General features: G+C 48.3%; 62 protein-coding genes, 1 tRNA gene and 1 pseudogene (1 of these 64 running past the window's edge). 18 read left to right on the top strand and 46 right to left on the bottom strand.

Translation table 11 applies throughout. The features are described from left to right. Together ACKQAD_RS13440 and ansP are read left to right on the top strand one after the other, a co-directional pair. Positions 1 to 690, top strand: partial view of an SDR family oxidoreductase gene (locus ACKQAD_RS13440; RefSeq protein ID WP_409160664.1) — the 3' portion only. It extends 51 nt beyond the left edge of the window; only the last 690 of its 741 coding nucleotides appear in the window; its start codon lies off the left edge, out of view; the stop codon is at positions 688 to 690. Between the two features lie 379 nt (positions 691 to 1,069). Next, the gene (ansP, locus tag ACKQAD_RS13435) at positions 1,070 to 2,521 is read left to right on the top strand and encodes an L-asparagine permease (protein ID WP_409160629.1); all 1,452 of its coding nucleotides are present in this window, start codon (positions 1,070 to 1,072) and stop codon (positions 2,519 to 2,521) included. 54 nt (positions 2,522 to 2,575) lie between these two features. Here the strand turns inward: ansP and ACKQAD_RS13430 are convergent, their stop codons facing one another. Further along, entirely contained in the window at positions 2,576 to 4,729 is a 2,154-nt protein-coding gene (locus tag ACKQAD_RS13430; RefSeq protein WP_409160628.1) for an ornithine decarboxylase, read from the bottom strand. A gap of 672 nt (positions 4,730 to 5,401) precedes the next feature. Between ACKQAD_RS13430 and ACKQAD_RS13425 the strand changes: the two genes are divergently transcribed. After that, a tRNA-Phe gene (locus ACKQAD_RS13425) sits at positions 5,402 to 5,477 on the top strand. Between the two features lie 233 nt (positions 5,478 to 5,710). Here the strand turns inward: ACKQAD_RS13425 and ACKQAD_RS13420 are convergent. Next, the gene (locus tag ACKQAD_RS13420; RefSeq protein ID WP_409160627.1) at positions 5,711 to 6,685 is read right to left on the bottom strand and encodes a tyrosine-type recombinase/integrase; all 975 of its coding nucleotides are present in this window, start codon (positions 6,683 to 6,685) and stop codon (positions 5,711 to 5,713) included. A 41-nt stretch (positions 6,686 to 6,726) separates the two neighbouring features. After that, on the bottom strand, positions 6,727 to 8,175 hold the full coding sequence (locus ACKQAD_RS13415) for a TraI domain-containing protein (RefSeq protein ID WP_409160626.1): 1,449 nt from the start codon (positions 8,173 to 8,175) through the stop codon (positions 6,727 to 6,729). Between the two features lie 199 nt (positions 8,176 to 8,374). Between ACKQAD_RS13415 and ACKQAD_RS13410 the strand changes: the two genes are divergently transcribed. The 11 genes from ACKQAD_RS13410 (at position 8,375) to ACKQAD_RS13360 (ending at position 16,109) form a co-directional block, all read left to right on the top strand. Continuing rightward, positions 8,375 to 8,950 (top strand): hypothetical protein, encoded by a 576-nt coding sequence (locus ACKQAD_RS13410; RefSeq protein ID WP_409160625.1) that lies wholly within the window; start codon positions 8,375 to 8,377, stop codon positions 8,948 to 8,950. A gap of 149 nt (positions 8,951 to 9,099) precedes the next feature. Then, positions 9,100 to 10,095, top strand: a complete 996-nt coding sequence (locus ACKQAD_RS13405; protein ID WP_409160624.1) for a hypothetical protein — start codon at positions 9,100 to 9,102, stop codon at positions 10,093 to 10,095. 151 nt (positions 10,096 to 10,246) lie between these two features. After that, entirely contained in the window at positions 10,247 to 11,449 is a 1,203-nt protein-coding gene (locus tag ACKQAD_RS13400; protein WP_409160623.1) for a conjugal transfer protein TraF, read from the top strand. Positions 11,450 to 11,501: 52 nt separating this feature from the next. Next, a complete protein-coding gene (locus ACKQAD_RS13395) occupies positions 11,502 to 11,816 on the top strand; it encodes a Lar family restriction alleviation protein (RefSeq protein ID WP_409160622.1) in 315 nt (104 codons plus the stop codon). 75 nt (positions 11,817 to 11,891) lie between these two features. After that, positions 11,892 to 12,527, top strand: coding sequence for a hypothetical protein (locus tag ACKQAD_RS13390; protein ID WP_409160621.1), 636 nt, complete (start codon positions 11,892 to 11,894; stop codon positions 12,525 to 12,527). A gap of 298 nt (positions 12,528 to 12,825) precedes the next feature. Then, positions 12,826 to 13,284, top strand: a complete 459-nt coding sequence (locus ACKQAD_RS13385) for a hypothetical protein (RefSeq protein WP_409160620.1) — start codon at positions 12,826 to 12,828, stop codon at positions 13,282 to 13,284. 89 nt (positions 13,285 to 13,373) lie between these two features. Beyond that, positions 13,374 to 13,667 (top strand): hypothetical protein, encoded by a 294-nt coding sequence (locus ACKQAD_RS13380; RefSeq protein ID WP_409160619.1) that lies wholly within the window; start codon positions 13,374 to 13,376, stop codon positions 13,665 to 13,667. Between the two features lie 35 nt (positions 13,668 to 13,702). Then, positions 13,703 to 14,557: a hypothetical protein gene (locus ACKQAD_RS13375; protein WP_409160618.1), complete on the top strand. Its 855-nt coding sequence runs from the start codon at positions 13,703 to 13,705 to the stop codon at positions 14,555 to 14,557. Position 14,558: 1 nt separating this feature from the next. Next, entirely contained in the window at positions 14,559 to 15,254 is a 696-nt protein-coding gene (locus ACKQAD_RS13370) for a DUF2786 domain-containing protein (protein WP_409160617.1), read from the top strand. A gap of 61 nt (positions 15,255 to 15,315) precedes the next feature. Next, positions 15,316 to 15,615, top strand: a complete 300-nt coding sequence (locus ACKQAD_RS13365) for a hypothetical protein (RefSeq protein ID WP_409160616.1) — start codon at positions 15,316 to 15,318, stop codon at positions 15,613 to 15,615. An 11-nt stretch (positions 15,616 to 15,626) separates the two neighbouring features. Beyond that, complete coding sequence (locus ACKQAD_RS13360) at positions 15,627 to 16,109, top strand: hypothetical protein (RefSeq protein ID WP_409160615.1); 483 nt, start codon at positions 15,627 to 15,629, stop codon at positions 16,107 to 16,109. 33 nt (positions 16,110 to 16,142) lie between these two features. Here ACKQAD_RS13360 and ACKQAD_RS13355 read toward each other — a convergent pair whose 3' ends face one another. The 12 genes from ACKQAD_RS13355 to ACKQAD_RS13300 all read right to left on the bottom strand — a co-directional run bounded on the left by ACKQAD_RS13355 (position 16,143) and on the right by ACKQAD_RS13300 (position 25,300). Beyond that, positions 16,143 to 17,066: a hypothetical protein gene (locus ACKQAD_RS13355; protein WP_409160614.1), complete on the bottom strand. Its 924-nt coding sequence runs from the start codon at positions 17,064 to 17,066 to the stop codon at positions 16,143 to 16,145. Positions 17,067 to 17,139: 73 nt separating this feature from the next. Next, positions 17,140 to 18,036 carry a hypothetical protein gene (locus ACKQAD_RS13350; RefSeq protein ID WP_409160613.1) on the bottom strand — a complete coding sequence of 299 codons (897 nt, stop codon included), beginning with the start codon at positions 18,034 to 18,036 and terminating at the stop codon, positions 17,140 to 17,142. A 76-nt stretch (positions 18,037 to 18,112) separates the two neighbouring features. Beyond that, positions 18,113 to 20,062 (bottom strand): TA system toxin CbtA family protein, encoded by a 1,950-nt coding sequence (locus ACKQAD_RS13345; RefSeq protein WP_409160612.1) that lies wholly within the window; start codon positions 20,060 to 20,062, stop codon positions 18,113 to 18,115. Positions 20,063 to 20,120: 58 nt separating this feature from the next. After that, complete coding sequence (locus ACKQAD_RS13340) at positions 20,121 to 20,606, bottom strand: hypothetical protein (protein WP_409160611.1); 486 nt, start codon at positions 20,604 to 20,606, stop codon at positions 20,121 to 20,123. Positions 20,607 to 20,677: 71 nt separating this feature from the next. Beyond that, entirely contained in the window at positions 20,678 to 20,950 is a 273-nt protein-coding gene (locus ACKQAD_RS13335; protein ID WP_409160610.1) for a hypothetical protein, read from the bottom strand. Continuing rightward, a complete protein-coding gene (locus ACKQAD_RS13330) occupies positions 20,947 to 21,390 on the bottom strand; it encodes a hypothetical protein (protein ID WP_409160609.1) in 444 nt (147 codons plus the stop codon). Before ACKQAD_RS13330 ends, ACKQAD_RS13335 begins: the two co-directional genes overlap by 4 nt. A gap of 15 nt (positions 21,391 to 21,405) precedes the next feature. Further along, complete coding sequence (locus ACKQAD_RS13325) at positions 21,406 to 21,618, bottom strand: hypothetical protein (protein ID WP_409160608.1); 213 nt, start codon at positions 21,616 to 21,618, stop codon at positions 21,406 to 21,408. Positions 21,619 to 21,718: 100 nt separating this feature from the next. Continuing rightward, positions 21,719 to 22,195: a RadC family protein gene (radC, locus tag ACKQAD_RS13320; RefSeq protein WP_409160607.1), complete on the bottom strand. Its 477-nt coding sequence runs from the start codon at positions 22,193 to 22,195 to the stop codon at positions 21,719 to 21,721. Positions 22,196 to 22,332: 137 nt separating this feature from the next. Then, a complete protein-coding gene (locus ACKQAD_RS13315) occupies positions 22,333 to 22,683 on the bottom strand; it encodes a hypothetical protein (protein ID WP_409160606.1) in 351 nt (116 codons plus the stop codon). 156 nt (positions 22,684 to 22,839) lie between these two features. Continuing rightward, positions 22,840 to 23,406: a hypothetical protein gene (locus ACKQAD_RS13310; RefSeq protein WP_409160605.1), complete on the bottom strand. Its 567-nt coding sequence runs from the start codon at positions 23,404 to 23,406 to the stop codon at positions 22,840 to 22,842. 73 nt (positions 23,407 to 23,479) lie between these two features. Continuing rightward, positions 23,480 to 23,818, bottom strand: a complete 339-nt coding sequence (locus tag ACKQAD_RS13305) for a hypothetical protein (protein ID WP_409160604.1) — start codon at positions 23,816 to 23,818, stop codon at positions 23,480 to 23,482. Between the two features lie 594 nt (positions 23,819 to 24,412). Continuing rightward, positions 24,413 to 25,300 (bottom strand): integrase domain-containing protein, encoded by an 888-nt coding sequence (locus ACKQAD_RS13300; RefSeq protein ID WP_409160603.1) that lies wholly within the window; start codon positions 25,298 to 25,300, stop codon positions 24,413 to 24,415. A gap of 923 nt (positions 25,301 to 26,223) precedes the next feature. On the opposite strand from ACKQAD_RS13300, the gene ACKQAD_RS13295 reads away from it, so the two are divergent. After that, the gene (locus tag ACKQAD_RS13295; protein ID WP_409160602.1) at positions 26,224 to 27,072 is read left to right on the top strand and encodes a hypothetical protein; all 849 of its coding nucleotides are present in this window, start codon (positions 26,224 to 26,226) and stop codon (positions 27,070 to 27,072) included. 411 nt (positions 27,073 to 27,483) lie between these two features. Here the strand turns inward: ACKQAD_RS13295 and ACKQAD_RS13290 are convergent, their stop codons facing one another. After that, on the bottom strand, positions 27,484 to 27,714 hold the full coding sequence (locus ACKQAD_RS13290) for a hypothetical protein (RefSeq protein ID WP_409160601.1): 231 nt from the start codon (positions 27,712 to 27,714) through the stop codon (positions 27,484 to 27,486). A 317-nt stretch (positions 27,715 to 28,031) separates the two neighbouring features. On the opposite strand from ACKQAD_RS13290, the pseudogene ACKQAD_RS13285 reads away from it, so the two are divergent. Next, positions 28,032 to 28,169, top strand: a pseudogene (locus tag ACKQAD_RS13285) (DDE-type integrase/transposase/recombinase); the annotation flags it as partial. Positions 28,170 to 28,339: 170 nt separating this feature from the next. Continuing rightward, the gene (locus tag ACKQAD_RS13280) at positions 28,340 to 28,609 is read left to right on the top strand and encodes a hypothetical protein (RefSeq protein ID WP_409160600.1); all 270 of its coding nucleotides are present in this window, start codon (positions 28,340 to 28,342) and stop codon (positions 28,607 to 28,609) included. Between the two features lie 35 nt (positions 28,610 to 28,644). On the opposite strand, the gene ACKQAD_RS13275 is transcribed toward ACKQAD_RS13280, so the two are convergent. The 7 genes from ACKQAD_RS13275 to ACKQAD_RS13245 form a co-directional block, all read right to left on the bottom strand. Then, positions 28,645 to 30,210: a conjugal transfer protein TraG N-terminal domain-containing protein gene (locus ACKQAD_RS13275; RefSeq protein ID WP_409160599.1), complete on the bottom strand. Its 1,566-nt coding sequence runs from the start codon at positions 30,208 to 30,210 to the stop codon at positions 28,645 to 28,647. Positions 30,211 to 30,219: 9 nt separating this feature from the next. Beyond that, entirely contained in the window at positions 30,220 to 30,564 is a 345-nt protein-coding gene (locus ACKQAD_RS13270; protein WP_409160598.1) for a hypothetical protein, read from the bottom strand. Between the two features lie 2 nt (positions 30,565 to 30,566). Next, positions 30,567 to 31,994, bottom strand: a complete 1,428-nt coding sequence (locus ACKQAD_RS13265; RefSeq protein ID WP_409160597.1) for an integrating conjugative element protein — start codon at positions 31,992 to 31,994, stop codon at positions 30,567 to 30,569. Between the two features lie 15 nt (positions 31,995 to 32,009). Next, positions 32,010 to 32,978, bottom strand: a complete 969-nt coding sequence (locus ACKQAD_RS13260; RefSeq protein WP_409160596.1) for a TIGR03756 family integrating conjugative element protein — start codon at positions 32,976 to 32,978, stop codon at positions 32,010 to 32,012. After that, positions 32,975 to 33,379, bottom strand: coding sequence for a TIGR03757 family integrating conjugative element protein (locus ACKQAD_RS13255; protein WP_409160595.1), 405 nt, complete (start codon positions 33,377 to 33,379; stop codon positions 32,975 to 32,977). Before ACKQAD_RS13255 ends, ACKQAD_RS13260 begins: the two co-directional genes overlap by 4 nt. A gap of 319 nt (positions 33,380 to 33,698) precedes the next feature. Continuing rightward, a complete protein-coding gene (locus ACKQAD_RS13250) occupies positions 33,699 to 34,193 on the bottom strand; it encodes a hypothetical protein (protein WP_409160594.1) in 495 nt (164 codons plus the stop codon). A 124-nt stretch (positions 34,194 to 34,317) separates the two neighbouring features. Beyond that, positions 34,318 to 36,696: an ATP-binding protein gene (locus ACKQAD_RS13245; protein WP_409160593.1), complete on the bottom strand. Its 2,379-nt coding sequence runs from the start codon at positions 36,694 to 36,696 to the stop codon at positions 34,318 to 34,320. A 187-nt stretch (positions 36,697 to 36,883) separates the two neighbouring features. Here ACKQAD_RS13245 and ACKQAD_RS13240 point away from each other — a divergent pair, with 187 nt between their 5' ends. Then, complete coding sequence (locus ACKQAD_RS13240; RefSeq protein ID WP_409160592.1) at positions 36,884 to 37,111, top strand: hypothetical protein; 228 nt, start codon at positions 36,884 to 36,886, stop codon at positions 37,109 to 37,111. On the opposite strand, the gene ACKQAD_RS13235 is transcribed toward ACKQAD_RS13240, so the two are convergent. The 23 genes from ACKQAD_RS13235 to ACKQAD_RS13125 all read right to left on the bottom strand — a co-directional run bounded on the left by ACKQAD_RS13235 (position 37,108) and on the right by ACKQAD_RS13125 (position 55,930). After that, complete coding sequence (locus ACKQAD_RS13235; RefSeq protein ID WP_409160591.1) at positions 37,108 to 38,043, bottom strand: hypothetical protein; 936 nt, start codon at positions 38,041 to 38,043, stop codon at positions 37,108 to 37,110. The genes ACKQAD_RS13240 and ACKQAD_RS13235 overlap by 4 nt on opposite strands. Before the next feature lie 134 nt (positions 38,044 to 38,177). Then, complete coding sequence (locus tag ACKQAD_RS13230; protein ID WP_409160590.1) at positions 38,178 to 38,576, bottom strand: hypothetical protein; 399 nt, start codon at positions 38,574 to 38,576, stop codon at positions 38,178 to 38,180. Continuing rightward, positions 38,573 to 41,398, bottom strand: a complete 2,826-nt coding sequence (locus ACKQAD_RS13225) for a conjugative transfer ATPase (protein ID WP_409160589.1) — start codon at positions 41,396 to 41,398, stop codon at positions 38,573 to 38,575. Before ACKQAD_RS13225 ends, ACKQAD_RS13230 begins: the two co-directional genes overlap by 4 nt. Beyond that, entirely contained in the window at positions 41,398 to 41,808 is a 411-nt protein-coding gene (locus ACKQAD_RS13220) for a TIGR03751 family conjugal transfer lipoprotein (protein WP_409160588.1), read from the bottom strand. The genes ACKQAD_RS13225 and ACKQAD_RS13220 overlap by 1 nt, the downstream gene beginning before the upstream one ends. Then, positions 41,801 to 42,262, bottom strand: a complete 462-nt coding sequence (locus tag ACKQAD_RS13215) for a hypothetical protein (protein WP_409160587.1) — start codon at positions 42,260 to 42,262, stop codon at positions 41,801 to 41,803. The genes ACKQAD_RS13220 and ACKQAD_RS13215 overlap by 8 nt, the downstream gene beginning before the upstream one ends. Further along, entirely contained in the window at positions 42,249 to 43,052 is an 804-nt protein-coding gene (locus ACKQAD_RS13210; RefSeq protein ID WP_409160586.1) for a hypothetical protein, read from the bottom strand. Before ACKQAD_RS13210 ends, ACKQAD_RS13215 begins: the two co-directional genes overlap by 14 nt. A gap of 2 nt (positions 43,053 to 43,054) precedes the next feature. Continuing rightward, positions 43,055 to 44,587 (bottom strand): TIGR03752 family integrating conjugative element protein, encoded by a 1,533-nt coding sequence (locus ACKQAD_RS13205; RefSeq protein WP_409160585.1) that lies wholly within the window; start codon positions 44,585 to 44,587, stop codon positions 43,055 to 43,057. Further along, the gene (locus ACKQAD_RS13200) at positions 44,584 to 45,480 is read right to left on the bottom strand and encodes a TIGR03749 family integrating conjugative element protein (RefSeq protein WP_409160584.1); all 897 of its coding nucleotides are present in this window, start codon (positions 45,478 to 45,480) and stop codon (positions 44,584 to 44,586) included. Before ACKQAD_RS13200 ends, ACKQAD_RS13205 begins: the two co-directional genes overlap by 4 nt. Further along, positions 45,477 to 46,136, bottom strand: coding sequence for a PFL_4703 family integrating conjugative element protein (locus ACKQAD_RS13195; RefSeq protein WP_409160583.1), 660 nt, complete (start codon positions 46,134 to 46,136; stop codon positions 45,477 to 45,479). Before ACKQAD_RS13195 ends, ACKQAD_RS13200 begins: the two co-directional genes overlap by 4 nt. Continuing rightward, a complete protein-coding gene (locus ACKQAD_RS13190) occupies positions 46,133 to 46,507 on the bottom strand; it encodes a TIGR03750 family conjugal transfer protein (RefSeq protein ID WP_409160582.1) in 375 nt (124 codons plus the stop codon). Before ACKQAD_RS13190 ends, ACKQAD_RS13195 begins: the two co-directional genes overlap by 4 nt. A gap of 11 nt (positions 46,508 to 46,518) precedes the next feature. After that, positions 46,519 to 46,878 (bottom strand): TIGR03745 family integrating conjugative element membrane protein, encoded by a 360-nt coding sequence (locus ACKQAD_RS13185; RefSeq protein ID WP_409160581.1) that lies wholly within the window; start codon positions 46,876 to 46,878, stop codon positions 46,519 to 46,521. Positions 46,879 to 46,906: 28 nt separating this feature from the next. Further along, the gene (locus ACKQAD_RS13180; protein ID WP_409160580.1) at positions 46,907 to 47,143 is read right to left on the bottom strand and encodes a TIGR03758 family integrating conjugative element protein; all 237 of its coding nucleotides are present in this window, start codon (positions 47,141 to 47,143) and stop codon (positions 46,907 to 46,909) included. Then, positions 47,140 to 47,448 carry an integrative conjugative element protein, RAQPRD family gene (locus ACKQAD_RS13175; RefSeq protein WP_409160579.1) on the bottom strand — a complete coding sequence of 103 codons (309 nt, stop codon included), beginning with the start codon at positions 47,446 to 47,448 and terminating at the stop codon, positions 47,140 to 47,142. The genes ACKQAD_RS13180 and ACKQAD_RS13175 overlap by 4 nt, the downstream gene beginning before the upstream one ends. Positions 47,449 to 47,569: 121 nt before the next feature. Further along, complete coding sequence (locus tag ACKQAD_RS13170; RefSeq protein WP_409160578.1) at positions 47,570 to 47,959, bottom strand: hypothetical protein; 390 nt, start codon at positions 47,957 to 47,959, stop codon at positions 47,570 to 47,572. A gap of 31 nt (positions 47,960 to 47,990) precedes the next feature. Continuing rightward, on the bottom strand, positions 47,991 to 48,743 hold the full coding sequence (locus ACKQAD_RS13165; protein WP_409160577.1) for a TIGR03747 family integrating conjugative element membrane protein: 753 nt from the start codon (positions 48,741 to 48,743) through the stop codon (positions 47,991 to 47,993). Further along, on the bottom strand, positions 48,743 to 50,854 hold the full coding sequence (gene traD, locus ACKQAD_RS13160) for a type IV conjugative transfer system coupling protein TraD (RefSeq protein ID WP_409160576.1): 2,112 nt from the start codon (positions 50,852 to 50,854) through the stop codon (positions 48,743 to 48,745). Before traD ends, ACKQAD_RS13165 begins: the two co-directional genes overlap by 1 nt. Further along, complete coding sequence (locus ACKQAD_RS13155) at positions 50,847 to 51,371, bottom strand: hypothetical protein (protein WP_409160575.1); 525 nt, start codon at positions 51,369 to 51,371, stop codon at positions 50,847 to 50,849. Before ACKQAD_RS13155 ends, traD begins: the two co-directional genes overlap by 8 nt. Next, entirely contained in the window at positions 51,361 to 51,984 is a 624-nt protein-coding gene (locus tag ACKQAD_RS13150) for a restriction endonuclease (RefSeq protein ID WP_409160574.1), read from the bottom strand. Before ACKQAD_RS13150 ends, ACKQAD_RS13155 begins: the two co-directional genes overlap by 11 nt. Beyond that, positions 51,981 to 52,523 carry an integrating conjugative element protein gene (locus tag ACKQAD_RS13145; RefSeq protein WP_409160573.1) on the bottom strand — a complete coding sequence of 181 codons (543 nt, stop codon included), beginning with the start codon at positions 52,521 to 52,523 and terminating at the stop codon, positions 51,981 to 51,983. The genes ACKQAD_RS13150 and ACKQAD_RS13145 overlap by 4 nt, the downstream gene beginning before the upstream one ends. Continuing rightward, complete coding sequence (locus tag ACKQAD_RS13140) at positions 52,520 to 53,170, bottom strand: lysozyme family protein (protein ID WP_409160572.1); 651 nt, start codon at positions 53,168 to 53,170, stop codon at positions 52,520 to 52,522. The genes ACKQAD_RS13145 and ACKQAD_RS13140 overlap by 4 nt, the downstream gene beginning before the upstream one ends. After that, entirely contained in the window at positions 53,149 to 53,856 is a 708-nt protein-coding gene (locus ACKQAD_RS13135; protein WP_409160571.1) for a TIGR03759 family integrating conjugative element protein, read from the bottom strand. Before ACKQAD_RS13135 ends, ACKQAD_RS13140 begins: the two co-directional genes overlap by 22 nt. Positions 53,857 to 53,864: 8 nt before the next feature. Then, complete coding sequence (locus tag ACKQAD_RS13130) at positions 53,865 to 54,686, bottom strand: hypothetical protein (protein ID WP_409160570.1); 822 nt, start codon at positions 54,684 to 54,686, stop codon at positions 53,865 to 53,867. 104 nt (positions 54,687 to 54,790) lie between these two features. Then, positions 54,791 to 55,930: a site-specific integrase gene (locus ACKQAD_RS13125; protein ID WP_409160569.1), complete on the bottom strand. Its 1,140-nt coding sequence runs from the start codon at positions 55,928 to 55,930 to the stop codon at positions 54,791 to 54,793. Between the last annotated feature and the right edge of the window lie 100 nt (positions 55,931 to 56,030).

Here is a 56,030-nt window from a genome sequence, read left to right as displayed (position 1 = left end):
CAAGCAGTCTCCGTCTGGCTGGCTCGCGAAGGCGTGAAAGTCGATCTTTGCGCCCGTAAACTGGCCGATGCACAGGCCAGCATCGACATCATTCATCAGGAAGGCGGCATGGCACGCGCGTATCAGTGCGATATTGCCAATCCCGATTCAGTCAGCAATTTTTCCGCACAACTGCTGGAAGACAGCACGCCCGTCGATATTCTGGTACTCAGCGCCGCCCAATGGCTTGAAGGCGCATTGGGGGAAGAAGACACCGATGCGGATATCGTCAGCACCATCAACTCTGGCCTGACCGGTTCTATCCTGCTTACCAAAGCGTTATTGCCGAGTTTACGCCGTTCACAGGGTGCCGATATTCTGGCGATGGTTTCCGTCTGCGGTGTGCCGCAGTTCCACGACTCTATCGCCCACCCCGCCTTCTTCGCCGCCAAGCACGGCATGAGCGGTTTTAGCCAGAATCTGGCGCATCATGTCGCGCAGGAAAATATCCGCGTGACGGGATTTTATCCGCCAGATTTTGAGGTCACTGGCTTGGATGACAGCCCCGCTAGCGGAGAAAAAATGGGCGAGCACCTGCTAAACGCCCGCTCGATATGGGAAACCATGCGTTTCGTGCTCATCCAGCCGCGCAGTTGCCATATCAACGCCATCCATTTTCAGGGACCAACGCGCGCAGATATCGGCGCGTAACCCATCACATCTTGCTTTTCATCCCGTCCCGGTCTTTATCACATCACCGGGGCGGTGAAGTGTGCCCCGCATGACGCCCCGAAATCCCCACACCATCATGCTCTGACACACTTTCCTTCAATCCATTTTTTGCCACAGCACACAGGAAAAGGTAGCATCGCTGCCGTTGTTTTCTGCCATGCGGCTGAGCATGCTCAACGCACCATAAAAAAACGCCGGGAGCGTTTTTCAACGTTGCGCAGCAACGGCCCAAAGGGTGGCGGACAGGGATGTTCGACATAAAAATACCGCAGAATAAAACGTAATCATTTGAATTTTAAACAATAATAGCAAGCGCGTCGCCAAGGGATGCGTGACAGACAGGAAAACACCGACATCAATGACACAACATTCCTCTCCTCATGACGAGCATCATGCCGCCGCGCAACGTCTACACGAAAAGGGTTATCACCAAAGTCTTGGCAACCGTCACGTACAGATGATCGCGATTGGCGGCTCCATCGGCACTGGGCTGTTTCTTGGTGCGGGGGCTCGTCTGCAAATGGCAGGGCCAGCCCTGGCACTGGTCTATCTGGTTTGCGGCATCTTCTCTTTTTTCATCCTGCGCGCGCTGGGCGAATTGATTGTCCATCGCCCCACCAGCGGTAGCTTCGTGTCGTACTCTCGTGAGTTTCTGGGTGAAAAAGCCTCCTACGTCGCAGGCTGGATGTACTTCCTTAACTGGGCAATGACCGGGATTGTCGACATCACCGCCGTCGCACTCTACATGCACTACTGGGGCACCTTTGCCGACGTTCCTCAATGGCTGTTCGCGCTGGGTGCACTGTCCATCGTCACGCTGATGAACCTGATCGGCGTGAAGTGGTTTGCTGAAATGGAGTTCTGGTTTGCGCTGATTAAGGTCGCGGCTATCGCCATTTTTCTGGTGGTCGGCACGGTCTACCTCGGCACGGGCAGCCCGCTGGACGGCAACACGCCCGGTCTGCACCTGATTACCGACAACGGCGGCCTGTTCCCACACGGCATTCTACCTGCGCTGGTGCTGGTTCAAGGGGTGATATTTGCCTTTGCCGGTATTGAGATCATTGGCACCACCGCAGGCGAATGTAAAAATCCAGAGCAGGTGTTGCCGAAAGCGGTCAACAGCGTCATCTGGCGTATCGGCCTGTTCTACGTCGGTTCTGTCGCGCTGTTAGTCTGCCTGCTGCCGTGGAACGCCTATCAGGCCGGACAAAGCCCGTTCGTCACCTTCTTCAGCAAACTGGGTGTGCCCTATATCGGAACGATCATGAATATCGTGGTCCTGTCCGCCGCGCTGTCCAGTCTGAACTCCGGTCTGTACTCGACGGGGCGCATCCTGCGCTCGCTGTCGCTGGGTGGCTCGGCGCCCGCGTTCCTGTCGAAAATGAGCACGCAGTCTGTGCCCTATACCGGTATTTTGGTCACGGTCGGCATCCACATTATTGGCGTGGTGCTGAACTACGTGGTGCCGTCACAGGTGTTCGAGATCGTCCTGAATATCGCCTCGCTCGGTATTATCTGTTCCTGGGCATTCATTATTCTGTGCCAAATGCAGTTGCGCAAAGCGATTCGTCAGGGGAAAGCCAAGCCAGTGGCGTTCAAAATGCCCGGTGCGCCCGTGACATCGTGGCTGACGCTGGCTTTTCTGGTGAGCGTGTTGGGGTTGATGGCGTTTGATTACCCGAACGGCACCTGGACGGTTGCGACGATTCCGGTATTGACGATCATGCTGATTATCGGCTGGCGCGGGCTAAAAAAGCAGCGCGAAGCCGTGGCGCTCGCCGACCAGCAGGAATCCAATCTGCGTTAAGACAGAAAAAACTCAGGCTCGTTTCCGAGCCTGAGTGTCTTATAGGTATCGTAATTACTGTTCTACTACGTAACCGTACAAGCGCTTGCTGCCATCTTCTTCCGCGACGCTATAGACCCCCTGCAATTCTGGGGAGAAGCCCGGCAGCAGGTTAATGCCCGCTTCCAGCGCCAGAAAATAGCGCTGTACCGCCCCGCCCCAGGTTTCCCCCGGCACAACGCACAGCACGCCCGGGGGATACGGCAATGCGCCTTCTGCCGCGATACGCCCTTCCGCTTCGGCGATAGGAACCAGTTCGATATTCCCGCGCACAAACTCTCTGTTAGCATCCTGCGGCAACATCACCACGGACGGAAACTCGGTTTTGCGGAACATCGCTTTTTGCAGATCTTTCACGTTGTGCTGAGCGTAAAAATCATGCATTTCCTGACACAGCCGACGCAGCCGGTAACCGCGGTAGCGCTCTTTATATTTCTGATACAGGCTGGGCAGCACTTCACTCAGCGGCGCATCACGGGCGATCAGCGTCTCAAAATGCACCAGCGCATTCACCAGTTCCTGCATTTTGGTGCCGTCTTCCGCTGGCGTTAACAGGAATAGGATCGAGTTCATGTCGCATTTTTCAGGAATGATGCCGTGCTCACGCAGATAGTTGGCAAGGATCGTCGCCGGAATACCAAATTCAGTATAATCGCCGCTGATCGCATCAATACCCAGCGTTGTTAGCAGTAACTTGCAAGGATCGATAACGTACTGATCCTCCGCATAGCCTTCAAAAGCGTGCCATTTCTCACCCGGCTCAAAATTGAAGAAGCGCACGTCCTGGGCGATCGTCTCCGTATCGTGATCCTGCCAGAGCGCGCCGCCTACCGTCACGGGCACAAACGGTTTGATGAACGAACAACGCGTCAGCAGTTGCTTACGCACCTCGATGCCCAGCTTCACGCAGTCCATCCACATACGACGCCCGCTCGCCCCTTCGTGCATTTTGGCGTTGATATCCAATGCGGCGAACAGCGGGTAGAACGGACTGGTCGAGGCATGTAACATGAAGGCGTTATTCAACTGCTTATGGTTGCAGAAACGACGCTGACCTTTGATGTGGGTATCTTTCTTGTGGATCTGCGAAGTCTGGGAGAATCCCGCCTGCTGCTTATGTACCGACTGGGTCACGAAAATCCCCGGATCGTTCTCGTTCAGATCCAGCAACAGCGGCGAGCACTGCTCCATCATTGGGATAAACTGCTCGTAACCCACCCAGGCGGAATCAAACAGAATGTAGTCACACAGGTGCCCGATGCTATCAACCACCTGACGTGCGTTATAAATAGTGCCATCATAGGTGCCGAGCTGGATGACGGCCAGACGGAACGGACGCGGCTCATTAGCGCGTTCCGGCGCGACTTCCGCGATCAGCTTGCGCAGATAGGCTTCATCAAAACAGTGGGCATCCACGCCGCCGATAAAGCCGAACGGGTTGCGCACGGTTTCCAGATAGACCGGCGTCGCGCCCGCCTGAATCAGCGCGCCGTGATGGTTGGATTTATGGTTGTTGCGGTCAAACAGGACCAGATCGCCACGCGCCAGCAGCGCATTCGTCACCACTTTGTTCGCGGAGGAGGTACCGTTCAACACGAAATAGGTTTTATCCGCGTTAAACACGCGCGCGGCGTGCTTCTGCGCCTTTTTCGCCGCCCCTTCATGGATCAGCAAATCACCGAGTTTGACGTCCGCGTTACAGATGTCCGAACGAAAAACGTTTTCGCCGTAAAACTCAAAAAACTGACGCCCCGCCGGGTGCTTGCGGAAGAACTGACCGCCCTGATGCCCCGGGCAGGCAAACGTCGTGTTTCTCATGTTGACGTATTTGGTCAGCGTATCGAAAAACGGCGGCAACAGCGTATCCTGATAGGCTTTCGCCGCCCGCTCCAGCACATTGGCGTGCTCGCCGTCGTCATCAAGAATCAGCCATTCGCTGTCCGCAGGCAGAACATCTAACTCTTTATCTTCATCAGGCTCCTCGACAAACGCCGGGATACTAAAGCCCGTGTGCTGCAATATCGACAGAATGCCGCTACGGGCTTCCTCAATCGAAACCACGACCGCCGCCACGTCGGTGAAGTCGGTCTGACTCAACGCGACAATCTCGCGCGTTGTAATTAAACGGGTGGCAACCGCTGCATTCGCCGCAATTTTTAACTGTTTCATGTAACCAAACCCAAACGGTTAAGGGTAAGTGTACGTGCCTGGAAGACACCGTTCAGGGATAACAATCCCGACCAATCACAATGCCAATCAATAACGACAAGCGTATGATCCCTACAGGTAGACTGTAGGCCAAGAATGGAAAAACTGGAGCCAGCACCATCCGATAGACATCAGTAAAAGCAGAGGCGTACTCTATTTTTACTCATGCCTAACAGTGAGCGAACGAACGCTTCACCGCATGGTGAAGGGAGATAATCGACGAGGAGAAAAACAAACGGCGCAGGGATAAGAAGAAACGCACAGTGACGTCATCAACGAACTGGCGCGAGCGTTTTGCACCATGAGCAATGAATCTGACATATCGGCGATCCTCTTTAGCTAACGCTAACTACGCTTAAAGGGGCGTTCAGGTGAACGAGACGTTAAAAACCGCGCAATAGTGGCATTATTCTTCATCAAATTCAACAATCCAGCCCGCCTCCAACGTGGTAAAAAGTGCAACGAAACATGCCACGCGCATCAGGAAGAAACATTACCGTGCTAAGCATGCTGAAAGGATCGCCCAAAATTGGCTAGCAAATAATACAATTGCCTGAAAATAGCGCAGGCGCTCCGCTTTGTGACAGAAACCCGTTGACGCCGTGCAACCAATACGGTTTAATGCGCCCCGTTGCCCGGATAGCTCAGTCGGTAGAGCAGAGGATTGAAAATCCCCGTGTCCTTGGTTCGATTCCGAGTCCGGGCACCACTTCTTCAGAGCCTGTTCGTTAAGAGATGAGATCCTTAACGGGCATGAAAAAAGCACCCGAATCGTCTTCATGTAGATGGTTGGAGCATTTACATCGTAGGTTGAACATACGGGACTTAAGAACCAGAGGCATTTGGACGATGCCTCTGGTTTCTCTCGTCTTTCCGAAATGGATTTTTACAGTGCCAAATCGCTTGTGTCAATCTTGTGTAAAGAAAATTACGATATTTTCATCACACTGTGCCAGAACAACGCCCCCCTTTCCTGCCGAACTCCTGCTCCAGTGCGTTTCTGACAATATCCATATTCCCTTCAACATACTCCAGCGTCACATTGACCGTCGAATGTCCCAGAAGCGACTGAACAATCTTGAGATTGCGATCTGGTGACTTCATCATCTCCGTGGCGATCGTATGCCTGAATCGATGTGGGCTTATCGTGCAGCGGCATTCCACTGACAAGCGGCGAAAGAAGGCCCGAATCGGTGGAGGTGCCATGGTTTTAGCCATATTGCTTTTCCGCCCTTTAAACAGGTGAACGTTGAAAAGTTGATCCCCCATTTTCGCATCCTGGTTAAGTGCAGCATTATAAAGTCGCTCCAGTCGTGGTCTGAGTAATGTCGTGATTGGGACGATATGCTCTTTATGATTTTTGGAAGCTTCTGGCCGCAGGTTTATCCATCCTTCATCCAGATTGACATCGCCCAATCGGATATGAAGCAGTTGATTCTGCCTCATTCCCGTAAAACGCAACGTATCAATGACAGTCAGCCAGAACCAGGCTGGACGTAGGGCGCTACGGAAATCACAATCCTCAAACTCTTTTTCTTCTCTGGCTTCCATTGCCAGATAGATTTTTCGGATCTGTTCTTCTGATAGTGTTTTTTTGCGCTTAACGTCCGGTCTGGCCACTACGCTGTTAAACGGATTCTCTTTCATTTGCACAAAATTATATTTCATCGCATGGTTAAATATGGCACGCATATGGGCTACACGGTTATTCCATGTGATGGATGAAAGTTGGCGTTCATTCAGTAAATGCCTGCGCCAACTGAGCACAGTATGGCGATCTACATCCGCAGGTAAAACATTCTCCCCCGTGAACCGTAAAAAAAGATTCAGCACTTTCCTGTAGCTTACCTCTGTGGCAGGTCGCAATGGTTTGCTAAAAAAATAATCCTGAATGATATCTTCGTATGTTACAGACATTCTCTTATATCCTTATAACAACTGATTTAGTAATTAAAAAATTATTTATTCGGGGACAACCAGGTACTATCTGGCGGACATTTTCCATTATCAAATATCAATGCTGATGCGAACATATACCCTGACATTTTTGTATAACGCCCTTCTTTATTTTCACTTTCATATTTTCGGTAAACATAAATTCCTTTGCCGCTTCTTGAGTAATGTCGATTAAGGTTTTCAAAGTTTTTTTGAAGTGTATCCTTATCAATACTGGAATCATTACAATTGGAAACAAAACGATAAAAACAGTCTGGCGTTTGCACAAAAACGTACAGGCTCATAATATGAACCAGACTATCTGAGTTGTTTATCGTCAACAAACCATCCCTGATTGCATTCAATAACCATTTCCAGAATCTTTCTTCATGAGGAATAGATATTTCCTCAACCTCATGAGGTTCAACTGATGACGTGACACTGGCACTTGCAATGGGTACCGGCGCGGTTAACTGCTGGTCAAGCACACTTAATAAATCGACTGTAACTGGGGAGTTAACCTGTGATTCATCAGTCCCTGATGAACTGTCAGGACCATTATCCTGATCAATTGCAGATACCAACGCGGAAGCAGCAGATGGCACTTCTTCTAATTGATTATTATTATAATTATTACTACCGGGCTCAATGGATGATGCAATTGCCGCAGTAGCCTCCTGCTCAACAGATACTACAGGGAGATTCTGCTCTATAGTAGTAGCAGGAATCGCCAGCTCCATAGACGCAGGGAGCGTAATATCGTTTGTTCTGATACCACACTTTTCCCTGGCATTAAGTACAATCGCGTTCAGAATACCGGCTTCAGTTTTTTTTCCAGACAGATAAACCAGCAATAGATCCAGAATATGTGGCCAGCGAGCTAACCATGTGATGCCTGAAGAGGGTATCAGTCGTAACGCAATCGCTGAACTTCTGGCGCAGGAATTACCCGGGATCGTTTCCAATTTAACCCGCCATGGCGCCTCCGGAACAGATAAGCCAGGGATCCACACACCGTTTTGCACAGCAACTTTAAGCCCGGATAATCGCTCCATGTTATGCAATAACGCAGCCCAAAAAATCGCGGATGTCCAGGCTGAACTTTGAGCGGCCTGTTCCTCCGGTTGTGCCCCCGGGGGGAGCATATACCCTCTGGAAAGCCTGACCGCACATACAGCAACATCGAGTGCCATATCAAGAAAACCGCCAGTACGGCAGTATTCGCCTTCATTGTCGAGGGGGAGCTGTTGAACGGTGACCGCCAGAGATCTCACTGTCTGAAGCCAGTACACATCCCACACGCTTTGGGGAAATGGGCTGTTATCCCACAATTGCTGAAGTGCGCGTTTTCTTTCTCTGGTTGATAACAACGTATCTGCGCTTTGTGGCGTAAACCACCCTTCGGCCTGTTGAAGTGGTATCGGCCTGCTTTCTGAGGTAACACCTGCTTTATTTCTGAGCCACTTTAGCATGTAAGGCCTTGTGCTTAATCCGTGGGAAAGGTGCATTACGCTATGTTTTATCCCCAACAGCACAAGCAAAAAGTGTATAGACAACCTCATCCATTAAGGCCTTGAAGTTTTCTTTTTCTTCCTCTTGAAGAGTTCCGTGATGCAACTACGTATCTGGCATGCCTGAATACGGAACTTTCAATATCTATAAGAGGATACCATGAGGAATAAATTTATCGTTTCAGGAATACTGGTCGGCTGGGGTATAGCATGCGTACTAATATCTATAATCATGGCTGGCCAGACCGAAAAAACACACATGCTGGTCATTGGCGTTTTATCAGTCCTCTTGTTTTTTTCCCCGTTACTTCTCCGCCCGATCTCTGCCGTCATTGGGCGCGTCAAAACACAGGCATTCCAATGCAATCAAAAGCATTCGCGCTGCCACATTCATTTAAATTCCTGGTCAAAAACAGGAGGGTTGACGATGCCTCGCCTCTATTTTTATTGGTCAGGATTGATAACGCTCACATCAAAGACGCTCGAAAAAGAGAACGCCACTGTAGTGATGTCCTCCCATTTACTGAATCCATGGCGGGTTGCCAGACTACATCAACGTTTCCCCTGGCCAGGCTATCACTTCCATGTCATCCGCAGAACGGTCGGAGCTGCTGAGGCAATCAGCCTGAAAATAGAGGTATTTCTGAAAGAATGGCGTTGGTTTTCCCCAGCCACCTCAGGGGCCATCGTGGTGATCAAGAAGAAAAAGAATTTTCAGCGACGAGAAAACAATTAACGCTTCACGCAAAACGCCCCTGTATTCAAAATCAATACATAAACGTAGTCGATCTGAATGATCGAAATTACTCGTTATACATACGTCAGATGGAAGGTTAGTCTGGATACAGAGGCCAGAACAGAGCCTGAACGGACAGGAAAGGTAAAATGAAAAGCGTAAACAGTACATTTACATCACTCATGGCGGGTTTGTTGACCAGTGTTGACGCAGATATGCTGCGTGAAGAGGCAGAAAGCAGCAAAGGGCTCCCGCTTCAACCAACATCTATCCGCTACCGCCCTAAAGTGAAAGCCGTACTGGACGTACTCTCTGAACGCATGGGTATCACGCCATCTGAAGTGACCAATATTATGCTTGATGGATTGTTTCGCGCCACATTTTTCCCGATGGAAAACCGTGCAGCAAGCGTCTATGAACGATTCCAATTACTGATGGATGCTCATGGGTTAGGCGTCACCGACATCGCTGCCCTGCTAGCCCCCTGGAATGTGAAGCTGAGCATTCTGGAAAGTCGTGAGAGAACAATGGACTATCTCACCAATGATTTATTGATCACGGTTGCACAATGGTTCCGGGTATCGCCAGAATGGTTAACCGGAGAATCACAAATGATCATCCCAAGCGCCAGTTATAGTTGGTATGAGCAAGTAGAGCCGGAAGTGATATGTCGCCATTTCGTCACAGGCTGTACGCCCGCAGTTCCACTCATCAATGGATTATGTCTGGAAGCTGAAAACGGTGAGGAATACAGAGATAAACATCGCACTAATGAAGTTATATTCTGGCGTTCAGAAGAAGCGTCACTTTCTCGCAAATACGGAATTATAATAAAAGAAAAGCGAAACATTAATGGCGTTAAGTTTGATTCTGTATTTGCTTTATACTCCTATTATTCAGATGACGTAAGTAAGAAAAACACCGCCCAATTGATGAATTACTGTGAATACGCCCAAAAGCATAATCTATTGACATGGAGATCTGTCTTATTACCCAAGCAGCACGCTTTCTTCCTCTCAATGGGTAAAGTCCTTCCTGTTATGTTGTTAAAGGTGATAGAAAAAAGTAAGCACTGGGATGTATCAGAATACTTCACTGATGAGAACAAGATAAACAACCCATCGCTGTTAGATAAAACGAAATAATACACCTTAATCATTTTTGTTATTAATGATGCGTCAGCATCAGGGGCTCCTTTTATCAAAATCCTGAAGTGAATGTTGTGCCAGCACCAGGGAATAATCAAAAGATATAACCATAAATACATTTATCTAATATCCATATAGGAAATAAAGAATGAAACATTCATTAATCTCGCGCAGTTTTATTATCGCAGGAATCAGTGTCGTTGCTGCTTCAGCCCATGCCGCCGGCACATGGATGGAGGCGCGTGGTGATGCTATGGGGGGAACTGGGGTTGCCTCCTCGCATTACGGCGCAGCTGCTCTGGTTAACTCCGCACGGCTGACTAAATTCGATAAATCCGATGATTTCAGTCTGATTTTACCTGCTGTGGGCGCTCAGGTTTCCGATCCGGATAATCTGCAGGATGGGGTCGACCGTATCGACAATGACTGGAAAGCGTTTGAAAGCACGGTTAACGCAGGTGGCGATACCAGCCTGGCGGCCGCCAGATTACGTGCATCACTGCAAGACCTCTCAGGTAGCCATGCGAAGGCGCATGCCGGTGCGTCAACGGTCGCAGCAGTCCCCAACAGCGTTCTGCCGTTTGCCGTTGTGGCGAAGGGATGGGGAACAGCAACGGTCAAAACGAATGTAACAGATTCCGACCTGCAGTGGCTCGATGGCGTGTCGAATGGTTCGGCGAACGGTTCTGACCTGAGTTCGTTAACCTCTACAGCCAATGGCCGTGCCGCTGTCGTTGCAGACGTGGGCGTTGCGATGGCCCGTGAGTTCAATGTCGGCGGATTTGCCTTCTCAGCAGGTATTACACCGAAAGTGCAGCGCGTCTACACATTCAATTACAACGTTGCCATCAACAACTATAACCGTTCGGATTTTCGCAGCAGTGACTACCGTAACGATAAAACGGGCGCCAACGTTGATATTGGCTTCTCAAAGGATCTGACGGATAACTGGAGCGTTGGGTTGGTTGGTCAGAACCTGATTGCCCGCAACATCGACACCAAAGAAGTTAATGGCATGAAAGACACTTTTAAAATCAGGCCACAGGCAACGTTGGGGACGGCGTATAGCAGCAGTTTTTTCACCGCAGCACTGGATGTAGATCTTACCCCGACCAGCCGTTTCGCTTCAGATAAAGATAGCCAGTTCATTGGTACCGGGATTGAGATGAATGCATGGAAATGGGCGCAACTGCGTGCCGGGTATCGTGCTGATATTCATGACAGCGATAATTCCTACTTCACTGCCGGCATTGGCTTGTCCCCGTTTGATGTGGTGCATCTTGATATCACAGGGATGGCGGGAACAAACAGAACGTATGGTGCGGTCGCACAACTGACGTTCACGTTTTGATCATGAGTCGGGGCTATCGATAAATAGCCCCTCGTTATGAAGAGAGTGGGATATGAAAATCAAAGGGCTGGAAATTTATGGGGAGCCTGGTCAGTTTGCCGGTTCATTTGATGACGATGGCACTCATGCGGGATTTGAGTTGAAACCTTGTCCGTTTTGCGGAAGTAAAGCGAATCTTGAGTTATGCAATACGTGGACACCGTATTTCTGGGTTGAATGCGAGTGTGGTGCAGAAGCCCGCCTGGTAGACACCGACAATGATGCGGCCCATAAGGCAGCAACAGCTGAAATCGCCCTTGGGTTGTATGAAAAGGCTATGGGTGATGCGGTCAATGCCTGGAATACGCGTGCTGGGGTTCGGGACTGACAGGCATTAAATAATAAAAATTGAACGGTCAGCGTCTGAATAATTATGAATATACCAATTATTTAAGGAGTTTATATGAACACCGTTATTAAATTATTAATGGTTTTATCTGCAATTAGTTTCAATCCATTAGTTATTGCTTCCACATTGAATGTTGATGGCCAACCCCAAGTGATAACTCTGAAAGCGGTTGATTGTGAACTGAATAAAGATGCATCTTACAATGAACATCCGGGGAAAATTGCTTATCACCGGGTTATTGGCAAGGAGCATGCTGAGAAAATATGTGATGGTTCTTTATCTTCGCTTACTTCTATTGAATTTTCAGTAAATAAAGGGGGCAGTGAACCTTCACTTGTCGGCGTATGGGAGGTATCACAGTTACATGATTATGTCAGGGTTTCTTCCTTTCGCTGGGTCAATAGTGAGAAAATTGAAACTGGAAAACGTCATGATGAATATAAAACCGGGTTCTCATTGAGAGTTTATGGCAGTGAAAATAATGGTGCAATCTCCATTGGTTATGAGTTGGCAGAAACTTATGATGCCGAACGTTGGAAAGACAGTCTCCTTGATGTGAACTTTTTTACTCTTCACTCTTTTGTGAGTAAAGGTAAGAGTAAATTTAATCGTGGCGAGTGTTTGTTATTCTGGGGCGTAGTCAATCCATCATCAGAAACCAGGCGTTTTTTCTCAATCTGTGAATCCTGACAGGAGTTTATATCAATATAACGGATTAATGGTATCTCTATTTAAGGCTTAATGAAATGACCAGGCTAAAACCAATAGAAGATAAGGCATTAATTAATGCCATCAAAAAAATGACAGCCCTAGCAACCTGTGTCGGTTGTGGCTGCGATGACAATCATGCCTGCGTAAATGAATGTCATGAAGCCTGTTATTGGCTGCGGGTAAACCGAAATACAGGCTTAGGGGTTTGCTCGCAATGTGCGGAGTTTATTGATGCAGATATAGACTCAACTGCTGTTGTTCTGAAGAGAACCGGACAATGAGCGCATTCGATTATGTCAATCACCACTACGGCGTTAATGCCTGTGTTGGACGTCGTGTTATTGCCTACGGCCGTCCGGGAACTATCGTACGTGATTTTGGTAACTATATCGGTATTGTCCTTGACGCTGCTCTGCATGCTGAGCCTGAGCGCTATCACCCGACGGATGGTATCGAGTATGGCGATGTTGTTGATTATGTCCCGCCAAAACTTACGGGGCGTCAACACGCTGCAAAATGCAATTACCAGGAATATCTGGATGCTGACTACGGACATGGTTTTGCTGAATGGCTGGGTATCAACGTTCCTCGTGTTGAGTACAACGGCCGCGGAGAATGCCGTATGTCCCGACCAGGGAATTATCGGGATTCAGGCATTTACGGTGAGTGGTGCAAAACAAAGAAGGCAGCAAAGGCCAGTTATAAAGATGCTCTGAAAAAATACAGGACTGAATAACATCATGAATTACGAAGAAGTTGCGCATGGCCTGTCTGGTGAAGTTGATGCGCTCAAAGCACAACTGGCAGAACTGAGGGGACAACAGTATGAGTATAAAAATTAATAACAGCTTAGTTGAAAGAGTTAAACATTTTGCGTTAGTGATTTTAAAGAATACCCATGCCCTTATAGTTAAGGTGTTCGATGCAAAAATCTTTTACTTAGGTGCGTCTGTTATTATTCTTTCTGTTTTTATCTCTCCTATTCTGGATGTGCTTGAACACGAATCTAGGTATGAGAAAGCGTTATATTCTGTTTTTAAGATACTGCTCACCTGCCTTTTTTGGTATGGCGTGGCTATTATTCTTATTGCATTTTTTATATATAAAAAAAGAAAATAATCATTCAGTTTGCGACGCATAGTAGGTTGAACCACATGAATATGACACCTAATAACAGTGACATTGAGGAGATCAAGCGCAGGCTGGATTCATCTACAGTGACGTTTGATTCTTATAGCGCTGGTTTTAATGCGCAGTCTATTAAATTGAATAAAGAAATGAACGAACGTCTCGCTCCCACAAAACAACTTATGTATACAGCATATGCTGAATTACAAAAGGTTCGTTTAGAGTACGATATCGCATGCATTAAATCGTGGGGAGGAACGGTTGAAGGGGAGGATGCATCGTTAGAATCTATGGGTGTGTGGTGGCATAAGAATCCCGAAGCGATGCCAGATTTGGACATGATTGTTAATCATCCGCCATATAAGTATTTTTCTAGGTCGGCTTTGGTCGCTTTCATAGTAGATTGTGGCTTAATTTGTCGTCCGAAATGGGATGAGAAAAGATGTTACCTGGAGAGAGTTTCCTTAAGGCACACGCCATCTCGTTATCAAATGTATCAAATGCCATCCGTATTGATAGGGATATCTGCATTTTCACAAGTGATGAAAAGAGATGAAAATGATTGTGTTAGATTTTTGATTGAAAATGTTTGTGTAAGAATTTACTTTGAAGATGAGTTTGGTTTCTGTGTCAGGACTATAGCAGACTATAAGGAGTTATTGGTAAATCCTGAGGACAAACAATGTCATCTAGTCCTTTATGTTGGCGATGTTGATGAGTCATATGGCAATGACCTTATTACACTACATTTTCCCGATGTTCGCTCTGCGTATTTACACCTAATTGCCAGCCAATATCGGACTAAGCGTTACTATCAGCGGTTAGTCGAATTTAATAATAAGCAGCATTTTTTCAGCGCATTAAAACACCAAGGTGAATGATATGAACGAAGAAGAAAAAGAAAAATACATGGATAAAATCCAGAAACTCCTTTATTTGGCGAAACGCAGTACGAATGAGCACGAAGCGGCTAATGCCATCAATCAGGCTCAAAACTTAATGCGTAAATTCGACCTGGGCGAGTTGGACATCGATCTGCGATCGATCAAAGAGTTTAGGAGCGAGCATTGTCCGTCAGATGCTAAAAAGCTCCCAGAATATGTGGTCAATCTGGCCAACATGCTGTGTTATGCATTCGGTGTGAACTGTTATTATACCTGGACGTGTAGTCACCAACGTTCGGTTGCTTTCTATGGTCCGACAGAACGACCACAGATTGCAGCATACGGATTCGATGTATTGAGTGTTCAGTTGGTTAAAGCCAGAAACGAGTTTATTGCCTCACAAAATAAACGCATCAAACGCAGTACTAAAACCAATCGCGCAGATCAATTTTGTACTGGTTGGGTTCGCGGGGCCAAAAATGTTATCAACCGGTATTCTGTTGAACCAGAAGAGCAACAGCTAATGTTGGTGTATTACAAGCAAATATCCGAAGGGTTTAGCAAACTTGAAAGCCGGGAGGCGAAAAGCTGCCGTGGCGATGATGATGCATATCGTGCTGGTTATCACTCGGGTAAAGATGCTCGACTACATCAAGCGGTCGGAGGGCGGTCAATAATAGGTATTGAACATTGATTAGTGGGGTAAGCGAGTAAATAAAAATTCAAATTTCATCTCGATATATAATGGTATATGTATGACTAAAAGTCTATTTCGTGAAATTATTACACTAATATTCCTGCTGTGTTTGTTTGTTATTTCTCTTTTTGTGTTGGCCTCTATTATATGGTCTATCGTAAACATGAAGCCACCAATGGCAACTCCAGAGGATATTGAGAGGGTTATTAAAGAGTATCCTTGTGCTAAAACTGAGTTTGCAAAAATTTTAGAGAAAAAACCGTTATTAACCAGCCAAGTCGAAGATATTGGTCGGAAGTGTCAGGCTAATGCTGAAGCACGCGAGGTTATTGAACGCCAGAAGAGCGCTTTAAAATAGGTAGACATCATATGAGTAAAATCATGTTAGAAACGCTAATAGGGGGCATCTATGTGCTCACTATTAGCTGTAGGAAGCGCCTCGCTCTGATACACAGCATTATCCTCATTGCGATTATCAGTATGTTAGCGTTTCACATCTGCACAATAAACAACGAGCTACAACAGGCTCGTCAGGTGACATTTTATGATGCCGATCTCCAACTGACAGTTGGAGTCTACTGCCTGAATAACACCGTTTTGTACAAAGTGCAGGACTCTATCCGTCAGAGGAATTATCCCCTGCAGGTGTTTAACGACAATGCATTCTACGGAAAGCAGCCTGTCCGAATCCATTGTGATGAGATGACCTTCAGAACGGAGGACGGTCAGGTTCTCACTCACAATGAAGTACTGCAGAATATCATCAGTAATATCATTACCGGTTATTTACCCTATACAGCCAGCAACACAGCCAACTTCTTGGACGAAAAATTATCCTTCACCATCCCATAAAAATTAAGGGCACCGAAGTGCCCTTAATAGGTTTTATGCAGCCAATTTGTGAACCGGAACCACCGGCTGACTGACAGTGGTCAACAACGATTCAACATGCCCTACTTCTTCCCTGATCCACTCGATGGCATCATCCACGACCGCACAGTAATCCGAAGCATTGGGATGTTCCACCTCGTTAACCTCCGCATCCCCCGTAAAGCTGGCCATCACTGCGCCATTACGGTAATGCACATCCGCACGGAATATCACCGGCACGTAAATCCCCGCAGCCACTGCATCAACATACGCCGTCAAAAAATCATCCTCAAACTCCATGATGTCCATCTCATCAATGGGTTGTGGTGACATGTACAGTCGGATCTCACCGGCGCTGCTACGCCAGTGGCGTAGCTGTCGCGCTTCAAAGGTGCAGGCGCTGACAAACTTCGTCAGCGTGTCCAGGCACTGATAAGAAACATCACGCAACGATCGTTCAAGGTGATCCATAAAACGAAGCCAGTAGCGCTCACTTTGCCGGAACTGCGCTAACGTAACATACGCCTCAGGTGCGCTTTCGCGCTGTCCGGAGGCCTCGCGAAACACCGCTTCATCGAGTTCATAGAGTGGCATGATCTCAGCGCGCAACAACTGGTCGGTATGACCGCTAATCTGTGGATGAACCCGGGGAAGATACATATAGCTATCATCCCCTCCCTCATTGGCCAGCCAGTTCGTGGCATGTATCCACAGAGTCAGGACCTTTCGGCTGCGTTCACGTTTAGCCTCGTCAATAGCCAGCCGTTCCAGCATGGTTTCCATCACGGCCGTCAGTTGATCAGTTTCGAACAAGGTATGGGTGTTGACATAAGTGTGGCCGGATCCAACATCCAATCGCCAACAAATTTCGTCGTAACCTGGCGCATAGCCCAGCGCACTCTGATACGCCTGCTGAATGTATTCATGAATAATGCACATAGTGTACTCCTGTCAAAATGGTGATGGCAGGAGGCCCGCAGGGCGTTCCCCCTGCCGGGTTTTAAGTGATCAGTCAGGCAACCAGGCGTAGCGCTGGCACCAGTGAGGCGTTATCGGGTTGCAAACGTCGGCGTTCGTCACGCAGCCAGGCTATTGCCTGTCGCACAACGTCACCGTAGTCTGCTGCTGTCAGCCGATTTATATTCGTGACGTCTTTCTGAACACAGAAACGTCCGATGATGGCGCCATTGTGATAATGGATGCGGGTTTCCAGTGCAACGGGATAAATCTCGCTGCAACAGACCCGTTTGACATAGTCAATCGGATCTTCCGGCCTGCTCATCAGCTCCGGGTCAACAGCCCCCAGATTCACCGAGATAAACCCAAAATCCGTGTCAAAACGACGAACAACCTGTTCATCGATATCACAACGCCGTTGCAGTGCCGCCAGTTGCGCCACACAATGCTCTGCCGTCTGTGCCAGAGCACGACTCAGCCATGCTTCAAAGCGTGACCAGTGCTGTGTGGTTTGCGCCAGTTGCGAACGGGGTATGATATCGTCGGGATGCCGGCTATCCTGGGCCGTCAGCCGGATAAAATCCGTGTCCGACAAATCCAGCAATGCCGAAGGCTCCGCCGGTAACAAACAGTCAACCCGACCGCTGCTTTCCGGAGACGTCCGTGGTAGCAACCGGGTATTACCGCTGGCCTTGGCCAGCGCATCCAGACCCTGTATCCATAACGTCAGGATCCGCTCGCTCAACCGGCAGCGAGCCCTAAGCTGGCGATTACCCGGAATGTTATCCAGCATAGACTGCATCACCGGTAACAACCGATTGCTGTGAAACACAATGTCGGTATTCAGATAATCACGCAGATCATTACTGATCTCTGCCTGCCACTCTTCCGGATGAAGAAAGAGGTTCATGTGTTTCAGGTAAACCTGTTGAATAAATTGCTCAGTCAGCATAATGCTCCTTACCAAGAGTAGAGTAAGGGCGTTTTCCCCTACCGGGAAAAGCGCCCAGAGGGGGTTAAATTGTTATTCAGGCAACCTTCTGTTCAGTCTGCAGCTCACGTTCGCGCGCCCATTTACGTTCCCAGCCGAACATCAGCCAGAAAGGCGTACGCCAGGTCTGACGGAATTCCATGCTCAGACTGTTTCCGACAAGCACCATGGCGGGTATGCCACTTAATGCCAGTTGCACGTAGGTCATCATTGCGGCCAGTGGATCGATATCGACGCACACCGCCATCATTTGCCGTTGCGGGTTAAATCCCGCCTCGAGCATGGCATGTGCCATCGCGATGATCATGCCGCCGGCACCGCTGGCAGGGTCAGAGACCGTAATAAAATCCCGCTCCCCGCAGGCCAGAGCTGGCAAGCCATCAGCCAATTGCATCTTCGCCATCATGTAACTGACGGAGTAAGGCGTGAAATATTGCCCACGATGCCGATCCCCGAACCCGAGCTCCATAAACACCGAACCCAGAAAATCTGAGGCACTGAATTCCATACCGTCGACCAGCGTGTTGAACAGCATCGGGAAACGCAACTGATCCGCCTTGTCGTAACGGCGGATACGTCGCAGGTAATCATCCTCGATATCCTGCACAAAATGACACCGGTTATGTAACGCCGCAGCAGACATATGCATAAAATCGCTGAATACTGTCCATCGGCTCTCATGCGGTGCAATTTCACCGAACTGTCGGATAAACGCGGCACGATGCGGATTCGGTTTGCCCCGATTGGTTACCCACGGCAACACCGCAAGGTTTCCCGGATCATCCGGGTCATCCCCTTCTTCCTCATCATTGGCAGCGACCTCACCGACCGATTCGGCAGACGGTGGAGACAGCAACAAGGTGTCAAGCTCCGGGATATCCTGAGGCAGGTCGTTATCCTCAATGTCGCCAGCGACGCGATGCACCGCCAGGCTCCCGGGATTGAGTGAAAAGCACGCCAGTACATCGGCGACACGGTTTAGCTCAGGCGCAAACAATGCCGGCGGCATATCACTGCGTGGCCAGTCATAAATTCGTGCCAGGGCACTTATCGCATGACCCGGCGAAATGTTGTAACGCAAATGCTGACGCACAACGTTGTCACAAACCAGCGTGGTGTCATCCAGCGACTCGCCATAATGCGTCGCCATCAGATGCCCGGCCTGTTGCTGCCAACGCTGAACCTCATTGGCCGGCGATGTCACCTGTCGCTGTGTTTCCAGCCAGTCAACCGCTTTGCCCGCCGCCGAAGCAGATTTAAACAGTATCCACGGGTCTGCCCCCAGTTCACCCGACCATACCGGCTCACCCGCAAGCGATATTCCCGCACTGGCAGCCAGCAACGCACGCCCGATATCGGCGATGAGCGCTTCCTGCAGGTACGCGTTTATGCCGGACAAATCATTTGCCAGGGTAAAACGACCAAGCCGGGTGGGATGCCCTGTTGCACGGATCAGCAACGCAGCCAGGCTATCCGGATCGGCTTCAGGTAACTCAATGCGATCGCTTTCAGGCAGATAAACAGCCGGACGCTGCGCGCGGAAAAGCACCGGTATCCGGGAGGCAAACTGCCACTCCCCTACCCGTGCTATGCCAGGAACAGGCGATGGTGGCCATGGCCATCCGGATTGCAACCTGTCGGATAATCCCTCGCATTGTTCAATATTGATGACCCGAAACAGTGAGAGTGACGGTTTATACCGGACGACAGTGGTTGGGCGTTGCCCGGGTTTTATACTGCCCCCCAGTGAACGTAAATCGTCCCCCGTAAGCCAGCGATTTGCGCTCAGGCCGTGCTGCAACGCAGCCTGCCAAAGCAGCAGGATGTTAATACCGCTGAACAGTTGCCCGCTTAACGCGTGTTCCGGTATACCGTGGCGAATAACGCTTTGTCGCCACGGCGCCGTCCCGGCGTTAACACTCTGCATCAGGCGTTCGGTTAGCAGCCGGCAGATATCACCGGCATCCTGTAATGTGAAAGTTTTCATGACGGTCTCCATCAAAAAACGGGACCATCCCCTGAGGGATGGCACCCTCAGGGAAAAATCAGAGTATGGCGGTAAACAATTGCAGGATCGCATGACCCGCAATCACTGCCTGCTGACACAATTGCACAAACTGTTCATGATGCAGATAAGCCCAGACGATACCGGAGGTGATTATCCCCGTTGCCGACATGGCCAGCAGAAACTGGTTACGCCGGCGGCGAAACTGTGCTTCCTTCTCTGTGACCTGCGTATGTAAAAACAGCCCCAGCGTTTGCAACTCGGCAAAACGGCTGAACTCTTCACGTCTCAGCGCGTCACAGGCCGCATCATAACGCTCCAGCTCTTCCGGATGACGCTGCTCAAGAAAGCGCCGGTAACCGCCGTCTCTCAGCGTGTGATAGTGCCGGTCGAACTCTACCTGCAGCCAGTCATAAAAACGGTTACGGGTACGTTCGATGGCGCCAGGCTCACGGGTCAGCGATTTCATTGCGCTTTGCGTTGCCAGGGCCGACTCGTTGTGTTCATCAGTGGTCAGTAAACTCATGGTATGGACTCCGAAAAAAAAGACGGGTCCACCCCTGCGGGTGTCCCCGTCAGGGTGAGTAAGACGCTGTGTTAGTGGATCAGACTGATATGAATGACACCGTCCTCATGACGCAAATGAAACGGCTGCCATAAGGGGGTCGTTCTGTCGCCGTCACCGGGTAAACAAAAAAGACCTGTCGTCACGTCTGAATGCGTACTCGCCGCCAGCGTTTTTAATGCGTGGTGGATCAGGCGATGAAGCCGCTCTGTCTCACACGCGGGTTCGGGCGCAAATGCGACCAGTCTTGCCCAGGCGTTGTCATCAATAACAACGGCCGGTGAATGTTGTGATCCTTTCATCATGCAGCTTCATCATTCCGGGCCGCTGACGAAATCGTCACTACAGCAGGCATAACAGGCATCCGCTCAGGCAGTGGCCGGCGCGCATTACGTAATAACTTCTGGTGCATGGACAGCGCGGTATTTACCGCATCGTCCTCATGATCCAGGTAACGTTCACCGTAAAACGGCTGAGCCGTTTCTTCGCCAAAGTATTGCAACTCCACCCCCGGTTTATACCCGTGGCGATGTTTCAGTACGACAGCGCGCCCACAGCATTGATGATCGTCGGCAAGCAACCATTTGCCGGTGTAAATTATTCGATGATCCAACGACTCTGTTGGCTCTGAGCGTTGGCGCCAGGTCTGGTAAAGCCACACGATGGCGCGGGCAAACCCTTTGCACATCAAACGCACGATGAACCATAACCCCGTAGACAGCACAATCAGTATGTGTATAGGCATCGGCATAACAGCTCCTCAGTGAGTCAACCAGCGAAGTAACAAAATGAGCGCCAACAGCACCAGTGAGCCGGCAACTTTCAGCAACGTGAGATAGCCAAGCAGTTTCAACAGGGCATTGCGATCGCGCCGAAAACATTCCCGGCGAATAAGCTGACACAAGACCTCTTGCTGCTCTGCACTAAACGGTACGTCCTGCAGCGGGGCGTCCCGGGTATCGATGTGAGACATGAACTCTCCTTTTGGGTTGATAAAAAAGGGAGAGTCATCCCTGTCGGGAGAGATCTCTCCCCGTGGGGTAACGTCGGATTAGACGAAAAATATTATCGGGTTATAACCAGCCACGTTCGGCAAACGACACCATTTCTCCGTGGCCAACGACGATATGATCCAGCACTCGCACGTTTATCAGCGATAAGGCGTTAACCAGTGTCGCAGTGATTTGTCGATCAGTATTACTGGGTTCGGCATTCCCTGACGGGTGGTTATGGGCAAAAATGACGGCGGCCGCATTCAATAACAAGGCACGACGGACCACCTCATGTGGATGAACCTCAACGCGGTCAAGGGTTCCGGCGAAGAGGAGTTCACAGGCAATTAATCGATGTTGGTTATTCAGGAACAGTGCGACAAAAGCCTCTCGTTCCCTGTGCTCCAGTTTGAGTCGCAAGTAGGCTTTAACATCTTCAGGAGACGTCATCGCTTCCCGATGTCTGATTCTTCGCTCAAGCAGCGCCAATGCCATATTGATGACACGTAAGTCACGATCGTTATAGACAGTCTCGTGTGATGGGATTAATTCGCGCATAAAAACCTTACGGGCGAATGCTTCCCCCAAATGGCGGAAAGCATTCGCCATTTGGGGAAAAGAAGAAATCATCGCAGGACGATAATTGGTGTAAAACAGGCTGTCAGTGCATTAAACAACCACAGGCTGTCCGTACATCACACTTCAGACGGAACTATCCTGGTGGAGGAGCCGTCTTGTCGAACAAGCACTACATTAGTTGGGTTAAATCCCCGGCTGGCAAGGATTTTAATACACTGTCTGCCAAACATCGCAGGACGCGGATGCATTCTGTGTCTGAAAAAATGGTAATAACGTTTAAAAAAGAAGAGATAGCGAACTTCACGAGACTCCATGTACTGCCAAACCTCACCGAAATTGTCTGCAACAGTTGGATCTGGCAGTTCCCGGTTCATTGCGTGCTGCCCAAGAGCAGTCCACATGAGTTCCCACTCCTTATCCGTTTCTTCAACAAACGCCATTTTCGTCATTGTTACTTTTGTCTTCATGGATAAATCCTCAATTCAGTGAAAAGGGATCTGTCCCCCATCGGGGAAAGGATCCCCGAATGGGTTTGGTAAAAAATGCATCAAATACTGCATTCAATGAGCGTTGCTGAGCCACTTAATGTAGTCTTAGGTGAAGATTTGCATGCCTTTCGTATGCTATTCAACATACATATCAGCAGCGAGCTGATAGTATTTTTCATAGTCGTAACTATTACGATCGTCGCGTTCATCATCTGAGAAATGATAACCACACGAACAGCTATAACTTTTTTGTTGATTGATAGTGCCACTGTGGCAACTTTCGTAACAATAAATGCGTACTGTCCTACCACATGCATTGCACTTACCTTCAATGTAGTCATCTGCCCCATCGCCTTCAGAAGACAATTCGCAGAGCGTATATTCACCCTCCTGAACGCCACTCTGAAAGGCGCTGTCCCAAAGCTCCTGGCCCACTTTCTTTCCCTGCAAAATCACGTCATCAACATAATGTCGGTAATTCGCGGGGATCAAATCCAGGCTCATGGCCTCACCAAGATGCCTGGCGATGTTAATGATCCGCCAGTCATTGTCGGTAAAACCATCCTCATCAGGTATGCAGCCGATCTGGAGTGTCTCGAAGGCCCCGACTTCCGTCAGTTCGCCTTCGATGTCTGAAATCACACAAAGCAGGTCAACAGCTGAGCTGCGATGACGTGCAAGCTGGTTAAGTAAAGTCGCCATGGATAAATCCTCTCTTCAAGATGAAAGGGATCTATCCCCATCGGGAAAAATCCCCGTATGGGTATGAGTGAAATTACTGGAAGCGGTAGCGCAGCGTTGCCAGCTGTTTGGCCAGAGATTCTCCGGCTTGTAACGCCAACCGGCTGTTAATAAAAGCTTCGTGTGGCGTCTTTAAATATTCAAACCGGTAGTTGCCAGGATGAGTTCCAGTACGCGCATAAATGCGAAAAGACCAAAACCCGTCATTGTCTCGCTCAACATGAGCCTGAAAACTCATGTTTCGTGATCGATTAGTCATCCAATCAGATTCAACGGATGTCGGGGAACACTTAAGAAAATGCATTCTCTCCAGTAAGGCCGTGATTGCTTTACCAAAGACCATCAAGCGTTGAGTAACTAAAGTGTGCATCATGTTCTCCAAAAGAAAACGGAGAACATTTCTGCCCATACGGGAAGAAATCTTCCCCGCACGGGTGAGTGTCTACAATAGAGTAGGTCGATAATGAACCTAACAGTGAATGGCGAGAAGCCAGCAAGTGAAGTGAACCTTAACCGTTACCAGCACCTGTTTTCAAAGGTTAAACAGGTTTACCGCTCGAAAGCGTCATCTCTCAGGTCATGATGACATTGGCAGTGTGATCACCCGAAGGCGCCCCTCTCTGATCACTAGGGCATTAGCAGTTGTCAGAGACAACGGTTTTCAAAAGAAATCGTACACAAAATCTTCAACGCCGACAAGCCCTACAACGCTCTAACTAGATAAAATATCAAAACGCTATTGCCAAAAACTTACATTAGCATCTTTATCTATAGAGTAAGTTTCTCCACAGTCGTCACACTTAAATGAAGCTCCCGCAGGATTACCAACGAATCCGTCTTGCCTCTCTCCACATCGTGGACAATTAACATATATATCGATTACATACATAGACATGACTTGATTATGTCTATTATTATTCTCATCATTTTTCATAAGATTAATTACCTAAATCAATCTGAGTTGGAGTTATTCTTGGTCAACTTTGTTATAAACACGAGCAACATAATGCCCTCTGCCATCTCCATGTCCAAGATCCATAGAGGCTAATGCTTCAGCCTCCTTTTGACTAAAACCATTCTTAATATGAAGATTTATTGCATCAGTAGTATAAGCATAACGAAGGCTATGCGGGGCATATTTACCTACAAGCCCGGCATCCCTTACAATATTACGATATTTTTCAATAGCCAAATGTAAGGCAGGGCTATCAATCAGACGGTTATTATTTTTATCAGTTATGCTGATTGCGTTGTTCACTGCGATTAACAATTTATCTCTATCAATAATAGTCGCATCTCTAGGGCGCCCCCCTTTCGTTCCAAAAACAACTCGAACTTTTTCATCTCCATTTTGTAAAGCCTTCCACCATGTTTTAAGTGATTTGACTGACTGGATAGCCTCTTCATTACGTAGACCAAGAAGTCGTGATAACTCCATTGTAGCTGCCGCCCCTTGATCGACGGCCTTAACTTTTTCCAAAACACTTTCGTATACGCTATCAGGAATAGCAACTTTCGTTCCTTCTCTGCTAGCTCCTGATATGCCCAATGCACGGTTATTTAACGTTTCATGTTCAGGATTAGCCATTATCGTTTTACCGCACTCACGTAAGATACAACGTATCGCAGACATCTCATTTTGCAGAGTCCGTATAGATATTTTTTCAAGACGTCGGCTTTTCATATACATCTCGACGTGTTTTGGTTTGATATTTTTAGCATCACGAATTTGAATATTTAGGCTTCTCAACCTATCGGCAACGCGATCCGCAATTTTCATCCTGTCATGGACAGTCTTGAAACTCCCGCCACCATGACGAGCGAGAGTTACCAGACTTTTATTTAATTTGGCCATATAGTCCTCCTGTTCTGATTAGGCGATTCAGGTATTCCGTCCGTGTGAACGGAATACCTGAATCACCGGGAACGCCTCACTACAAATTCCCTGAAACATTTCATCCCCGATGGCACGGTTTGGTTTTGCGCTTCCTGCGTCTCAGCAGACATCTGTGCATCGGGGGGCGAAATGTTGAACTCATGCGAGATTCTCCAGGTGTTAACCCTTTGCGACGCTGCTTGCGCCGTCCGTCTCCGCCATCAGTTCGTTAAAAATAAACTAAAGATGTCGCCATCGATGTCGTGCCGATTTACCTCCTAACTAATTGAAATGTCCTCATGATGATGTCCTTCATACACTCGGATTGGTTGTTAAATTCATGACCATTAACGGTTGTTCGACGTTTATACGTCCGTAAAACCTCTACTACGTGTTGGTCAGATGGTATAGAAACCGTCTATCGGGCAGTGCGTAAGCTCTGACCGTATACGCGCTTCGCGCGTCACTTGGTATTCGCTATGCTCATACACAAGTGACGCGCGCATACTTCTGCTCTCAATCCGGACGTGGAAGATGCCAAATGTTCCAATTGGCATACCCACGCACCGTAAAGTTCGCAGCCAGTAAGCAAAGCAAAATAAGCCTTAAAGACGCAATGACGTTAGTGCGCAGACATCAAGAAGTCTGCTAAAGAAGCGCCTGCATATGGCAAGACGTAAAGTTTGAAGTGAGCCTTAACCGTTACCGGCACCTGTTTTCAAAGGTTAAACAGGTTTACCGCTCGAAAGCGTCATCTCTCAGGTCATGATGACATTGGCAGTGTGATCACCCGAAGGCGTCCCTCTCTGATCACTGGGACATTGGCATGTTGCATTCGAGCAACGGTACAACGTGTGTATAGTAGATCCGATTCGCTCAGGAGATCAATAGGAGATCTAAAAATGGAGAAGGGAATGAACATAAAGACGCACTGCAATTTATCTAGGAAGTATAACTACTTTTTAACTTCAGTAGCAAAAAGGTTAAATATTCCCACGGACAAATTGAAGACCAAAATTAGCAATACTATAACCATGATATTCTCACACGTCATAACCGTTCCGTTAATATGTTATATATTACTTATTAACTTCATGAGAAGTAACGAAATACTCAGTTATGAATTATTGAATGAGTTTTATTTTTCAAACATTTTATTCTTATTTATAAGTTTAATTTTTATTACCTTATTTTCATTATCATTATTCTCATCTGTGATTTTAATATACCTCTATTTAAAAGAAAGAAAATTACCAGAAAAAGAAAAAACACACAAAGTAAATAAAACAACAATCATGGCATCGGCGCTAATAAACACATTAATATTCTTTATTATTATACCCGGAATGTTTTCAACCCTGCCAACAAACCTAGAGAGTAATCTATCAACTTTATTAATGAGCATGTATATAACAATACATATTATTGTGCATATAGTCGGCACCACACGAAGTAAAATCACATTACACATTATGTTAATCATTCTTATCTCTGGTTTTTGCATAATGCCCAACAGACACATCTCAAATTTATTTTCCGTTGGGTTAAAGGAGTTTTCAGTTGGGGGAAATATCCCAGCAACTATATATCACCAATCAGCAAAATCTGGTGAGGACGTAAAGATAATACTTCATACCCCGAAAACATTATTCTTCAGAAAAGGAAACACTGTCGGTTTAATTCCTGGTGATAAAATAAACATGGTAGTGTATCGTAAAAATACTGATAATAAAGAAAGTAATAGTAATTAAAACATCAGTTATCTACATGCCCACCGGGAAAGTCGGCTCGACACTCGCCGACCGCTCCCGTTCGCCAGCCCCTTGGGTGGGGGCTCGCTCACTGGCTTATTTCCCCGTGGATATGTGGATAACTGATAGCTAATATATAAAAATTAATTATTCGAAGAGATTTCGCTGTAATATGTTAATAGATCTTTTACATAACTCAACATCAAACAACCCTATGTGTCAGTGATGTAAGGGCATATTCAGTTTTTTTGCAAGCCAAACATATCCATCTTCTCTTTGGATCCCCGCATTTTTCCACATAAGATCGAATTACCACCACTCGGTTTTTTTATGGCTGTTCGCCCGGATTCGGGTTTATGGATAGACTGCCTAATGATTGATACAGTACAAAAAGACACAGCATGGTAATGTTTAATCTTTACGTATCCACATGACGAGTATTGCTGCTGCCGACGCCGTTGTCATCACTGATAAAGCTGTACCCAGCATATTCATGAATAAACCACGTTCCGAGTAGCCGCAAGTTTGGGGTGTCTCACTGGCTATCTTACAAATGATATCGTGATCAAGCCCCCAATGAACAAAGGAAAACAGAGCAAAGGCAGAAATAATCGCTTTGTATATTTTTGCTTTCTTTGGCATGGCATTGTCTCCAGTTGAGGGTTCATTTTACCCCAGGCAAGTACCCCCTCAATTTCTCCGTGACTGATTCGGGTTTACGGGTAGTTTACCGAGCCGTCCCCCCTGCCCCCTCATTCAGTTTTTTTCACGCCGCGCTTCACGGTAGCACCAAACGCTAACCGGCTGTTTTACCTGAAAACACCGACGTGCCTGGTTCGCGCTCGATGACGTTGGCCAGCTGCTAAAATTGGCGACCGACGCAGAGAGTCCTTCAGCCAATTTGAATCCCCTTCATCCGACCAAACGGGCGCCCGTTTCGGTACCATGGCCCTGCCCGGACGGGCATCAAAGTGGATAGCAGATGGGCTTACAGGTACCGGGCTGTTGACTGCAAAGGCCGCACCATTCATTTCTACCTATCTTCACCTCGCAACAGCAAAGCGGCATATCGTTTTCTCGGCAAGATTTTTAATAATGCCCTAGGATGAATTAGCCAATCCAATGAATCGTTGCCGAAAAATAGCTGCCTTGCTCTTAGCCATGTTTACTCCTTTAATTTATTGTTTTATATGACATCATGGCTGTTGCGGTCAAAAAACACGCATGATAAAATGAACTAAGGTGTTTTTTATCCGAGGATAAGGATATGAGCAAAGAGGGATTTAACACAAATGACATCGACAGCATCGTTGCTCGTTGCAGCAAACGGCGCCACATTGATGATAGCAACCTAAAGCGTAAAACTCTGGAAACAGGTGCGCTACCCAGTGCGACCCATGATGCTGGAGCTATTGTATTATCCTGTGTTGCTAATACACTCAGTCACCATCAAAGCAATTCAAACAAAGGCGATGGTTATAGAGATGGCCATATGGGGTTCGGTCTATATTTTGGTGATATAAAACAGGATGATTAACCAAAACGAAGTTAATCATCCCCTTCCCCTTTAAGTCACCTAGATTTGGTTACACTATTCATAATTCCCTTTCCTTGTGATATAGCTGCGTCTTTGGCCATCTTGCCTGCATCTTGGCCTGCTTGCTGAGGCATTTCAGCACCTTTACTTAATGAAGTTCCGATAGCGCTTCCTAAATTTGCACCGATCCAACTAAACATCCCAATCCAGAACATCGGGAAAATGATATACATCGCTCCCATAACAAGATTCATGATCCAACCATCGGATATGGAACTAAGAAAGTTCGTCAATGGTGCCACTGGAGACTTATCGGCCAAACCTTGCTCAGACATGCTGTCATAGAGGATCGTAATAAGCCTGTCATCAAGCCAACCGGCCAATTCCCACCAGAACGTAATAAACACCAATGCAAAAAATACAAACGAGATCGTCACAACAGTTTTAGGCTCATAGGCACTGAACATCATGAGTATCGGTATGGAAATAATCACCATCATTTCCAGTAGTGCCTGGATCATTGGAAGGGCTTGCTTCAAGGCATCAAATCCCGGAGTGGCCTCTATTTGCTTCATACCAACCCCAGCTGTAGATGCCATTCGGGACAGGAACGATGACACTCCAGATAAACCGCCAGTTGCATAATTCTCATTACCACCAATGGTGTAGGACTCCCCTGATCCAGACTGCCCTACATTTCTGGGACTGACCAGCCAACGTAATGCAGCCTCTTCCCATTGGTTACCCGCACTACGTTGTAACCCTTTTTTAGTACCATCACTGATATTGGCAAGAACCCGACTCTTCAGTCCATTATCGCTATCAGACCACCACTGCTTACAGGTTGGATATCCTCCGCGGCCGACGTCTGCATACCCGCTGTCTCGCTGGCTGTCATACGGCCATTGGCTGCGAGGCTCTGTCGACGTGTAAGTGTCATAATAACCAGCCGTGTTCAGAAAATAACTGCTGCCTATCCAGCCTACCGAGTTAATCGTCGCATCACTTAACTGGCTGTTGGTATTCTTTAACCGAAAGTAGCTCCGGGAATAGCATTGGTCGGCAAACGCCTGGACTTCATCCAGTAGTACAGGATCGCGTAGTTTAGTATTCTGCACCTCAAAGCGTAATTGGCGCAGATCCTTGCCACAAGGGATTGACGCTATCATTGCCTGCGTCGTTCCTTTCGATACCAGGTGCAACATATACCACCACACCGGCACTTTAGCCGTTTTGCCATCAAAATCATTTACCAACCCTTTGTAACCTGAGTTCTGCGGCGATGGAAGGTTTATACCGCACTGTTTCGCCCGGGAGCTGTCAAACTTAATGGCACTGATATCGACCGACATCAACGGGATGCAACAAAACAGCATCATACAAAAAGCGATATAAAGTGCATGCTCCATCCGCGGCAACGCCAGCACGCCTTTGTTCCCTTCATCAGCCCCCTCTTCCCTCACCTTCAGCCAGATACCCAACACCTTAAACACCAACGGCAAAGCAAAAAGCCCCGTACTGAGCAGAATGTCCCAGAAGGCGTTATTCAATATCCAGCCAAAAAGCACCAGGAAATATTCAAGAAAACTGTTCGCTGTCATGCCCGCCCCTTATGCCGCCAAAGCGCGCCAGTTAGCCAATTCGATGAAAAGGAAAAATCCAGCGGCCAACCATTCCAGCCTTCTTAACGAGGTGAGAGATGCAGAAGCTGCAATGAGCCTGGGACGAATGGTCGAAAACCATAACCATGCCACTCCGACGTACACCAGTGTTCGCCAGGCAAGCAAGATATAACGGCTGTCATGCAGCCAGCTTCTTATTCCCTGACCATCAGGATCGCTCTCAAATAACACGGCAGCCAGCAGCATCAATAACGTGATCACCAACAGCCAGGTAATGAAGAACAGCAAATAGCGTCGCCAATGACCATCACGTTGAGTATCGGAAGTCGTCACTTTTACTGCCCTCCCGTGTTCTGACTCAAACCATTAAACCCTTGATCCTGGCTTCCGCTTTTTTGCTGGAGACGGCTATCCTGATTACGAACCCCCTGACGCTCCAATGTGGTCAACAAGCTGTTATTGCTGATGGCTTTACGGATATCCATTTCGTTTTTCAACGCGGTCAATTCCCTGTCCAGGGCATCAATACGACGATCACCTTCGGCCAGCGCCTCAGGTTGATCAGCTGCATTTGGTTCAGACTGCCCCGTGGTCAGCATCCTGCGCATTGTCAGTGCAGTCTCTACGGTGTCAGACATGGCCAGTTCACCGGCTAAACGCTGAATGAGTGCGCTATTGTCCGGATCATCTTTCAGAGACTGGATAACACTACGCGTCACAACCATACTGCCGGTTTTTAGCTTGGCCAGATTGCTGGCCGTCGGCGCTTCAGCACCGCCAACCAATTTTACCAACTGTTCCGTATTTTCTTTTGTTGCCTCTTCCAGCATTGGAGCGAATCCCGTGCCGGCAACACTGCTCCCGGGTTCGTTCTCCACACCGCCACTGGAACACTGACTGGCATCCCGACAGGTACGAATCGAGCGATCGCCGAGTACCTTGACAACCGCTTCAGCCGCTTTTTCAGAAGACGGAAAACGTTGGCATGACGTACCATTGCAGCTCGATGAGTTGACACTGTTGTTACTCGTTACTGGCAGGTTGTTCATCATGTTGTAGCCTGCTTTTGCTAAATCCCGGGTGGGTCTGATAGCGGCCTGGCCCTTTCCTCCACGTTTTTGGCCACCAATCCAGGTTGCCCCTTCTTCACCAGTTGCTTTCTGCAACTTCTGATCGCTACTGACAGCATCACCGTTACTCGATGCCACAATATCCTTGTATTCCTCCACAACGGCCGCCTGGGTCCATTTGTTACCCACGGTGTAATCGGCCATTTTGTTGGCCATGCTCTGACAGCTCAACTTGGCCTTGTCAAAACTGAGTCCGGCCTGTAATACGCCATTGGTTAGCATTTCATACAGCGCTGGATTCGCCCGCTGAATAACCATCGCCGGCATACTGGCCACTGCGCCGGTGGCCCCCTGGATAACCGTTCCCATCAAATCCTTAAAACCACTGGTAATGCCGTTAAGCTGGTTACCTACTGTGGTTTTCAGATCGAAGTTTCCGCACATCAGGTCACTACTCCAACCGCCGGTCACACCTAATCTCGTCATGCTGTTCCTCGATGACGGTGGGGAAATAACTGTCCCGCCACCGATCGAGTAGAACAGTCCGTCGCTGACCGCACCACTGACGGATGCCCCTGATGATGAAACATTAACCTCAGCACTGACCGGGGCTGCAGTACCAAATAGGGTAATGGCCAGAATGCCAGCTAAAATGGAAACTGAAGGGAAATAATGAGTTTGCTGTTTGTTCATTGATATTCTGCCTGCTTAAAAATCAGTGCTGTAAAGGAAGGTCTGGCCACGTCGTTTGCAACAGCTATAGGGTTGCCACAATGCCCAGGCATACTGACCGTTCTGTGCAACGGTGCCGTTATCAGGGAAAACTGCGCATGAGGTGGATAGCTGAGGAGATAAACGTTGCCATTTATGATTTTGAGTACCCGTATTTTCACGAACCGGGTCGGGGGGCCAATATCCGGGGGAGCGTTGTCCAACCAAAGGTTGGTATACGTGGAGCTGCCCTGCACGTGTAATAACATCAGCAACTCGCTGCGCGACTAAGGCCGCCGATTTATATCCATCATGTTGGGTCACAAACCCACTGCGTGGATAGACATTCCCCCACATATTCGCCGACGCCTGGCTCCCCAGTTCACGTTGTCCCGGGATTAATGCTTCAGGATAAAGCGATTCAGGAATACCACTGCGCCATACCAGCGCATCAAGCGAACTCATAAAATAAGGCATAAACGGCGTGGCAGCTGTCTGGCATGAATAACCAGGCACCATTCCACCGATCGTAGAAGTCGCAGGATGGCCATACGCATCCGCATAATAGAAGTGAATATTTTTTTTGCGCAGCCCAGGCGCTTTCAGTTCCTGATTTCCGCCGCCAGTCGCAACACCAGAGAGGGAACCGACAAGCGCACTTTCACCACTTCCCGCAGCCCGGCTAACCGTCGACATTTCTACCCAGGGATTTTCTCCCTCATTGGCGTAGGCAGAAACCACGGCTTCAGGAATAAAGTGCTCCACTTTCACCGATGTTTTAATCGTACAGCCAAACGGTGTGCACAGGAGCCAGTAACAGATACCTTTTACACGCCAGCTAATACATGACACGGATGCTGCGCTGGCCATCAGACTTGCAGTATTGACACTGGCAGTACATAAACCACTGCCAGTCAGCAAGACAGCCAAAAGCAAGCGCCGGCGATGAGGGGAAGAAAGCTTCATGGTTTCGCCTCCTGAGCATTAGTCAGGTACTGGCGAGCAAGCCCAACGTCGGTCGTGCCGTACACCACCCAGCGATCGTCAAACACAATGGCAGGGTATTTTTTTACGCCCAATGACCATGCCCGGATAACGCCCTGGTAAGCATCCTGGATCCGTTGCTGCTGTTGAATAAAGGCAGGTGATCCTACAATCTCCCGGGCGTGTTTTTCAGCCTGTGCAGCGTCAGCAGACAACCGGCCAAACAGGTCTTGTTCTGCTTTTGCAACCGCATCAAGATAAGTAATGGGGATATCGGAAGACACTGAAGAAACGGGGTGCGCACTGTCGGTATAAATCGCCACGCCGGCGAATGCGTTTAAAGCAAAACAGATGGCCGGCAGCCCGCTGATGACTCTTATCATATTGGACACTCCTTAGACAAATACCTGCCTAAGGTGCAATCATCAATACGAAACGTCAGTAAACAACTCTATATGGGATTGTGAAAATTACAGCACGATCCCTCTCATAAGAAGTGGCGAGTAACCGAAATATATAACAGGGGGGAAACAGAAAATATCAGCATAAAAAACCCGCCTTAGCAAGCGGGTTCCTGAGGAGGCGGATACTCAACCAGCACTTACATTACGGGTTCGTAGAGTACCATCACGTGCGGCTTGTTCAAATGACGCTTTCAGTTGGCGCATAGCTTCAGCCTTTCGCTCAGCTAATGTCATCTTTTTAATGGTCGAAATATCGCGTTTTGAGTACATAACCGTTTCCTCCTTCGCCAAGTCCGGCGCTCATTTCATATACTACATCATGCGGTGACCGCTGTAAAACCCGGTCATAAAAGCGTTTTAATTTTGGCGTCTCTGCGACCGCAAGATATGCCCTGGCATGATAAACATCATGGTGCAACGTTATTATTGTTTCCAGAGCCTCTGCTAGTTCCGCAGAAAATCCTAACCGCCTGGAGCACTGGCCTTTAGAAGCTGGTTTATAAAAATCTCCGCTTTCGAAATTTTCGAGCCGGTCAAATTTAACGTCATAACAACATGGAGGGATTTCGAAACCAACTTCATCACTTCTGTAAATGTGGTACGCAGGTTCTGAGATATCAACCTCCGCGAATATAACAACGAAATGATGAGTATCTATACAAAAATCAAAGCGATGCGCTATATAGCCCCCGTGAGGGAATTCAATAAATTCTTTCGATAGATATACAGGCATATCAATAAACTAAAAGGATTCGATAGTTCAGTATACCAGTACCGTTTTTAATTGTGCAGAACGAGCGATAGATAACACCCTATAGAGAAAAAAGGCCGCTTACACGGCCGGAACCCACGGGTGTTTACTCCCCTGACGCACTCGATTCAGCACGCCAGCGCAGATACTCCAGTTCTCCTTTCCAACCACAGAACCCTGCTGCCGCGGCATTCCTTTCGATCATCCAGCGTGTTTCATCGGGTTGCATATAGGGTTTCCACGACTCTGGTATAACCAGTTCATCGTCAGTGTCTTGTTCCCAGCGTTTTTCCCGCCATGCGGCCCGCAAATCATCGTCATCGGCGGTTTCGTAATACAAAAAATAAAAAATATCCTCTGTCAGAAGGTCCGGACTGATCCCGAGAACAGAGAGCATTCTTGCTCGCTCCTCCTGGTCCTGCTTATGCATATCCAGGTTAACCTGCTCCTGAAATTCCTGGTATTCACGCTCATATTCACGTTTAGGCTCATCCGGACGTTCATCTTCATCAGGGATCCCATACTCCCAATCAGGCCATCTACGCTCAGATGCCCATTGCTGAGCCCGCTGAAGGTGAGAAATAATACCCCGCAGCATGATGTCGTCCCAATCCGGTTCAGGCCTGACATCCCCGTGTTGCTGCAATTGAAGATTCAGCCATTGAATAAGCGACGCTGGCTCTGCCGGGATCTCCGCATTGATATCCAGGCCTATTTGCTTTTCATCAGGGAGCCGGGGTAACCCCCTTTTCTCTCGACCGCTGCCAACGCGATCGGCCAGAAAGCGTTCCTGCCAGGCTTTCCCTGCCGCTTTCTTACCCTCGCTTTCCATACTGGTGGTGTATTTCATCAGAAAAGCATGCATATACCGCTGACGCTCTTCTGCCATACGGATGCTGATATCGTGGAAACGTTGATAAAACGCTTCATCATGACCACAGTCCATACTATCGCCTTCATGAGCAACTTCATGCTCCGTCAGGCTGAACAAATAGCTTGCCGTACGTAACGGATCAGCGCGCAAACGCCTCACTATATCAATGTCATAAGCGATATAACTTTCACCATCGGTCCATGCTTCAGCTGAAGTAGCCTCTCCCAACAAAATATGAAATATTTTCCCGCCCCGAGTGTAATGGGTCCAACGACCTCCCCCACCAGTACAACGCCGCGCGTACTGGCAGAGGCACCAACGTAACGCTCTCCAGACGCGTAACGTTTCGGCATCGAGCACATCTTTTTCTCTGAGCAATTGCGTACGCTCGACAAAAGCTTCTTTCAATGTAGTGAAATCAATGATAGCAGGCTCAAAACACCCCCTCATATACCAGCTATTCTGATCACCATGCTGACGCAAATTGCAGTGGATCTGAGATAGACACTCAATAAAGTCATCACCGCTATTGCAGCCAAATCGCGTCAGCGTGTCAGGATGAACGACAACGACAATATCAGATCTAGCGAGCTGCTCACCTAATGGGATACCATCAATTTCATTCGCTATGGTAAAGCACCCTTCGTAGTCTCCGGGCCTGTTGCGACGACAATTCCGTAAAAAATTGAATAGAGTGACATGCTTTTTTCCGGGTAATAGCGTGATAACCTCTTCATCCCGATACAACGTTACTAACGCATCATCACCTGCCAGCAGGGCTTTAACAGCATGCTCTCTTCGGGATTCCGTTTTACGGTAATGCCCCACTTTGCTCGCAAATACCGCGGCAAGTTCACCAAACTGCTTTGAGATACTTTTCCAGACCGGGCAGGTTTTACGCAGGATTTCTGTGCGGGAAACATTCAGTCCGATAGCGCGTTTACTGACGATCAATCCGCCGACACCCCACACATGCCCAGGGTCGTGGCGCACCAGAACACCCTGATTATAAATAGATACGGCTCCCTCGTTACGTACGCGATACCAGGCAAACTCATCTTCAGCATCCCATTTCTCCGTTGCCGGGTTACGGGTGATCAGACGTCCATTAAGCTCAACCCGTACAGAAGTATACCGTACCAGATCGCGTATCTCCTGGACGGCAGACATGAACTCAACCTCACTCAGTGGCTCATACCACTCGCCGGAGATCTGACACCCAGGCACTGCATCATTAAAATCGTCCAGATCATAGTTATAGCCCATGGTCCGCGTATCAACGCGCATTTGCCAGGCCAGCGAACGCCACACGGTTCTGGCATGCGCCATAATTTGCCCGCGCCCCAACCTGAAACGGCCGTAGGTCGCATCACCTTCGATGTGCGGCGTACCGAAACGGCCGAAGTAATTCACCACATCGTCTCTTGATGCAAAGCCATGCCCATCATCAACACAGATAAATCCCTCCCGGGAGACAGTCAACAAGACTGAAGATGCCTGAGCATCGACGCTGTTCATCAGCAGCTCTATCAGGGCTTTTCCCAGGGAACCCGCCTGGCTGTATATAATGTGGTGAATAATCTGGGGATCGAGCTCGAAAGGGTATCGCATGAATTGTTCTCCTTATAAGGTGAACAACCATTCTCGATAGCCAGCTACGGGAGAGAAGCAACAACTCTGTTTGAAATATTCACAATTACCGAAAGGAATTATGTTCAGCGAAAAATGAGTTTAGCGCTGCAACGCTGGACAAAAACGGACACAGTATTCCGCTGTAAACCGTGACAGGAAAGCTCACATGTCAGACAACAAAAATCCCTCTCAAGCTCACCCACAAGGGATCGTGTTACCTTCTATCGAGTCACCCGAAACACACTTTGTGATGCAGGACAATTATCATGTATTTTTTGTGTCACTGGAACACATATTGCTTTGCCTGCAAGAGGCTGAAAAGCAGGGGGAAATCCCTCCCCTGGAAAGCGAATGGTGGATCACTCTTCAGGGGACATACCCTTCCCTGCGCTAATTAAGCAAATCGCCCAAGGTCTCTTTGGCCAGCGCCAGCAATGCATCATTGAAGGCTGAGGATTTCCAGTTATTGAAGTTGACTAGGTTATTGAAATGGTTAAAGTCAAACCCAATCGTCTGACGATAGATTTCTGTTGGCGCTTCTTTTTCTTGCCTCAGGGTAAACACCATATCCATTGTTTCAACCAATTCATCGTTCACAACTCGAGAGTGGTGCAACGTATTGTAGATACCTAACTCAACATAGCCCTTGACCACAACATCTTTAATCACTAAACCATTTTCACTGTAATTCAAACGCCCTGACGAGCGGTTCACCAGTTCCTCAGCCAAAGCTTTGTCTATCTCCTTAAAGAGAATCGCCTGAAAGTCCGACATGTAAGCAAATGCCCAAGGAATGTTCATCAATGTCGCTCGCGCATAGAGCCATCCTTCCTCTCGCCGATATTGCTGCAACATTCGTTTAGCTAATTCTTCATCTATTTTTACTCCTGTCGACTTTCCGAGTAACCAGACGACCTTATCAAAATGATTAACCAGAATAGACAAGATTTGCTGTGTCAACATGCCTGGTGCACGTCTGGGTCTGCTATCGCCATCATCACGCTTAGTATTGGAGTAAGGACACCACTGGTACGCCTCTTTGTCATAAATACCGACACCGTACACGGGGCTGCCGCAATGCTTGCCATAGGGATTGGGGGTATTCGCCAGTGCTTTATACAAGCCGATTATCTGAATAGGGTTATTGCACGCTGGGCAAATGGCAAAGTATTGAGGATTACCGTTAGCGTTTGTTTTGTACCACGGAGAACGCCGAGCGGTACGCTGCTCATAGTCATTCTTCTCAATTAGATAATAGGCCTGAGTCTTTGCGGAAAGCTTATAAACGTTCATGATGGCATAATACCGATAGGGCTGAGTAATCATGTGGTTATAGCATGTACTGCCATCACAAAAAACAGAATGTATATAACCTCATCCCACTAACGCGCCTGCGGCTTGTTCAACTGGTGCGGGCTCCGCAAAGAAAAACTTTTGCGAATCCCGCGCCAGTTCCCGATTTATCCGTTTTCTCCTACCGCTTGCTCGATAGATTTCAGCAGCCACATCATGTCTGTTGCATCCGATACATTGATGTACCAACGCACGCCGCGGGCATATTCATTATCATCTGGCCATAGGGTATTGCCGGCAACCGTGATCAGGAGATCCAGGGTCTTTCCCGCAAGATCACTAACATGTACCGAAACACAACATCGATTTCCAACACGATGAGGCAAGACCGACAGTTGAGCAGGGCAAGATAAACGTTTTCTCACTTCATCGCCCAACCTCGCAAGCTTACCGGCATCGCCTTCTCCAATACGGGCAACACCTTGCGGAGGGACATCAAATAGAACAGAAAGCGGGATCTCTCTATCCGTCACGACTTCAGGTTTAGACATGGTTAATCGCTTCACGCCGCCTCCGCTTCAGTCATAATCCCTCTTGCCTTATCCAGTTTTCGCGCCACCATAAACGCTGCGTCCAACTCGCTGCAACCATGCTCGTTCATCAATTGCCGACGCTCCGCTTTTTCTTCTTTTTCCGTCATCCCCAATGCAAGATAGAGGCTGGGCGGCACACATCTGAATAAAGCCTCTACGCGCTTGGCCAACACCACGCCTTCTGTATAGACCCGAGGGATCTTCGCCGCAGAGAGCAACATCATTTTTTGCTCTTCATTCAGGCTCTTAAACCGTGAAACTTGTTCCACCTCATCGGGCGGAAGATTGAGGCACAACCACCATTCTGCCATGTTGAGCATTTTTTTCGACGTGTCCGGATAATCTGCCAGGTTCTGCGTAGCCAGCCAAAGCCATGTACCCAATTTACGCCACATTTTCACAACTTTAGTCAAATAAGGAGATAACAAGGGATTCGTAGTCGTAATGTGTGCTTCATCAATAACCATGTTGATTTCACGATCCAGATACTGATCACGCTCAGCAATATTGTTGACTGTATTCACCAACGCGATAACGGCGACAGCCATCTGTGCTTCATATCCCTCCCGGGCAAGGGTTCCCAAATCAATAATGGTAACATCCGCTTCTGGCCATGGAGTCCCTGGTCGGTTAAACAACTCGCCCTCAAACCCTTCGGTAAACATACGTAACGCTTCGGCCATTTCTTCAGCTCGCGCACGTCTTGCTGCCGTTCGGCGATCTCGTCCCTCGCTGTCTTTGGTATTATCCCGGGCGATATTCTCCAACGCCGACATCAAATCCGCAGGCAACATCTGATGTCCATCCTCATACGACTGTTTCGCCGCCGCAAGGATTGCTTCACGCAACATACCACGATCAGCGCGGGTCATTCTTGCCTCTTCAGCCGCCTCACCACCGGTGACCATCAGACGTGCGGCAATCTCCATTTCCCCGAGAATATCGCGTTTCTCTTCTTCGTCATCGTCTGCGTCTTTTGCATTATCATCCAGTTCAGGCAGCGACAACTCATCGGTAATGAGTTCATCTGGATTGACCGCCAACAACAGGTGCGCATCAGCAAACGGGGCCAATGAAACGCCACGGCCAGGCTTAATACTGACCTTGTTCACCGTCAACCCTAGTGACTCATAGTAATCGCCAAGCAGCCCAAACGAGTTTCCTGATTCCAGTAAAAACAGTCGGGAACGATAGATGGCCATCACCTGAGCTAAAGCATTACACAATGTCGCAGACTTACCTGCACCTGTTGGTCCGAACAGCAACAAATGGGCATTTTGCGTGCGGTCAGCCTTATTCATCGGATCGAATGACAATGCCGCGCCACCTCTATTGAAAAAGGAAAGGCCGGGATTACCCGTTCCCGTATCACGACCAAAAACCGGTAGCAGACAGGCAAAATGTTGTACAAACGTCAACCGGGTATACCAGTGGTTCTTATCCGTTTCAGGGTTGAAGCACATCGGTAAAGCACGTAGATAGCCATTAAGTGGAGCAACATCATGTTCAGGATTAATCGGCTGAAGACCAGCATTGAGTAACTTGGAACTGATATCCAGGTAACGCCTGTCAAGCGTGTCCAGGTCCGATGCTTTGATCAAAAACGTCAATGATGAGCGATACAGCTTGTGTCGCTCTCCCAGATATTCTTTTGCTGCTCCGGCATCTGCGCGTACACGCTGTGATTCAATATTCTCGCCCATAGCATTTTTGCCCAGACTGGCGAACTCTTCCTCCAGAACATCCTGGGGTTGAACGACCAATGTCATCGCAATCACGGTTCCCTGTGGCATCAAGTCCATCAGCGTATTGATGTTATCTCCACGTCTGACTTCTCCTGTCAGGTGCCCCGTCTGTGGCGCTTTTCTCAATCGTTCTACCGGTACCGCTTTGTGCGCCACATTATCAAACCACCAGACCCCACGCTCGGCATCGCTACGTGGCCGTGTAAACCACAATGTTTCGCTAAAATCATTCAATATGGGAAGAGAATCAGGCTCGCCATCATCATACGAAGCAGTACGATACAGCAGTTCGGGGGCGACCCATTCAGGCTTGGGATTAAACCATCGCAATAACCAGTTATGTATCTGTTCGCCATTTTGCCGGTGACAACGAATGCCGGCACCGGATAATGCAGAAGTTAGCCGGTCACAAACCTGGTTCAGCATGGTTGCTGGCGGTAACGGATCACGGGATTGTTTTTCGACATAGCGATAAATCACCATACGTGTACGACGTGTTTGTCCACGCCAGGGTGCGCCAGTAACAACTTTGTCTTCAAACAGGCCTTTCTCTGCTGAAATGCTTTTCATATGGCGATCGGTCTCAGCCAGCCAGGCCTGTGTAAACGCCGTTCCCTCTGCCCAGGGCTTAACATAACCACGTAACTTATCCATATACACCGTCACATCCGTATCATCCTGGCAGTAAAGTTGCACGACCCACTGGTGACTATCCAATTCAGGAAAACTATCCTGCAAGGCATCTTCAACCACATCGCGGATCTCTTCCAAACGTTCTGATGGTCGCCCTTCCGTGCCTACAGGTATGATTTCATAGACCGCACCAACAGAGACACCATCATCCAACAGTAGGCATTGCTCCGCAGGGAGATATTCCGCCCATGGCATATAATCAATAATGGATGGCGCTACGCCATAAAGTTGCTGTTCGTCCCTCTCTGTTAATCGTCCATTACGGCTGAGAGGTTCATACCCCTCTACTGCAAAGGGGCCATTTCCTTTCAGATTCTCATCTGCAGATGTCGTTTTACGCCGAAACAGTGAAAACATTAAAATGCCTCCGTCCGTTCACCCGGCAGGGCATATTGCACCTGGCTGTAAAACGGGAACACCGTGCTATACCCCGGCACGGGGGTATTCCCCGTACTGAGATGGGGATAGACATACATCACCAGATCAGGGTTAGGCAGACGAGGAAACGTTTGCTGGATTTCATTCTCCTGAGTGCGGCCGTAGTTTTCTGCCTCCTTCAGCGCACTCGCATGATCAGTATCTGTCAGGGTACGGCGCAGTGCCGTTCGCCCTTCATGTCTGGCCTGAGTCGTTGATGCACCACCGTTCCACAATTCGAGCATAGTGCTGTCTCCCGGAGGGAGCATTTGTTCTTTACTGGTACTACATCCTGAAAGTGTTACAGCGACAAAAAGCAAGGCTATCGCGCATTGAGCTTTATTATTCATGTTGCTCACCTTCCTTTGAAGGATCGGAAAGAGCACAACGACTGGAAACATAGGAAAATGATTGCAGCTCAGGAATACAATGCATCTCACTTAAATGAACTGGCAGCATTTGCCAGTATTCTTCGCCATGTAACCGTTTCAGAGCCATCGATACGATCTCGCCATTACTCGCTGAAACGTGCTCCAGAAAACAAGCTACCCTGCATCTTTCAAATGCCTCAGGAAACAATCGGGTAATCGTTAATTGTGTGTCTTGCACTTCAATACGGGTAGGACCAAGCATCAGAATTAATGCGTTATGTTCCCAAAACAAAGATGCCTGTTGAAATGCCACAACGCGTTGAGCTAATTCGAGGGCAAACTCACCATGACTTACCGCCACGCAATAGCCAGAACCTGCGCTAAAGTACCACTTTGTGGTCCAACGAATTGAATTGTAGTTATTTTCTTTCATGAGATTTCCCCAGTCGTAACCAACGCATCCAGCGAGATCCCGCTCGCCCAGGTTTTACTTGCTGTCCGCTCAGGCGCTGTTCATAAAGTTGCTGCAGCACAGAAAGACACGTTCGGGCATCTTGTGCATTTTGCATGTAGCTGACAGCACATAGCTCAGGAAAAACCGGCTCCCCGAGTTGATGCAGTTGCGCCTCTATCTGAAAATGATCAAGTTTCCATCCTGGCGTATCGTCACGATGTACAGCCTGGTTCCGTACCTCAAGCTTCAAATAGATGCCCAATTGAGCCATGGCGTCGATAAGCTTTTGCATCTCACTGCACGCTTCATAATACGGATGGTCGATATCATAGTGATTCATCGTCACATCATGCAGTTGCGTTACCCCCTGGCCATTGACATGAAAATAAAAGCGCGCCAGACAACTGCGATGATTACCATCTGAGCCGATAAACCAATTAATCCCATCAAGACTGTTAAAATTCATGCTCGACCGTTTATGCCCTGGCTCCGTGTAATAGCCAGGGTTCTTTTCCAGCAGAGGAATATTGATATCCATCCGCTTTCCACGATCCAGTAGGTCCAGCCAACTCATACCAGCATACTGTGGGTGATCAGTACCAATAATGCGAAAGACGTTGATGCTACCCTGTGTAGTCCAGTAATGACGGGTGATGAAGTCTCTCTCGCGACGGAAACACGAATCATCCCAACGAAGAATCTCATCATCAGCCCATGAGGGCGGCGCAGATCGTACCTGTTCAACAAAACGATAATTTTCAGTCATCATGGTTAATCCATTCCAGTGCCAGATTGGCCAAGATTGAAGTCATATTTCACTTTCCGCCCTTTTTCTTCATAATCGATCGCCAACTGACGGGTAATATGAACTGCGACTTTCATACCCGGCGGAACATAAACAGCATCAAACGTCTGGCCATAACGCGCCTTAACCCACTCGACGGTTTCCTGCATCCCCCCCGAAATGGCTTTTCCCATTACGGCTTGTCCAGCATCCCCTGTCAGTGAAGACGTCACACCACCGAGCCCATTTGTCTGTGTGGTATTCTGATTTTGTGCCAATGCTTCACCCGCTGCAGAGCCCGCTGACAGTGCAAATAATGTAGGCAGATAGGTTGAGGCGTTAGATTTACGTTCACCAGAAAGACATGGGATACCATTTTCATCAGATATCCATCCAATGCTTCCACCACTATTACTGCTCTGGCTGTTGTTGCCTTCCGCCTGACCGGATGGACGCGGAAGAGTACGAACCGTACCGTCGGTAAAGACGAATGTGATACTGGATACCGAGCCCCGGACACATGACAGCGTCCAGTCGCCCGTCGCTGTACCAGACACTATCGCGCCTTGGACATCAGGCAGATCGATACCGTTAGCAGTCAGGTTGTCTTTGCCAATAAGCACTTTAAATGGATACGGATCGGTCACTTTCCCATCGACTGGCACTCGCCCAAGCAGGGCGGTCATGGCACGACTGCCAATCAACGTTGAATTTTCAGGTAAGGTATAGACGGGTTCTACAGGACCTTCAGCGGCATTATTTCCACTTAACGTTTGACCATTTCCCGCCTGCCTGGCCAACTCGGCCTGTTGTTGAGTAATGGGATTTTCCTCGAGAAAAGAAGTTGCAAACGTAAACCCTGTAGCCCTGTTACCACTCCCCTCAGCCACCGGTTTACCACTTGCATCCACCGCGATAGCATCCATCGGTTCAATCCAAATAACGCCATCGGTACCGGGAGCTCCCGACGACGTCCGCGGTGCAGTAAAACCACCATCAAGTCCCAGACCTACCGGGATATCATTCCCAGGTCCGACATGGCTGCCTGGAGAAGATGACCCCGTCGAACCCACATCTTTAAGTTGTTGCACGAGTTCGCCCACAGTCGTGCTTAAGGATTGCACCTGAGATTTCAGCTGACTTTTTTCACCGCTCTCTTCATTTTTCGCATTCGCAATGGCCTGACCAATACGCTCATCCACGTTTTGGTTTGTATTTTTCAGCTTCTTATTTTCCTCGGACAGAGCCTTATTATCTGCATCTAATTGCTCCTGCCTTTTGGTAACGGTCTGTAAACGCCCAATCAGCGTACGTAATGTATCCTGGGGAGTATCCCCCTCAATCCCTAATGCCCTTAAGTCTTCGGGTGTCAGTTCATTCAAGGTGGCATTTTTTTTTGTCGCAGAGTCTGACGGCGGTTCGACCTTGTTAGAAGAACAGGCCTTCAGACCTATAAAAACCGTCACCAATAAGGTGAGCGGTACCGCTAGTTTGACGAGCATATTCGACTGCATTTTCATTTTTTTATGCTCCTGGGCGTGGATTTAGTCAGCCTGGCGGGCAACGCAGGTTCAGGCAGAAATGCGCTTTCAGGTTGACCATCGATGACAAGATAGGCAACGGTCGTGTCCTCCGGTGTTCCGGCATTCCCCAGCCAACGATGCTGAAACGTCGCACTGACAAACTTTCCCTGCAGCCTGCGGGGATCTATGATCACCTTACCGGATGAGGTATTACGTATCTGCAATGCGACAACCGTAAAATTGTTTAGGCGCCAGCCCGCTAACGGCACAACGATGACAGGTTCAGAAGGAAACAATGTTGTCATCGGACTCGGAAGCTTAAGAGAGACAGGCCCTATCCCTGCAACGGGCTCAACTGTGCGTAATGGCGCGTACAAACTTTGCGCGGCATAGCGCGTTAGCAGTACCGGAATGGGGACAGAAGACGCAGGGACGTTCCGCTCCTTCTTATTGATCTCTTCTCGAGAGGAAGAAGGACGATTTGTTTTGTTACTGCTGCCACTGACCTTTGCATTATCATTGGTAGAAACGGAAGAGACGTCGCCGTCATAAACAACCTGCACGGGCTCACGAACATGCTTCCCCTCTACAGCGCTGACATCCAGAATGATCACCTCGCCATTCTCAACATCCTGCAATGTCAGACGAGTGGAAGGAAAATTCTCGCTAGCACTAAGGTAAACCGAGCCGCCGCTACTCTGTATCCTCAGCTTCCCGCTTAACGATGGCGGTAACCCAACGCGTACGTTTTTATCGACAAAAACAATACGCTCTTGCCCCACATTCAAAGGGATCTGAAGCGGGATCCGCTCCCATTTCATGAGCTCCAGCGCACGGACTGATAATGGCAAGAGGGATACAAATATGACCAATAAGACAGTCAACTTCACTGGAATACCCCCGATTTTTTCTCAGGTGCAGTAACCGGCATCGCTTCCAGCCGTTGAGGTGTACTGGCATAGCAATCGAGAGCCAACCCAAATTGGTTGCGTTCTGGATCACCTTCCCAGCGGACGACTCTCAATGGATAACGCACCATTGCCCGTTTTACGGGTTCGGTGTGGTAATACTCGTCAGCGACCAAGTCCAGACGGGCAATCCAGTCATCATCAGACAAAACATCGACGCTTTTACTGCTATAACCACGTTTGGGGATCTCATACACAACACGAACGCGATCACGCAGTTCGCTATTGTCAGTGCGAAATCGAGCATCTTTGTTCAGGAAGTCCTGGCACGCAGGTGTCAGATAAGGACTTAACTGCGCGATTTTCGCGGGATAGTCCACCTCACCATTTTTTGGCCAGGCATTGAGTTGCTGAAAAATATAGAAGGCAAAACTGTATACCGTTGAGGGCGGAACTCGCCACCACTCGCGCGTGCTACCAGAACGCAGATCCGGAGGATTGTGGATCGTCAACTTGCTAGGCGCCATCATCCAGCCAGAAACAACAAAAATCAGCAATAAAAACAAGGCAACGACAATGGCTCTCAAAGTAAAAATGTGATTATCACGAGCACTGACAGCATTACGAAAACGACTCATGTCCTACTCCTTTGAAAAACGGAACGAGTGCGTTTCATTTCCCATGAACGGGACGTCAATATTAGGCCGTGATTCATACCCCATTTGGTTTTAAGCTCATCTAACCGGCGCCAAAGATAGTTCTCGGGCTTTCCTCGTTTAAACGCGCTAATCCAGTTACCCCCAAAAAAAACCACAAATAACGGGGTTATCAGCATACAGGTGGGAAAAGCAATCCACCCAATAAAGGGGACAAATGCTAACGGAAACGCCAACGGTATTCCCAATACAGCGCCTAACCCCGCAGCCAGCCCCAGTTCTCCAGTGGTAAATCCGCGATACACTACAGGGGCAACATTTAAACGGTCGGGGAGAAACTCAATCACGGCCATCCTCCTGCTCCTTACAGAATGTTCAGCGCTTTCGTAGCCAACCAGATAACAGCAACAAGCAGTAACACCCCGACAATGATAAACGCCACAAAGGCTCCCCAGTCTGCCTTGCCTCCTCTTACATCATGAAACGCAGATATAGCGACCTTAGCAACGATCAGAAACGCGATCGCAGCAATAACAAGCCCGGTAAGGGATACCCCATCTTTGATGTACCCTTTCAGAGTACTGAATAAACCGCCACCGCTACCACTGGAGGGGGCCTCAATAGCAGGCAAATCAGCCAGCGCTTGACCAGAATAGAGCCCTCCCAGAACAGCCAACATTGTCAGACGTTCCGTGGCACGACGCATCATTGAGACTATTTTCATGAATTAACCTTTTTATTCAGAGTGAACATCAGCTTGCGAAGAGAAAAATAGAGATAACCAAAAGCAGAACGAGCCGGATCGTAAATGTGCCCGCTGATTCAGCATCGATAGTTCTTGAGGTCCACCCCTTGTAGGCCATAACCAATGCCCAGGTTGCCCACAAGAATAAGACGGAGAACAGGAGCCCAAGGATCAACAGGTGCAAAACTGAAGGTTCCGTATTGCCCGATGCAGCGAGCCACGCGGCCTTCTGAGTGCCATTCATTGCCCACTCTCCTGGCGGTATTGCCCGCCGACAGAAAGCGGTACTGAAGGTTGAGCTCGAGAAGGGGCAAGATATTGCTCGATACCCTTTCGCATGGCAGATATATCCCGGGAAGCACTGCTGTAATCAAAATAAAAGCGTGCATCCTGACCATTCTGATTGGCCACTACCCGGGCACGATCTAACCCAGCCTGAACCTGGTCGAGCTGGCGCATCACCAGAGCAAGTTCGTCTTTTTCGGAAGCATGGGCCGGAAATATGCAAACCGCGGTCAGCAATACACTCAGCCCAATAAGTCGGCACATCTCTCTTCTCCTGTCGCACATAACGGCAAGGAGAAAGACTGACGTAACAGAGGGATAAGAACAGCAGGAAACTGTTTATGAAAGGATGAAAATTTAGAACATCAGAAAGGGAAATTTTCTATTAGAAACGCATGATAGCCATTGCTTCATAGTCATTTTCATGACCATCGAGTTTGGCGGTAACGGGAATGTCCTGCCAACGCAGGATATCCAGGCTCCATTCCCTTAATTCTTTTATCTGGAGATGATTTTTCCAACAAATGTCATGAACATGGCTGTTATCATACCAGTCAATACGACTAATATGCTCTCTAATGGCTCTTATATCAAAGGGAGGGTTCTCATAAGATACATACTCTCGCCATCCGGCCCTACGTACATCAGCACGACTGAGTAAGTCTGTAATCTGATAAATATCAACGTAACCAACGTTACTATCCGAAATTCTTTCTAAAAAAAGACAACCGATTTGAGGATGGATAGCACCTACAACAACAAAATTTTTACACATCGTCATCATCCAACATGATCTGCAGACACACCTAAAGATATTTCTTAAATGCCCCCGTAACTACCGACAACACAACCCCCAACAACACTGCCGCCGGTAAGAGTAACAGATTTGGCCAGACTGCGGTTGGCCAGGACAAATACAGCATACATGGCCCGTAGACAGCTGGCTTCACAAACCGTTTCGCATGATGATAGATAAAACTGGATTCGTAGCCAGCACCATAGCGCCGTAAATCCCGACGAACCAGCCCATCAACGATGCCTGTCACGGTAACCATGATAAAAAGCGGTATTGATAGCACCAAAATGCCAACCCGAATCGCAAAAATGACCGTGACATAAACCGTCGCCTGTAAGTATTCCCACAGCGCCAGCGCCAGCCAGCTCCCGGCCCAATTAAACATTTGCGCAGCCCCATCCTTCGGCCTCATCTGTTTTGCCTGATGCAGCCAACTGATAAAACCGCTGTCAACAAACAGCCACTGATAGGACTGGTGAACGATGCCGCTTATGAAGGTGACTGGTTCAGACATCAATAAGCTTTGGGTAAACCCTTCAGCCAAGTAACCACTTTCTGTCAACATCACCTGCCGGCTATGTTCTGCCCCCTCATGGGTCCAAAAAAACAGCATACCGATATATTCGATAAGCAAGCTGACCAGTAATGACGCCAGTAGGATCCCCACAACTTTCAATGGCCACACCCACAATAACGTTTGAAACAAACCCGGCTTCTTAGGCGGCTCCTGACGCTGTGGAGATGACTGGGACTGTTCAGCCATTACGCCACCTCATCTTTGGATTCAAAGGCAGAACCAGCCAGGTTATCAGAAGGCAATGTACTCCCCGTCCACCATGTTTCACCGGTGCGGTAATTCTGCTGCATATACTCGGCAATACGGCTGATACTCTCCGGCATGAACGGATCATTTGCGCTATCAGGTAATGGCATGCGGATTTTCCACAACCGCCCTCCCTCAAGCAATGCGAATGCCTGCCCTTTCGGCAGATTGATAATGTCCGCCGGCGTAATCATTGGCATCCTGACATTACTGACGCGATCCTGAACGTTACTGGTAAAATCAGAGCCCTGCTCAGGGTTGGTAATATCCGTAACGCCAGAAACCAGCGTCTTGGTATAAACATCTACTTCAGGAAGCTGGCTGGTCAGCAGTTCTGCCGTACTGTTCTCTCGAACCCGTAGCATGATCAACGAGTTAAAGTTACCAATAACCTGATTAGCCTTGGCACTGCTGCCAATTCTGGCTTCAATATCTGATAAAGTCTGCGTATAGGCGGTTACCTGTATCCCTGCACCACCTCCTTTGTTAATGAGCGGGATAAACTCCTCGCCCATCAGTTCGTTAAATTCATCACAGTGAAGATTAATAGGAATTTTTTTCTGTGGCGCTTCGCCACCGATACCAAATTTGTAGATGTACCCCGCCACAGATACCAGGTCAGCAAACATGCTATTTCCTACCGCCGACGCAACCTCTGCATCCGACAACGCATCGAGCCCCACATAGACGATCCCTCTTTTCCGTATGACCTCCTGCCAGTCAAATATAGGCCGGGGATCATCCATATCGGCGTAATCAGGCGCCAGCAGCGCCGCTGTTTTTCCTGTAGTCAGTTTTTCCAGCAAGGGCAATAACGACGCTACAATTTTATCGAAGTAGGTCCGGTCATAACGTACGGCTGACCGCAATCCATCCAGAACCGGATCCCATATTTTTTTACCTTCATCGCTGCCTAGAACGGTCTCGATGGCCCATACTTTCATTGCGTTCGCTTGCCCCTGCATATTCCGGGGAAGATCACGCTCATTGAGCATGCCTGAACTGAGCAGGTTTTCTACCATTCCCCACAGTTGCGGGGCTTGAGTGCTTAACAGATTTTCGACATAGGTTTCATACAGATCACCGATATTGGTGACATAGCGGAGTATCAGGCTGTAATCGGGACGTTGGCCCAAAGCAACTAACGCGCGTGTAATAATATTGACGAACCGCCAGGCAAACTCCTTAAACGCCGCCGAATTACCTTCACTGGAAAGCTGGCCGGCAACTCGCGATGCGACCTCAGAGATACGACTAAAACGCCCGATTGCGTTATAACGCGCACTTATATCCGGCCAACCAAGATGGAATACATGAAATTCACCTTCTCTCCCGGCTCTTCTTGCTTCAGCCCACATTCGTTTCAGTAGATCAGCATCCCCTTTTGGATCAAACACAATAGTGACATCACCGCGCCGGATATCCTGCGTGATCAACAATTCAGCCAGGCGTGTTTTACCCACACGCGTTGTTCCCATGACTAATGAGTGCCCTACACGCTCCCCCAGGTCATAACCAATATCAGCCTCATCAGGTTCAACGCCATGGTAAATCGGACTTCCCCCAACAGGAGGCAATGGTCTGACGGGGTTAAAGAAGGTGTCGGATTGTGTTAGCCGACAAAGGTATGGCAAGCTGTACTCCAGCTTTTTCTCCAGGTCACGGGCCATACGATAAATCACTGATGGCTGAACATAACACTCTGTCTCTGGCCGGCGCGCCTCCAGTAATCGCTGGGTGTGTTTTTGCGTCCATTGAAATCCCCTTCCGAGAAACAGGTAACGATTGCTGACAGGGATCTGCTTACTACTCATCACATAACGGGGAAGACGCCTGATATTACGACGATAGCGGAGGATCCGTAGCCCCTGACGTGTTCGTTTCAGCGCCAGCACACCGAACCCAGCCGCCGTAACCCAACTAACGGACGGTGCAAGCGCAACAGCCCAGGGAGCCGTCAGACAGATATAAGTCGCACTCCACGCCGTTGTCGCTGTATATAACTCAACCGCAGGGCGTAGCAACGATTCCATCACATAACGGTCACTCATCCATCATCCTCCCTGCATCCTGATCATAATTTCGACTCGCCCTGTATTCCCCCTGATCACACACGACTCGCCCATAGCGAATAAATGCTTCACCGCATCCCGATAGCCCCACAAGAACGCAATAAACACTATTTGCGAATTGAATAATCTGAACGGCAATATTAGCCAATGTCCTGGTCTCACCAGTTAAAACACACACATTCTCCGAAGCACCACCTCCGGGAAGATCAATGCCAGAATAGTGATAAGAGCAAACCTCCACCATAATTTTTCCTGGAGGAGCTGACTGATACGCCTGTGCAATATCCGATAATATATTAACCACATGATATTCAGCGCCATTACGGAAAATAATTCCATCTACAGCCCCAAGAAGAAAAAACAACACGACAGATGCACCAACAATAAAAGATGGCCAATATACAAACATCTTAAAAAGGAACATCAAGATTCCAATTAGTAAGGACATCATACTCCGAAATGAAAATTGATAATTATATTGATAGTTAATCTTCATATATCGCCCCAATTAGTTTTGACCAAGCTAGTTCATCCGTTAACAAGAACAGCAACCGTTGGCCGCTTATAATATAAAGAGGAAAGCTATCGTTGTTCCTCGTGTTCTCTCGTTGCCTACTTTTAGTTCCAGTACGCCCGGTATGAATAAATAAGCCACCACATTGATGTTGAATCAGCAATGCTGAAAAAGCTTCAACATGTGCCGGATCAATCGCCCTGCTATAGCGCTTCGCTTGGATTAACCAGCGTCGACCATCAATAATGACCTGCCCATCCAATCCTCCATCGCCACTATATGAAGCGTTACGGACCACCTTGAACCCCTGATGCTCCAGAGCCAGTAGTACCAATTCTTCAAAAACATAAGGGTTAATCTTTCTGAGGTAAGAAAGTTGCTTGCCTTTTCCATTGATTTTAGGGAGTAATGCCAATATCCGAACGGCCTGCGCTAAGTAACGCTGATGACGACGTTGTCTCGCGCTTTTTCGTTTGCAACAAAATGGCAGGATGACAATCAAAATGAGGAGCATCACTCCCCATAACACGATGAGAACTGGAGTATGAGCGGATTTAAGCCATAACTCAGCAATCAAATATTTGTTCCCGATCACTGAGACAATCCGTTTTCAGTTATCAGAACGGGATAATGAGAAAGCTGTAATCGTCTTGCCAGGTCACTCCCTGACACAGGGGCAATATCATTTTTTGGCAATAACACCTGTAACTCACGAAGAGACGCCTCGGACGAAACGTTGACAACAAAACCCGTCGCATTCAGGCGCTGCAGTTCCTCCACCCGTTTTACAAGCCAACTCCGGGACAGAGGATCATCACCAATAATGAAAATAGGAGGCATACCCGTGAGCTTTAATGCTCTGGGTGAAACCGTCCCAGGAGTAAGTTCCGGGGTAGTGACGGGAAGAACGGAGGCTATTGTCAGATTATTACCTGTAGCGGGAGAGGATAAATCTGGTGACAGACCGCCACCGGAAAAATTCGGATCCGTTTGTGGATTAATCGCCTCAAAATAGACGTCGGTAGATTCCCCACCGAGATCGGCCACAACAGTAAGTTCCGCTGAAACAAAAGGGGGCAATAAGAAAATACCCGAAAAAATAATCGACAAAACGAAAGGATGTAATGTATTCATTCTGGCTCTATCCATGTTAATTGATGACGGGGTGTTATTGCTACGGAAGATGCAATAAGAATGGGCTGTGATGATCCCAATGGTTCCTGAACAGGGGAGATGAGCTTCAGCTTATTGCGCACAATAGCCATATATCGCTCAGCAGGTTGGCCGCCGGCTGGATGGTGATAACATCCTGCCGCACGTAACCAACTACCGGGTTTTGCGTCATAACACTCACGTAATATTTGGGCTGTTACCCTCAAGTTAGTCAGGGGATCAAATGCGTCATAAAAAGAGCGGAACCGATGTCCGTTCCAGCCCAAATTAACTTGTCCAATCCCCACATCGATGTTCTTTAGCGGCACCTGACGAATGAATTTACGCAAGGCCTGCCACGCTAATTCCCGAGTCTCATACCGATATGTTTTACCGGCAACATTGATTGACCATGGCCACGGTCGCTCACCATAGGGTAACGCACGAGAACTTTCAGTTAACGAGAGTGAATACAATGACTCAGCTGGCACACGTGCATCTTTTGCAATTTGGCGGTATGCAGCGGGGATCTGTTGCAAGGTAACTGGTTTTTTTTGCGCACTGGCAACACCGCTCTGCATTATCCCAAGCAAGACAAATGTACTGATTAAAATGCTGCGATTTGCCATCCATTTTCCCCTTGCTGCAGGATGACTGGCATTTGCCCCTGGCCATAACGCGCCCACAACCCCTGATCATGATTGAGCGTTATTTGTCGACTTCTGACTCTCTCAACAGGGATGTTATGGCCGATCGCCCACTGTCTGACCGTGTCATCTTTCCCATCACTGCCCACCAAATAAATATCTACCGCTCGATTATCCGCCAACACAGCTGCTAATCGGGTATCGCAACGAGCACAGTTATCGCGAACAAATAACGCCAGACGACCATCAGTATCATGAGCAATACCCGCAGCATTGCCCATGTTAACGGAGAGAGCGTTAGGATAAAGACGGTTCCAGGCGGCATTCACTTCTCGCTGGAAAGCCAGTTCCTTTTCCGTACGCAGGTACTCCTCTTTAACCCAGAGCTCTGCCATACGACGCCGCTCTGATGCGCTGTCACTTTCGACACCCAGCGTCGTCAATGGATCTAAGCCCGGCGACTGAATTCCTCGCTTACCTTGTTTAAGTTGCTGATATTTTTCCCACTCTGAACTACTCAAGCCCCACTGTTGGGCTTCCTGTTCAGTTTGTTTGATCTGAATATCGCGCTGTTGCAGCTCTTTTTGTTGCACAGGCCCCGGAAGGGCTGCATCAGACAGGGAATAAACAAAAAGTAAGCTCAAAACAGCAATACTATATTTTTTCATAGGGGATCCTATTGAACTGAAAGGCGTTGTTGGCTACCGCCAACGGAAAATATCGCTTCATTGCCCTGCATATCTCGCAGCGTCCATCCCCACGCAGAATCCCCCACGGCAACTAATTGCATTTCTGACAATGTTGTTGCACCGCGACGCATGACAACGGCATACATCTGCCCCCCTCGATGCTCAATGCCCGTCAGGATAAACGGTGCAGCCAGTGGCACATTTTGGGCTGACCGTAGCGACTTTTTTGATTTAGCTGGAGAATTAACGGGTCTAGACTGGGAGGGTGAGACACTTGAAGGAGACTCAGCATTTCTTTTCTCTAATGTCTCCTTCAACTGGTTTAATGTCTCAATGCGTAATAACAATTCATTAAAAGAGGATTTCAACTCCATGGAGCGGCTATCGTTCTGGGCCAGTTGCTGACGAACATCCTCACTCTCTTTCGACAATGTCGTGACTACATCATCAACCCGGGAAGTCAACGCCAGCAGGCCAGCATCGACCTTTTCATTGGTCGCAAAGCGTGAGCTCTGTTCTGTCACATGTTTTTCCAGTCCTGCAACAGCGGTCGACAATTGGTTGAGTTGCCCACTACGGAGTGCCGCTTCAAGCGAGTTGAGCCGAATATCCATCTCACTCATTTGCAGGTAAAAAAACACACAGAGAATGGCTGGAACAACTGCTCCCAGCCCCAGAGATGTGTATAAAATAGGTTTGAGTAAAGCGCGACTTCCCCGTGGGGCCGTTTTATTACGCGATACATCATCACGCGATACATCATCATTAGATTCTGACGATGAAATACCAGAAAACATCTCAGTAGCCACTGAACACAGCCCTTTCAAATACGATGAAGCATGTACAGTGCTAAATACGGAAGGGAATGACGATATTAAACTCAATATCGCCATATAAAAATTACCCGTTCTTACTACAGAGGATTAACGAGGAGCCTATTGACTGCATTCACAGAGACTGGACCCGGCGGGGGAAGTCGTTCACCATTTTTCGCAGCAATAGCTTGAAACCGCAATAGCTCTATCGAAGCACTCCGCAATGCCTCATCGTGAGTTGCAGCCGTCACCTCAAAATCATCAAAGTCAGAAAACGTCATTGTTACCCGTCCGCAATCATGAATCTCAATATCAGCAGGATAAGGTATAAATATTGATGTCAACTTCTGCGCCTGCTTTTTGCGTGCATCGAGCTTGCTCACAAGATGCGTTGCACGAAGATGGGTATACCGCTTCAGCATATTCATGGATTTATGCCCGGATATCGACGCAATCTCCATGACATTCAATGTTCCCAACTCAAACAGTCTGCTTATTGCCTCATGTCTCAGGTCATGAAAATGAAGATCATCAATCGATAGAAACTGCAACGCCATACGCCAGGCACTTTTAAATCCACTCGATGTGTACGTAAAAACCCGCCCTGAATCAGGGTGGCCAACTTCGCCCATTTCTTTCAAAACCAGGCGGGCTTTGGAAGATAGCGGCACATCTCGCGCAGAACCATTTTTTGTCAGAGGGAGATGGGCAATGCCAAGACGGAGATCGACATGCTCCCAGCGCAAAGCGAGTATTTCCCCCTGCCTCATCGCTGTCTCAAGGGCTAATCGAAAAACGGCCAATAATTCAGTGTTTTTACCCCTGAAATATCGGGTTAGTCGGCGTTCTTCCTGAGATGTCAATCTGCGTATCCTACCTGAAGAGACGATGGGTTTTCTGACATACTCAACCGGGTTGCTCACGCATGTACCCCACTCCACCTTAGCCAGGTTATACAGTGCGGAGAGTAATGCCATTTCAAGGCGAACAGTGTTACCACTGATAGGCTTTTGCGTACGTTGGTTGATCTGAGCCAGTCGTTCATCCCGATACTCAGCGATATCAACCGATGAAATCTCATCCATGTTCTTGTTTACCAATGCCGAGCGCTTGATAACATTTATTCGATAGAACTCTTGTAATTGCCCTCGTTTATGACGGGAAACCGTTGAATGATATTTGTCCAACGCTTTGCCTAACAGCATCTTTTTTATTCGTTTTTTTGCCACAACAACCATCCCTTTCTGTTAAAAGGGAAAGACAATAACGACAAACTAATCCGACTGCCAATCCGGTGCGTGGAAAGGCAGTCAAAAAGCCACACAAAAAAACTGTAAA

It is taken from the genome of Pectobacterium artocarpous (genome assembly GCF_046159765.1).
Taxonomy (GTDB): domain Bacteria; phylum Pseudomonadota; class Gammaproteobacteria; order Enterobacterales; family Enterobacteriaceae; genus Pectobacterium.
This window is presented reverse-complemented; position numbering and strand designations above follow the sequence as displayed.

What these genes read in the sequence shown, in the direction of transcription:
- ACKQAD_RS13325 (WP_409160608.1), bottom strand. Translation starts at nt 21,618, where the DNA reads ATGTCTCACATCGATACCCGGGACGCCCCGCTGCAGGACGTACCGTTT.
- ACKQAD_RS13210 (WP_409160586.1), bottom strand. Translation starts at nt 43,052, where the DNA reads ATGATGACTGAAAATTATCGTTTTGTTGAACAGGTACGATCTGCGCCG.
- ACKQAD_RS13340 (WP_409160611.1), bottom strand. Translation starts at nt 20,606, where the DNA reads ATGAGTTTACTGACCACTGATGAACACAACGAGTCGGCCCTGGCAACG.
- ACKQAD_RS13225 (WP_409160589.1), bottom strand. Translation starts at nt 41,398, where the DNA reads ATGTTTTCACTGTTTCGGCGTAAAACGACATCTGCAGATGAGAATCTG.
- ACKQAD_RS13125 (WP_409160569.1), bottom strand. Translation starts at nt 55,930, where the DNA reads ATGGTTGTTGTGGCAAAAAAACGAATAAAAAAGATGCTGTTAGGCAAA.
- ACKQAD_RS13415 (WP_409160626.1), bottom strand. Translation starts at nt 8,175, where the DNA reads ATGCTAAAGTGGCTCAGAAATAAAGCAGGTGTTACCTCAGAAAGCAGG.
- ACKQAD_RS13390 (WP_409160621.1), top strand. Translation starts at nt 11,892, where the DNA reads ATGAACACCGTTATTAAATTATTAATGGTTTTATCTGCAATTAGTTTC.
- ACKQAD_RS13405 (WP_409160624.1), top strand. Translation starts at nt 9,100, where the DNA reads ATGAAAAGCGTAAACAGTACATTTACATCACTCATGGCGGGTTTGTTG.
- ACKQAD_RS13175 (WP_409160579.1), bottom strand. Translation starts at nt 47,448, where the DNA reads ATGTGCCGACTTATTGGGCTGAGTGTATTGCTGACCGCGGTTTGCATA.
- ACKQAD_RS13240 (WP_409160592.1), top strand. Translation starts at nt 36,884, where the DNA reads ATGTCAGACAACAAAAATCCCTCTCAAGCTCACCCACAAGGGATCGTG.
- ACKQAD_RS13250 (WP_409160594.1), bottom strand. Translation starts at nt 34,193, where the DNA reads ATGCCTGTATATCTATCGAAAGAATTTATTGAATTCCCTCACGGGGGC.
- ACKQAD_RS13345 (WP_409160612.1), bottom strand. Translation starts at nt 20,062, where the DNA reads ATGAAAACTTTCACATTACAGGATGCCGGTGATATCTGCCGGCTGCTA.
- ACKQAD_RS13410 (WP_409160625.1), top strand. Translation starts at nt 8,375, where the DNA reads ATGAGGAATAAATTTATCGTTTCAGGAATACTGGTCGGCTGGGGTATA.
- ACKQAD_RS13355 (WP_409160614.1), bottom strand. Translation starts at nt 17,066, where the DNA reads ATGTGCATTATTCATGAATACATTCAGCAGGCGTATCAGAGTGCGCTG.
- ACKQAD_RS13335 (WP_409160610.1), bottom strand. Translation starts at nt 20,950, where the DNA reads ATGATGAAAGGATCACAACATTCACCGGCCGTTGTTATTGATGACAAC.
- ACKQAD_RS13180 (WP_409160580.1), bottom strand. Translation starts at nt 47,143, where the DNA reads ATGAATGGCACTCAGAAGGCCGCGTGGCTCGCTGCATCGGGCAATACG.
- ACKQAD_RS13135 (WP_409160571.1), bottom strand. Translation starts at nt 53,856, where the DNA reads ATGAAAAAATATAGTATTGCTGTTTTGAGCTTACTTTTTGTTTATTCC.
- ACKQAD_RS13165 (WP_409160577.1), bottom strand. Translation starts at nt 48,743, where the DNA reads ATGGCTGAACAGTCCCAGTCATCTCCACAGCGTCAGGAGCCGCCTAAG.
- ACKQAD_RS13170 (WP_409160578.1), bottom strand. Translation starts at nt 47,959, where the DNA reads ATGTGTAAAAATTTTGTTGTTGTAGGTGCTATCCATCCTCAAATCGGT.
- ACKQAD_RS13360 (WP_409160615.1), top strand. Translation starts at nt 15,627, where the DNA reads ATGAGTAAAATCATGTTAGAAACGCTAATAGGGGGCATCTATGTGCTC.
- ACKQAD_RS13375 (WP_409160618.1), top strand. Translation starts at nt 13,703, where the DNA reads ATGAATATGACACCTAATAACAGTGACATTGAGGAGATCAAGCGCAGG.
- ACKQAD_RS13310 (WP_409160605.1), bottom strand. Translation starts at nt 23,406, where the DNA reads ATGGCGACTTTACTTAACCAGCTTGCACGTCATCGCAGCTCAGCTGTT.
- ACKQAD_RS13275 (WP_409160599.1), bottom strand. Translation starts at nt 30,210, where the DNA reads ATGACAGCGAACAGTTTTCTTGAATATTTCCTGGTGCTTTTTGGCTGG.
- ACKQAD_RS13260 (WP_409160596.1), bottom strand. Translation starts at nt 32,978, where the DNA reads ATGAAGCTTTCTTCCCCTCATCGCCGGCGCTTGCTTTTGGCTGTCTTG.
- ACKQAD_RS13280 (WP_409160600.1), top strand. Translation starts at nt 28,340, where the DNA reads ATGAGCAAAGAGGGATTTAACACAAATGACATCGACAGCATCGTTGCT.
- ACKQAD_RS13330 (WP_409160609.1), bottom strand. Translation starts at nt 21,390, where the DNA reads ATGCCTATACACATACTGATTGTGCTGTCTACGGGGTTATGGTTCATC.
- ACKQAD_RS13190 (WP_409160582.1), bottom strand. Translation starts at nt 46,507, where the DNA reads ATGGCCGTGATTGAGTTTCTCCCCGACCGTTTAAATGTTGCCCCTGTA.
- ACKQAD_RS13365 (WP_409160616.1), top strand. Translation starts at nt 15,316, where the DNA reads ATGACTAAAAGTCTATTTCGTGAAATTATTACACTAATATTCCTGCTG.
- ACKQAD_RS13255 (WP_409160595.1), bottom strand. Translation starts at nt 33,379, where the DNA reads ATGATAAGAGTCATCAGCGGGCTGCCGGCCATCTGTTTTGCTTTAAAC.
- ansP (WP_409160629.1), top strand. Translation starts at nt 1,070, where the DNA reads ATGACACAACATTCCTCTCCTCATGACGAGCATCATGCCGCCGCGCAA.
- ACKQAD_RS13385 (WP_409160620.1), top strand. Translation starts at nt 12,826, where the DNA reads ATGAGCGCATTCGATTATGTCAATCACCACTACGGCGTTAATGCCTGT.
- ACKQAD_RS13295 (WP_409160602.1), top strand. Translation starts at nt 26,224, where the DNA reads ATGGAGAAGGGAATGAACATAAAGACGCACTGCAATTTATCTAGGAAG.
- ACKQAD_RS13380 (WP_409160619.1), top strand. Translation starts at nt 13,374, where the DNA reads ATGAGTATAAAAATTAATAACAGCTTAGTTGAAAGAGTTAAACATTTT.
- ACKQAD_RS13315 (WP_409160606.1), bottom strand. Translation starts at nt 22,683, where the DNA reads ATGAAGACAAAAGTAACAATGACGAAAATGGCGTTTGTTGAAGAAACG.
- ACKQAD_RS13420 (WP_409160627.1), bottom strand. Translation starts at nt 6,685, where the DNA reads ATGTCTGTAACATACGAAGATATCATTCAGGATTATTTTTTTAGCAAA.
- ACKQAD_RS13305 (WP_409160604.1), bottom strand. Translation starts at nt 23,818, where the DNA reads ATGATGCACACTTTAGTTACTCAACGCTTGATGGTCTTTGGTAAAGCA.
- ACKQAD_RS13370 (WP_409160617.1), top strand. Translation starts at nt 14,559, where the DNA reads ATGAACGAAGAAGAAAAAGAAAAATACATGGATAAAATCCAGAAACTC.
- ACKQAD_RS13300 (WP_409160603.1), bottom strand. Translation starts at nt 25,300, where the DNA reads ATGGCCAAATTAAATAAAAGTCTGGTAACTCTCGCTCGTCATGGTGGC.
- ACKQAD_RS13400 (WP_409160623.1), top strand. Translation starts at nt 10,247, where the DNA reads ATGAAACATTCATTAATCTCGCGCAGTTTTATTATCGCAGGAATCAGT.
- ACKQAD_RS13220 (WP_409160588.1), bottom strand. Translation starts at nt 41,808, where the DNA reads ATGAATAATAAAGCTCAATGCGCGATAGCCTTGCTTTTTGTCGCTGTA.
- ACKQAD_RS13235 (WP_409160591.1), bottom strand. Translation starts at nt 38,043, where the DNA reads ATGATTACTCAGCCCTATCGGTATTATGCCATCATGAACGTTTATAAG.
- ACKQAD_RS13205 (WP_409160585.1), bottom strand. Translation starts at nt 44,587, where the DNA reads ATGAAAATGCAGTCGAATATGCTCGTCAAACTAGCGGTACCGCTCACC.
- ACKQAD_RS13430 (WP_409160628.1), bottom strand. Translation starts at nt 4,729, where the DNA reads ATGAAACAGTTAAAAATTGCGGCGAATGCAGCGGTTGCCACCCGTTTA.
- ACKQAD_RS13215 (WP_409160587.1), bottom strand. Translation starts at nt 42,262, where the DNA reads ATGAAAGAAAATAACTACAATTCAATTCGTTGGACCACAAAGTGGTAC.
- ACKQAD_RS13145 (WP_409160573.1), bottom strand. Translation starts at nt 52,523, where the DNA reads ATGAATACATTACATCCTTTCGTTTTGTCGATTATTTTTTCGGGTATT.
- ACKQAD_RS13290 (WP_409160601.1), bottom strand. Translation starts at nt 27,714, where the DNA reads ATGCCAAAGAAAGCAAAAATATACAAAGCGATTATTTCTGCCTTTGCT.
- ACKQAD_RS13140 (WP_409160572.1), bottom strand. Translation starts at nt 53,170, where the DNA reads ATGGCAAATCGCAGCATTTTAATCAGTACATTTGTCTTGCTTGGGATA.
- ACKQAD_RS13265 (WP_409160597.1), bottom strand. Translation starts at nt 31,994, where the DNA reads ATGAACAAACAGCAAACTCATTATTTCCCTTCAGTTTCCATTTTAGCT.
- traD (WP_409160576.1), bottom strand. Translation starts at nt 50,854, where the DNA reads ATGAGTGACCGTTATGTGATGGAATCGTTGCTACGCCCTGCGGTTGAG.
- ACKQAD_RS13195 (WP_409160583.1), bottom strand. Translation starts at nt 46,136, where the DNA reads ATGAGTCGTTTTCGTAATGCTGTCAGTGCTCGTGATAATCACATTTTT.
- ACKQAD_RS13185 (WP_409160581.1), bottom strand. Translation starts at nt 46,878, where the DNA reads ATGAAAATAGTCTCAATGATGCGTCGTGCCACGGAACGTCTGACAATG.
- ACKQAD_RS13245 (WP_409160593.1), bottom strand. Translation starts at nt 36,696, where the DNA reads ATGCGATACCCTTTCGAGCTCGATCCCCAGATTATTCACCACATTATA.
- ACKQAD_RS13395 (WP_409160622.1), top strand. Translation starts at nt 11,502, where the DNA reads ATGAAAATCAAAGGGCTGGAAATTTATGGGGAGCCTGGTCAGTTTGCC.
- radC (WP_409160607.1), bottom strand. Translation starts at nt 22,195, where the DNA reads ATGCGCGAATTAATCCCATCACACGAGACTGTCTATAACGATCGTGAC.
- ACKQAD_RS13155 (WP_409160575.1), bottom strand. Translation starts at nt 51,371, where the DNA reads ATGAAGATTAACTATCAATATAATTATCAATTTTCATTTCGGAGTATG.
- ACKQAD_RS13350 (WP_409160613.1), bottom strand. Translation starts at nt 18,036, where the DNA reads ATGCTGACTGAGCAATTTATTCAACAGGTTTACCTGAAACACATGAAC.